General features: G+C 73.0%; 49 protein-coding genes, 1 tRNA gene and 1 pseudogene (2 of these 51 cut by a window edge). 24 read left to right on the top strand and 27 right to left on the bottom strand.

Annotation, left to right across the window (positions count from 1 at the left end; translation table 11 throughout):
- Positions 1–1,082: pseudogene (locus tag ACO0M4_RS26710) on the top strand (IS701 family transposase); it begins 182 nt to the left of the window's first position.
- Positions 1,083–1,193: 111 nt separating this feature from the next.
- On the opposite strand, the gene ACO0M4_RS26705 reads toward ACO0M4_RS26710, so the two are convergent.
- The 7 genes from ACO0M4_RS26705 to ACO0M4_RS26675 form a co-directional block, all read right to left on the bottom strand.
- A complete protein-coding gene (locus tag ACO0M4_RS26705; RefSeq protein ID WP_430373444.1) occupies positions 1,194–2,045 on the bottom strand; it encodes an amidohydrolase family protein in 852 nt (283 codons plus the stop codon).
- 36 nt (positions 2,046–2,081) lie between these two features.
- Positions 2,082–3,083 (bottom strand): aldo/keto reductase, encoded by a 1,002-nt coding sequence (locus ACO0M4_RS26700; protein ID WP_430373443.1) that lies wholly within the window; start codon positions 3,081–3,083, stop codon positions 2,082–2,084.
- A 13-nt stretch (positions 3,084–3,096) separates the two neighbouring features.
- A complete protein-coding gene (locus ACO0M4_RS26695; protein WP_430373442.1) occupies positions 3,097–4,128 on the bottom strand; it encodes an ABC transporter permease in 1,032 nt (343 codons plus the stop codon).
- Positions 4,125–5,729 (bottom strand): sugar ABC transporter ATP-binding protein, encoded by a 1,605-nt coding sequence (locus ACO0M4_RS26690; protein WP_430373441.1) that lies wholly within the window; start codon positions 5,727–5,729, stop codon positions 4,125–4,127. The genes ACO0M4_RS26695 and ACO0M4_RS26690 overlap by 4 nt, the downstream gene beginning before the upstream one ends.
- A complete protein-coding gene (locus ACO0M4_RS26685) occupies positions 5,729–6,772 on the bottom strand; it encodes a sugar ABC transporter substrate-binding protein (protein ID WP_430373440.1) in 1,044 nt (347 codons plus the stop codon). Before ACO0M4_RS26685 ends, ACO0M4_RS26690 begins: the two co-directional genes overlap by 1 nt.
- Before the next feature lie 327 nt (positions 6,773–7,099).
- Entirely contained in the window at positions 7,100–7,885 is a 786-nt protein-coding gene (locus tag ACO0M4_RS26680) for an SDR family NAD(P)-dependent oxidoreductase (RefSeq protein WP_430373439.1), read from the bottom strand.
- A complete protein-coding gene (locus ACO0M4_RS26675; RefSeq protein WP_430373438.1) occupies positions 7,882–9,213 on the bottom strand; it encodes an enolase C-terminal domain-like protein in 1,332 nt (443 codons plus the stop codon). The genes ACO0M4_RS26680 and ACO0M4_RS26675 overlap by 4 nt, the downstream gene beginning before the upstream one ends.
- A gap of 309 nt (positions 9,214–9,522) precedes the next feature.
- Between ACO0M4_RS26675 and ACO0M4_RS26670 the strand changes: the two genes are divergently transcribed.
- Complete coding sequence (locus ACO0M4_RS26670) at positions 9,523–10,635, top strand: PAC2 family protein (RefSeq protein ID WP_430373437.1); 1,113 nt, start codon at positions 9,523–9,525, stop codon at positions 10,633–10,635.
- Positions 10,636–10,755: 120 nt separating this feature from the next.
- Here ACO0M4_RS26670 and mshC read toward each other — a convergent pair whose 3' ends face one another.
- The 4 genes from mshC to ACO0M4_RS26650 form a co-directional block, all read right to left on the bottom strand.
- A complete protein-coding gene (mshC, locus tag ACO0M4_RS26665; RefSeq protein ID WP_430373436.1) occupies positions 10,756–11,985 on the bottom strand; it encodes a cysteine--1-D-myo-inosityl 2-amino-2-deoxy-alpha-D-glucopyranoside ligase in 1,230 nt (409 codons plus the stop codon).
- 133 nt (positions 11,986–12,118) lie between these two features.
- The gene (locus tag ACO0M4_RS26660) at positions 12,119–12,994 is read right to left on the bottom strand and encodes an SCO1664 family protein (protein ID WP_430373948.1); all 876 of its coding nucleotides are present in this window, start codon (positions 12,992–12,994) and stop codon (positions 12,119–12,121) included.
- A gap of 5 nt (positions 12,995–12,999) precedes the next feature.
- Complete coding sequence (locus tag ACO0M4_RS26655; RefSeq protein WP_430373435.1) at positions 13,000–13,590, bottom strand: DUF3090 domain-containing protein; 591 nt, start codon at positions 13,588–13,590, stop codon at positions 13,000–13,002.
- A 130-nt stretch (positions 13,591–13,720) separates the two neighbouring features.
- Complete coding sequence (locus ACO0M4_RS26650) at positions 13,721–14,419, bottom strand: histidine phosphatase family protein (protein WP_430373434.1); 699 nt, start codon at positions 14,417–14,419, stop codon at positions 13,721–13,723.
- A 119-nt stretch (positions 14,420–14,538) separates the two neighbouring features.
- On the opposite strand from ACO0M4_RS26650, the gene corA reads away from it, so the two are divergent.
- Positions 14,539–15,531: a magnesium/cobalt transporter CorA gene (gene corA / locus ACO0M4_RS26645; RefSeq protein WP_430373433.1), complete on the top strand. Its 993-nt coding sequence runs from the start codon at positions 14,539–14,541 to the stop codon at positions 15,529–15,531.
- A 22-nt stretch (positions 15,532–15,553) separates the two neighbouring features.
- Here corA and ACO0M4_RS26640 read toward each other — a convergent pair whose 3' ends face one another.
- On the bottom strand, positions 15,554–16,342 hold the full coding sequence (locus tag ACO0M4_RS26640; protein WP_430373432.1) for a ferritin-like domain-containing protein: 789 nt from the start codon (positions 16,340–16,342) through the stop codon (positions 15,554–15,556).
- A 262-nt stretch (positions 16,343–16,604) separates the two neighbouring features.
- The gene (locus tag ACO0M4_RS26635) at positions 16,605–17,660 is read right to left on the bottom strand and encodes an LLM class F420-dependent oxidoreductase (RefSeq protein ID WP_430373431.1); all 1,056 of its coding nucleotides are present in this window, start codon (positions 17,658–17,660) and stop codon (positions 16,605–16,607) included.
- A gap of 158 nt (positions 17,661–17,818) precedes the next feature.
- Here ACO0M4_RS26635 and ACO0M4_RS26630 point away from each other — a divergent pair, with 158 nt between their 5' ends.
- Together ACO0M4_RS26630 and ACO0M4_RS26625 are read left to right on the top strand one after the other, a co-directional pair.
- The gene (locus ACO0M4_RS26630) at positions 17,819–18,802 is read left to right on the top strand and encodes an aldo/keto reductase (RefSeq protein WP_430373430.1); all 984 of its coding nucleotides are present in this window, start codon (positions 17,819–17,821) and stop codon (positions 18,800–18,802) included.
- Positions 18,787–21,174 carry a helix-hairpin-helix domain-containing protein gene (locus ACO0M4_RS26625; RefSeq protein WP_430373947.1) on the top strand — a complete coding sequence of 796 codons (2,388 nt, stop codon included), beginning with the start codon at positions 18,787–18,789 and terminating at the stop codon, positions 21,172–21,174. The genes ACO0M4_RS26630 and ACO0M4_RS26625 overlap by 16 nt, the downstream gene beginning before the upstream one ends.
- 81 nt (positions 21,175–21,255) lie before the next feature.
- On the opposite strand, the gene ACO0M4_RS26620 is transcribed toward ACO0M4_RS26625, so the two are convergent.
- On the bottom strand, positions 21,256–21,942 hold the full coding sequence (locus ACO0M4_RS26620; protein ID WP_430373429.1) for a hypothetical protein: 687 nt from the start codon (positions 21,940–21,942) through the stop codon (positions 21,256–21,258).
- A gap of 47 nt (positions 21,943–21,989) precedes the next feature.
- Between ACO0M4_RS26620 and ACO0M4_RS26615 the strand changes: the two genes are divergently transcribed.
- The gene (locus ACO0M4_RS26615) at positions 21,990–22,178 is read left to right on the top strand and encodes a DUF5703 family protein (protein WP_014059547.1); all 189 of its coding nucleotides are present in this window, start codon (positions 21,990–21,992) and stop codon (positions 22,176–22,178) included.
- An 87-nt stretch (positions 22,179–22,265) separates the two neighbouring features.
- Here the strand turns inward: ACO0M4_RS26615 and ACO0M4_RS26610 are convergent, their stop codons facing one another.
- From ACO0M4_RS26610 to ACO0M4_RS26600, 3 genes are all read right to left on the bottom strand, one after another.
- Complete coding sequence (locus tag ACO0M4_RS26610) at positions 22,266–23,120, bottom strand: chaplin family protein (RefSeq protein ID WP_430373428.1); 855 nt, start codon at positions 23,118–23,120, stop codon at positions 22,266–22,268.
- Between the two features lie 185 nt (positions 23,121–23,305).
- Positions 23,306–23,539 carry a chaplin gene (locus ACO0M4_RS26605; RefSeq protein WP_430373427.1) on the bottom strand — a complete coding sequence of 78 codons (234 nt, stop codon included), beginning with the start codon at positions 23,537–23,539 and terminating at the stop codon, positions 23,306–23,308.
- Between the two features lie 299 nt (positions 23,540–23,838).
- A complete protein-coding gene (locus ACO0M4_RS26600; RefSeq protein ID WP_430373426.1) occupies positions 23,839–25,164 on the bottom strand; it encodes a M20/M25/M40 family metallo-hydrolase in 1,326 nt (441 codons plus the stop codon).
- A 227-nt stretch (positions 25,165–25,391) separates the two neighbouring features.
- Between ACO0M4_RS26600 and ACO0M4_RS26595 the strand changes: the two genes are divergently transcribed.
- Together ACO0M4_RS26595 and ACO0M4_RS26590 are read left to right on the top strand one after the other, a co-directional pair.
- Positions 25,392–25,479: transfer RNA gene (locus ACO0M4_RS26595), tRNA-Leu, on the top strand.
- Between the two features lie 169 nt (positions 25,480–25,648).
- Complete coding sequence (locus tag ACO0M4_RS26590; protein ID WP_430373946.1) at positions 25,649–26,332, top strand: HAD family hydrolase; 684 nt, start codon at positions 25,649–25,651, stop codon at positions 26,330–26,332.
- Between the two features lie 71 nt (positions 26,333–26,403).
- Here ACO0M4_RS26590 and ACO0M4_RS26585 read toward each other — a convergent pair whose 3' ends face one another.
- Entirely contained in the window at positions 26,404–28,068 is a 1,665-nt protein-coding gene (locus ACO0M4_RS26585) for an ABC-F family ATP-binding cassette domain-containing protein (protein ID WP_430373425.1), read from the bottom strand.
- A 353-nt stretch (positions 28,069–28,421) separates the two neighbouring features.
- Positions 28,422–29,864 (bottom strand): cytochrome P450, encoded by a 1,443-nt coding sequence (locus tag ACO0M4_RS26580; protein ID WP_430373424.1) that lies wholly within the window; start codon positions 29,862–29,864, stop codon positions 28,422–28,424.
- Positions 29,865–29,996: 132 nt separating this feature from the next.
- Between ACO0M4_RS26580 and ACO0M4_RS26575 the strand changes: the two genes are divergently transcribed.
- Complete coding sequence (locus ACO0M4_RS26575) at positions 29,997–30,404, top strand: (2Fe-2S) ferredoxin domain-containing protein (RefSeq protein ID WP_430373423.1); 408 nt, start codon at positions 29,997–29,999, stop codon at positions 30,402–30,404.
- 130 nt (positions 30,405–30,534) lie between these two features.
- On the top strand, positions 30,535–31,401 hold the full coding sequence (locus tag ACO0M4_RS26570; protein ID WP_430373422.1) for a winged helix-turn-helix transcriptional regulator: 867 nt from the start codon (positions 30,535–30,537) through the stop codon (positions 31,399–31,401).
- A 54-nt stretch (positions 31,402–31,455) separates the two neighbouring features.
- Here ACO0M4_RS26570 and ACO0M4_RS26565 read toward each other — a convergent pair whose 3' ends face one another.
- On the bottom strand, positions 31,456–32,841 hold the full coding sequence (locus tag ACO0M4_RS26565) for an MFS transporter (RefSeq protein ID WP_430373421.1): 1,386 nt from the start codon (positions 32,839–32,841) through the stop codon (positions 31,456–31,458).
- Positions 32,838–33,671 (bottom strand): helix-turn-helix domain-containing protein, encoded by an 834-nt coding sequence (locus ACO0M4_RS26560; RefSeq protein WP_430373420.1) that lies wholly within the window; start codon positions 33,669–33,671, stop codon positions 32,838–32,840. The genes ACO0M4_RS26565 and ACO0M4_RS26560 overlap by 4 nt, the downstream gene beginning before the upstream one ends.
- Before the next feature lie 218 nt (positions 33,672–33,889).
- Between ACO0M4_RS26560 and ACO0M4_RS26555 the strand changes: the two genes are divergently transcribed.
- The 9 genes from ACO0M4_RS26555 (at position 33,890) to ACO0M4_RS26515 (ending at position 41,305) form a co-directional block, all read left to right on the top strand.
- The gene (locus tag ACO0M4_RS26555) at positions 33,890–34,786 is read left to right on the top strand and encodes a DMT family transporter (protein WP_430373419.1); all 897 of its coding nucleotides are present in this window, start codon (positions 33,890–33,892) and stop codon (positions 34,784–34,786) included.
- Between the two features lie 209 nt (positions 34,787–34,995).
- A complete protein-coding gene (locus tag ACO0M4_RS26550; protein WP_430373418.1) occupies positions 34,996–35,649 on the top strand; it encodes a TetR/AcrR family transcriptional regulator in 654 nt (217 codons plus the stop codon).
- Positions 35,642–36,433, top strand: coding sequence for a glucose 1-dehydrogenase (locus tag ACO0M4_RS26545; protein WP_430373417.1), 792 nt, complete (start codon positions 35,642–35,644; stop codon positions 36,431–36,433). Before ACO0M4_RS26550 ends, ACO0M4_RS26545 begins: the two co-directional genes overlap by 8 nt.
- A 65-nt stretch (positions 36,434–36,498) precedes the next feature.
- The gene (locus ACO0M4_RS26540; protein ID WP_430373416.1) at positions 36,499–37,050 is read left to right on the top strand and encodes an NUDIX domain-containing protein; all 552 of its coding nucleotides are present in this window, start codon (positions 36,499–36,501) and stop codon (positions 37,048–37,050) included.
- A gap of 4 nt (positions 37,051–37,054) precedes the next feature.
- Positions 37,055–37,438: a YidH family protein gene (locus ACO0M4_RS26535; RefSeq protein WP_100605615.1), complete on the top strand. Its 384-nt coding sequence runs from the start codon at positions 37,055–37,057 to the stop codon at positions 37,436–37,438.
- Positions 37,439–37,452: 14 nt separating this feature from the next.
- Positions 37,453–37,809: a DUF202 domain-containing protein gene (locus tag ACO0M4_RS26530; protein ID WP_430373415.1), complete on the top strand. Its 357-nt coding sequence runs from the start codon at positions 37,453–37,455 to the stop codon at positions 37,807–37,809.
- A gap of 110 nt (positions 37,810–37,919) precedes the next feature.
- Positions 37,920–38,870, top strand: a complete 951-nt coding sequence (locus ACO0M4_RS26525) for an MBL fold metallo-hydrolase (protein WP_430373414.1) — start codon at positions 37,920–37,922, stop codon at positions 38,868–38,870.
- Between the two features lie 163 nt (positions 38,871–39,033).
- Entirely contained in the window at positions 39,034–40,083 is a 1,050-nt protein-coding gene (locus tag ACO0M4_RS26520) for a phosphotransferase family protein (protein ID WP_430373413.1), read from the top strand.
- 7 nt (positions 40,084–40,090) lie between these two features.
- The gene (locus ACO0M4_RS26515; RefSeq protein WP_430373412.1) at positions 40,091–41,305 is read left to right on the top strand and encodes an acyl-CoA dehydrogenase family protein; all 1,215 of its coding nucleotides are present in this window, start codon (positions 40,091–40,093) and stop codon (positions 41,303–41,305) included.
- 257 nt (positions 41,306–41,562) lie between these two features.
- On the opposite strand, the gene ACO0M4_RS26510 is transcribed toward ACO0M4_RS26515, so the two are convergent.
- From ACO0M4_RS26510 to ACO0M4_RS26500, 3 genes are read right to left on the bottom strand one after another with little or no spacing between them, the layout of a single operon-like run.
- A complete protein-coding gene (locus tag ACO0M4_RS26510; protein ID WP_430373411.1) occupies positions 41,563–42,174 on the bottom strand; it encodes a TetR/AcrR family transcriptional regulator in 612 nt (203 codons plus the stop codon).
- Positions 42,175–42,211: 37 nt separating this feature from the next.
- Complete coding sequence (locus tag ACO0M4_RS26505) at positions 42,212–43,864, bottom strand: class I adenylate-forming enzyme family protein (RefSeq protein WP_430373410.1); 1,653 nt, start codon at positions 43,862–43,864, stop codon at positions 42,212–42,214.
- Complete coding sequence (locus ACO0M4_RS26500) at positions 43,861–44,634, bottom strand: SDR family oxidoreductase (RefSeq protein ID WP_430373409.1); 774 nt, start codon at positions 44,632–44,634, stop codon at positions 43,861–43,863. The genes ACO0M4_RS26505 and ACO0M4_RS26500 overlap by 4 nt, the downstream gene beginning before the upstream one ends.
- A gap of 284 nt (positions 44,635–44,918) precedes the next feature.
- On the opposite strand from ACO0M4_RS26500, the gene ACO0M4_RS26495 reads away from it, so the two are divergent.
- Both ACO0M4_RS26495 and ACO0M4_RS26490 read left to right on the top strand, forming a co-directional pair.
- Positions 44,919–46,223 carry an exo-beta-N-acetylmuramidase NamZ family protein gene (locus tag ACO0M4_RS26495; protein WP_430373408.1) on the top strand — a complete coding sequence of 435 codons (1,305 nt, stop codon included), beginning with the start codon at positions 44,919–44,921 and terminating at the stop codon, positions 46,221–46,223.
- A 136-nt stretch (positions 46,224–46,359) separates the two neighbouring features.
- Entirely contained in the window at positions 46,360–47,685 is a 1,326-nt protein-coding gene (locus ACO0M4_RS26490) for an MFS transporter (protein ID WP_430373407.1), read from the top strand.
- An 18-nt stretch (positions 47,686–47,703) separates the two neighbouring features.
- On the opposite strand, the gene ACO0M4_RS26485 is transcribed toward ACO0M4_RS26490, so the two are convergent.
- Positions 47,704–48,762 carry a LysR family transcriptional regulator gene (locus ACO0M4_RS26485; protein WP_430373406.1) on the bottom strand — a complete coding sequence of 353 codons (1,059 nt, stop codon included), beginning with the start codon at positions 48,760–48,762 and terminating at the stop codon, positions 47,704–47,706.
- 305 nt (positions 48,763–49,067) lie between these two features.
- Between ACO0M4_RS26485 and ACO0M4_RS26480 the strand changes: the two genes are divergently transcribed.
- On the top strand, positions 49,068–49,304 hold the full coding sequence (locus tag ACO0M4_RS26480; protein ID WP_430373405.1) for a hypothetical protein: 237 nt from the start codon (positions 49,068–49,070) through the stop codon (positions 49,302–49,304).
- 73 nt (positions 49,305–49,377) lie between these two features.
- Here the strand turns inward: ACO0M4_RS26480 and ACO0M4_RS26475 are convergent, their stop codons facing one another.
- Positions 49,378–52,200 carry a penicillin acylase family protein gene (locus tag ACO0M4_RS26475; protein WP_430373404.1) on the bottom strand — a complete coding sequence of 941 codons (2,823 nt, stop codon included), beginning with the start codon at positions 52,198–52,200 and terminating at the stop codon, positions 49,378–49,380.
- 253 nt (positions 52,201–52,453) lie between these two features.
- On the opposite strand from ACO0M4_RS26475, the gene ACO0M4_RS26470 reads away from it, so the two are divergent.
- Positions 52,454–53,068, top strand: a complete 615-nt coding sequence (locus ACO0M4_RS26470) for a hypothetical protein (RefSeq protein ID WP_430373403.1) — start codon at positions 52,454–52,456, stop codon at positions 53,066–53,068.
- An 81-nt stretch (positions 53,069–53,149) separates the two neighbouring features.
- Positions 53,150–53,881, top strand: a complete 732-nt coding sequence (locus tag ACO0M4_RS26465; protein ID WP_430373945.1) for a 3-keto-5-aminohexanoate cleavage protein — start codon at positions 53,150–53,152, stop codon at positions 53,879–53,881.
- Between the two features lie 749 nt (positions 53,882–54,630).
- On the opposite strand, the gene ACO0M4_RS26460 is transcribed toward ACO0M4_RS26465, so the two are convergent.
- Positions 54,631–55,064, bottom strand: partial view of a hypothetical protein gene (locus ACO0M4_RS26460; RefSeq protein WP_430373402.1) — the 3' portion only. It continues 151 nt past the right edge of the window; the window shows 434 of its 585 coding nt (coding positions 152–585); its start codon lies off the right edge, out of view; it ends in the stop codon at positions 54,631–54,633.

Raw genomic sequence — 55,064 nt, 5'->3', positions numbered from 1 at the left:
CCGGCAGGCCCTGGCCCACTTCCTCACGACCAGTCCCTGGGATCCGGCACACGTGCGAGCCCGGCTCGCGTGGAAGATCGCGCGCCATCAAACCGACCGCGTTGATCATTGATGACACGGGCTTTCTCAAGGACGGCTATGCCTCGGCGTGTGTGTCGAGGCAGTACACCGGCACCGCTGGGAAGGTCACCAACTGCCAGGCGGGCGTGTCCCTTCACCTGGCCTCCGACCACGCGTCGGCGGCCATCGACTGGCGTCTGTTCCTCCCGGAGACCTGGGACCCGGCCTCGTCGAAGGCCGATCCGGTCAAGGTGGCCCGCCGCTTGAAGTGCGGCGTCCCCGCCGGCGTCAGCCATGTCGAGAAGTGGCAGCTGGCCCTGGACATGGTCGACGAGACACGGTCGTGGGGCGTCGACGTGCCACTGGCCGTCGCCGACGGCGGCTACGGGGACACCGCCGCCTTCCGCCTTGGCCTCGAAGAACGCGGGCTGCACTACGTGGTAGGCGTCTCCACCACAACGACCGCCCACCCCGGCGACGCCGTGCCGTCCATCCCGCCCTACCGCGGAACCGGCCGCCCGCCGACGCCGAGATACCCCGCCCCTGCCACGAGCGTGAAACAGCTGGTCATCGACGCCGGACGCAGGGCGGCCAGACCCGTGCAGTGGCGGGAGGGCTCCCGTCCGGGCACCGGCCGCAACGGTCTCAAGCGCATGTACGGGCGGTTCGTCGCCCTGCGGATCCGTCCCGCCGGACGGCAGATCCGCAAAACCTCCCGCGGTCCGGAACTGCCCGCGTGCTGGCTGCTGGCCGAATGGCCCGCCACCGAGCCCGAACCGGTCCAGTTCTGGCTCTCCAACATGCCCGCGGACACCCCGCTGACCACGCTGGTACGGCTCGCGAAGCTCCGCTGGCGGATCGAGCACGACTACCGCGAGATGAAACAAGCCCTGGGACTGGCCCACTTCGAGGGCCGGACCTGGAACGGCTGGCACCACCACGTCACCCTCGTCTCCGCCGCCCACGCCTTCTGCACCCTCCAGAGACTGGCCCGAGCCCCAAAAGAAACGGCGCCGGCCTGACCCTCTACCGGATCGTCCGCGAACTGCAGACTCTCCTCGCCACCTGGACCGGCGCCTGCCCCACCTGTCACCGCGACATACCCGCGCTCATATCAACCTGACCAAGCCCTACTAGTCCCGGCCCGGCGAGGGCCCGGTGGCGAGGCCGTAGACCCGTGTGGCCGTGCCGCCGAAGACCGCCGCGCGTTCGGGCGCGGTGAGGTGGTCGGTGGCGGCTTCGGCGAGGGCGACGACGTCCCCGTACCCCGCGGCCAGGGTGCAGACCGGCCAGTCGGAGCCGAACATCACCCGGTCCGGGCCGAAGACGTCCAGGGCGTGCCGGGCGTAGGGCAGGATCTGCGGCGGCCGCCAGGCGGACCAGTCGGCCTCGGTGACCAGGCCGGAGAGCTTGCAGGTGACGTTGGGGAGGGTGGCGAGCGCGGTGAGCGCGTCCGCCCAGGGCTGCCAACCGCCGTGCGCGACGGCCGGTTTGGCGGCGTGGTCCAGCACGAAGGACAGCTCCGGCAGGGCCCGTACGGCGGCCTGGGCGGCGGGCAGTTCGCGCGGGGTGACCAGCAGGTCGTAGACGAGTCCGCGGTCGGCCAGGGTGCGCAGGCCGCGCCGGACGGCGGGGCGGGCGAGCCAGTCGGGGTCGGGTTCGTCCTGGACCTGGTGGCGGAGGCCGACGAGTCCGGCGGGCAGGGCGGCGAGCGCGTCCGGCAGGCCGGCGGCGGTGAGGTCGGCCCAGCCGACGACGCCGCGCACCGGCCCGTCCCCGGCGGCGACGGCGAGGAGTTCGACGGTCTCCCGGTACGAGGCCGAGGACTGGACCAGGACGGTACCGGCGATGCGGTGCGCCGCCAGGTGCGGGACGAGGTCGGCCGGGGCGTAGCTGCGGCGGATCGGGTCGGCCCAGGGCCCGTCCATCCACGGCTGGTCGCGGCGGGTGAGGTCCCATAGGTGGTGGTGGGCGTCGATGCGCATCGGGGCGGCTCCGCTGGTCGGGTCGGCGGGCGGGGGTCAGCACTCCAGCGGCAGCGGCAGGTCGGGGTCGAGCAGGCCGCGGGCGACGAGGGTGTGCCAGAGGGCGTCCGGGACGGGGTGGTGGAAGAGGGCGGCGTTCTCGGCGGCCTCGTCGGGCGAGGCGGCGCCGACCACGGCCGCGGCGACGGCCGGGTGGCCGAACGGGAAGCGGAGCGCGGCCGCCTTGAGGGGGACGTCGAACTCGGCGCAGACGGTGGCCAGTTGACGGGCCCGGGCGAGCACAGCGGGCGGCGCGGGGGCGTAGTCGTACGGGGCTCCGGGGGACGGATCGGCCAGCAGACCGGAGTTGTAGACCCCGCCGACCACCACCGACGTGCCGCGCCGGGCGCACACCGGCAGCAGGTCGTCGACGGCGGTCCGTTCCAACAGCGTCCAGCGGCCGGCGCAGAGCACCACATCGACGTCCAGGTCGGCGACCAGCCGGGCCAGCACACCGCTGTGGTTCATGCCGAAGCCGATGGCGCGGACCCTCCCCTCGGCGCGGAGCTCGGCCAGTGCCGGGTAGCCCGTGGCGTAGACCTCGGGGAGGTGGTGCTCGACGTCGTGGAGGTAGACGATGTCCACCGCGGCCACGCCGAGCCGGGCCAGGGACGCCTCCAGGGTGGCCCGGATGCCGTCGCGGGTGAGGTCGCGGACCCGGGCCCGGGCGGGGGTGGCCACGAAGCCCTCGCCGGACGGCTGCTCGCCGGGGGCCAGCGGGCGGAGCCGGCGGCCGACCTTGGTGGACAGTACGTAGCCGGTGCGGTCCAGGCCGCGCAGCGCCCGGCCGAGGCGCTCCTCGGAGAGGCCGACGCCGTAGTGCGGGGCGGTGTCGAGGTAGCGGGCACCGGTGGCCAGGGCGGTGCGGACGACGGCTCGGGCGCGCTCCTCGGGGACGGCGCGGTAGAGGTTGCCGAGCGGGGCGCAGCCCAGGCCCAGCGGTGGGACGGTGACGCCGCTGCGGCCCAGTTCCCGTGGCCCGTGGGGCGGTCGACTCATGGCGGCGGTCCCTTCAGTCCTGCTTCTCGCCACTGGTGAAGCGGGAGACGACCAGCGCGAGGAGGATGATCGCGCCGTTGAGGAACTGCGTCCACAGCGGCGGCACGCCACCCAGGGTCATCACGTTGATGACGAGTTGGAGGGTGAGGACGCCGGTGAGCGCCCCGAAGAGGGTGCCGCGGCCGCCCTTGAGGCTGATGCCGCCGATCACCGCGGCGGCGAATACTTGGAAGATCCAACCGCTGCCCTGACTGGCGGAGACCGCGCCGTAGTGGCCGGTGTAGAGGATGCCGGCGAAGGCCGCGAGGACCCCGGCGAGGACCAGGACGATCCAGGTGACCCGGTCGGTGCGGATGCCGGCGGCCCGGGCCGCCTCCGGGTTGCCGCCGATCGCGTAGAGCGCCCGGCCGTGCCGGAGGTAGCCGAGCGCCGCGCCGCCGAGGGCGAAGAGGGCCAGGCAGATCCAGACGGCGGCCGGGACGCCCAGCCAGGTGGCCTGGCCCAGGTAGGCGAAGGAGTCCGGGACATCGCCGATGGAGCGGCCCTCGGAGAGTCCGACGTGCAGGCCGCGCAGCATGGTGAGCATGCCGAGGGTGGCGATGAAGCCGTTGACCCGGAGCCGGAGGATGAGGAAGCCGTTGGCGGCGCCGATGAGCGCGCCCACGGCCAGGCAGAGCGGGACCGCCATCCAGGAGGGCAGCAGCCCCAGGCCGGCGAAGCGGGTGCCGTGCGCGGGCAGGACCAGCCACAGGGCGACCACCGGCGCCAGTCCGATGGTCGACTCCAGCGACAGGTCCATCCGCCCGCTGATCAGGACCAACGCCTCGCCGAGCACCAACAGGCCCAGTTCGGTGGACTGTTGGACGACGCCGATGAGGTTGTCCTCGGTGAGGAAGGCGGGCGAGACGATGAAGCCGATGACGCCGAGGAGCAGGATCACCGGGACGAGGGAGAAGTCCCGCCAGCGGCCCGGCGCGAGCCGGGGGCGGCGCACCGGGGCGGCCGGCGACGCCTCGGTGCCCGGTGGTGCCGTGGTCTCGGTCATGGCGCGGTCCCTTCCGTCGTGGGGGTGTCCGGTGCGGTGGGCCGGCCGGCGGTGCCGGAGGTGCCGGAGGTGACGCCCTCCATCGCGGCCACCAGGTCCGCCTCGCGCCAGCCACGGGGGAACTCGGCCCGGGCCCGGCCGCGGAAGACCGCCACGACCCGGTCGCAGACCCGCAGGTCGGCCAGCTCGTCGGAGACGATCAGGGCGCCGCGGCCACCGTCCGCGACCTGCCGTACGACGCCGAGCAGGGCCTCCTTGGACCGGACGTCCACGCCGTTGGTGGGGCGGACGGCGACCAGGACGGCGGGGTCGCGGGCCAGCGCGCGGGCGACCACCACCTTCTGCTGGTTGCCGCCGGAGAGCCCGGCGACCGGCTGGCCGGGCCCGGTGGTCTTGATGTCCAGTGCCGCGATCATCCGCCGGGCGAACTCCCGGGTCCGGGCGGGCAGGACGGTCCCCAGCGGGCCCAGTTGCCCGGTGACGGCCAGGGTGGCGTTCTCGGCGACGCTGCGGCCGGGGACCAGCCCCTCGCGATGCCGGTCCTCGGGGACGTAGCCGATGCCGGCGTCCAGGGCGTGCGGCACGCTTCCGGGGCGGACCGGCCGGCCGCGGACGGTGATCCGCCCGGTGTCCGGGGTGCGCAGTCCCGCCAGCGCCTCGGCGAACGCGGTGGTCCCGCCGGTGGCGGCGCCGGCCAGGCCGACCACCTCGCCGGCCCGTACGGTCAGGTCCAGCGGGCCGAAGTGCCCTTGCAGCGCCAGTCCTTCGGCCCGCAGCAGCGGATCGCCGGCGGGGTGCGCGGCGGCCGGGACCGGCGGCGCCCCGGCGCGGGCGGAGCGCCGGTGCCCGGTCTCCTCCCCCGTCATCGCCGCCACCAGCGCGTCCTCGGTCAGTTCGGCGACCGGGGCGGTCAGCACCCACCGGGCGTCCCGAAGGACCGTAACGGTGTCACAGAGCGCATGGACCTCCTGGAGGTGGTGGGAGATGAACAGGAACGCCACCCCCTGGGCGCGCAGTTCCCGCAGTTTGGTGAAGAGCCGGGCGATACCGGCCGCGTCCAGCCGGGCGGTGGGCTCGTCCAGGATGATCAGCCGGGCGCCGTGCGTCAGGGCGCGGGCGATCTCCACGAACTGGCGCTGTTCGACGCCCAGTTCCCCGAGGCGGGCGGCCGGATCGACGTCCACGCCGTACCCGGCGAGCAGGTCCCGGGCCCGGGTGCGCAGCGCCCGCCAGCGGATGGCGGGACCGCCGGGGAAGCGGTTGAGGAAGAGGTTCTCGGCCACCGTCAGTCCGGGCACGGTCATCGGCCGCTGGTGGACGCAGGCGACCTGGCGCTGCCAGGCGGCGGGGTCGCCCCAGCCGGGCGCGGGCGCCCCGCCGAAGGTGACCCGCCCGGCGTCCGGCCGGGCCATCCCGGTCAGCACCGCCACCAGGGTCGACTTGCCGGCGCCGTTGCGGCCGACCAGGGCGTGTGCCTCTCCGGGCCGGACGGTCAGGTGGACCCCGTCGAGGGCGAGGGTGGGCCCGTAGCGCTTGACGACGCCCTCGGCGTGCACCGCCGCGGGCTGCTCGGCCGACGGGCCGCCGCTGGGGGCGGCCATCACTTCCCCTTCGCCAGCTGATTGGCCCACAGCTGCGGGTCGTTGACGTTGTCCTTGGTGACCAGGGGCGCGGGCAGTTGGTCCTCCCACCCGTTCTTGATCTTCACGATGGTCGAGCCGTGGTCGGTCGGCCCGGACCGGAAGGTCTTCCCGGCGAGCGCCGCCCGGGCGTAGTACAGGGCGTACTTGGCGTAGAGGTCGGCGGGCTGGGAGAGGGTGGCGTCCAGGGTGCCGGCGCGGATGGCGGCCAGTTCGTCGGGGATGCCGTCGTTGGAGATGAGCGTGAGGTGGCCCGGTGTCCCGGCGGGTTTGAGCAGTCCGCGCTGCTGCAACAGGGCCAGCACCGGCTGGAGGAAGGCGCCGCCGGCCTGGAGGTAGACGCCGTCGAGGTCCTTGTGCTGGGCCAGCAGGCTCTGGAGCTTGGCGGAGGCGACCTCGCCCTTCCAGTCCGTGGCCAGTTCGTGGACGGTGATCCCGGGGAACTTCCGCTTCATACAGGCCGCGAACGCCTCCGAGCGGTCCCGTCCGTTGATCGAGCTGAGGTCGCCCTGGAGTTCGGCGACCCGGCCGTGGCCGCCGAGCCGCTTGCCGAGGAACTCGCAGGAGCGCTCCCCGTAGGCGCGGTTGTCGGCCCGGACGACCATGTAGACCGGGCCGTCGTCGGGGCGGGTGTCGACGCTGACGACCGGGATCTTCTTGGCGGCCAGGCGCCGGAGTTCGGCGGTGATGGCGCCGGTGTCCTGCGGGGCCATCACGATCGCCCGGGCGCCCTGGCTGGTCAGCGCCTGGACGTCGGAGACGACCTTGGCGATGTCGTTCTGCGAGTTGGCCAACGGGAGCGCGGACGGGCCGCCGTGGGACAGGTCCGCCTCCAGGTACTGCTGGTAGGAGTTCCAGAAGTCGGTGTCGGTGCGGGGCACGTCGATGCCGATCCGGCCCGCGGCGTCGCTGCCGCGGTTGCAGCCGGTCAGCACGACCAGCGCGGCCAGCGCGAGCACCGCGGCTCCGGCCGCCGCGCCGGTGGTGCGGGTACGCAGTCTCATGGGTGGTCCCTCGCGTCGGGTCGGTGTTCCCTCGGTCGTGGTGTTCCCTTGGTCGTGGTGTTCCCTCGGTCGTGACGGGCGGCGGTCGTGACGGGCAGGGGGCGTAACGGGTAGCGGTCGTAGCGGGTAGCGGTCGTAGCGGGTAGCGGTCATGGCAGGTAGCGGTCATGGATTGCAGCCGAGTGGAGAGCGGCCGTAGTGGAGAGCGGCCGCAGCGAGGAGCACCCGTAGTGGGGGGCGGGGTCCTGCCGGACGCCGCCCCCGGCCCCCCCCCGGCCCCCGGCCCCCGGCCCCCCGGCCCCTCGGCCCCGGCCCCCGTGCGACGGCTCAGTCGGCCGGGCGGGGCCGCAGCCCCTGCATCCCCCCGTCCACGGCCAGCGCGGTGCCGGTGATGCCGGAGGCCCCCGGGGACGCCAAGTGGACGATGGCGGCGGCGACTTCCTCTGCCGTGACCATCCGGCCCATGGGCTGGCGGGCGTTGAGCGCGGCCCGTTCGGCGGCCGGGTCGGCGGCCCGGTCCAGCAGCCGGGCGACCCAGGGGGTGTCCGCGGTGCCGGGGTTGACGCAGTTGACCCGGATGCCGTCCCGGAGGTGGTCGGTGGCCATCGCCAGGGTCAGCGCGAGCACCGCCCCCTTGCTGGCGCTGTACAGCGCCCGCTGCGGCAGACCGGCGGTGGCGGCGATGGAGCAGGTGTGGGTGATGGAGACCGCGCCGGGCGCGGTGACCGCGGCCCGCCGCAGGTGCGGCAGCGCGGCCCGGGCGGTGCGCACCAGCCCCAGGACGTTGACGTCCAGGACGTGCTCCCACTCCGCGTCGTCGTTGTCCTCGACGCTGCCGACGGCGCCGGTCCCGGCGTTGCCGACGAGGGTGTGCAGGGCGCCCAGCTCCGCCACCGCCGCCGCGACCGCGCTCCGGACGCCGGCGTCGTCGGTGACGTCGACGGCGATCCGCACCGCCCCGGCGGGCGCCCCCGACGGGTCGCGGTCCAGGACGGCGACCCGGGCGCCGCGGGCCAGCAGCAGGGCCGCGGTGGCCGCCCCGATGCCCGAACCACCGCCGGTGACCAGGGCCGCCAGGCCCGCGAAGTCGTCCGCTCCGGTGCGCCCGCTCATGCCGGCACCCCCGCTGCCCGGCGCGGTCCGCGGGCCCGCCACACCGGCCCGTCGGGGAACCGGTACGCGGCCAGCGACGCCGGTTCCATCCGGGCGGAGAAGCCGGGCGCGACCGGCGCGCGGTAGCGGCCGCGCTCGACGACCACCGGATCGGTGAAGTGCTCGTGCAGGTGGTCCACGTACTCGATCACCCGGTCCTCCCAACTCCCGGACACCGCCACGTAGTCGAACATCGCCAGGTGCTGTACCAGCTCGCACAGCCCCACCCCACCGGCGTGCGGGCACACCGGCACCCCGTACTTCGCGGCCATCAGCAGGATCGCGAGGTTGTCGTTGACCCCGGCCACCCGGGCCGCGTCGATCTGCACGAAGTCGACCGCGCCGGCCTGGAGCAGCTGCTTGAACACCACGCGGTTGGCGGCGTGTTCGCCGGTGGCGACCTTGACCGGCTGTCCGGAGCGCACCGCGGCGTGCCCCAGGACGTCGTCCGGGCTGGTCGGCTCCTCGATCCAGTGCGGGGCGTAGGGCGCCAGCGCGGTCATCCAGCGGACCGCCTCGGCCACGTCCCAACGCTGGTTGGCGTCGACCGCGATCCGTACGCCGGGCCCGACCGCGTTCCGGGCCAGCCGTAGCCGCCGCAGGTCGTCGTCGAGGTCGGCGCCCACCTTCAGCTTGATCTGGTCGAAGCCGTCGGCCACCGCCGCCTTGGCGAGCCGGACCAGGGTGACGTCGTCGTGGCCGAGCCAGCCGGGCGAGGTGGCGTAGGCGGGGTAGCCCTCGGCCTTGAGGCGGGCGGCGCGCCCGGCCCGGCCGGGCTCGGCGGCGCGCAGCACGGCCAGCGCCTCGGCGGGCGTCAGCGCGTCGGAGAGGTAGCGGAAGTCGACCAGCCCGACCAGTTCTTCGGGCGTCAGCCCGGCCAGGAACGCCCAGACCGGGAGGCCGGCGCGGCGCGCGGCGAGGTCCCAGGCGGCGTTGACCACCGCCCCGGCGGCCATCTGCGCCACGCCCTTCTCGGGGCCGAGCCAGCGCAGCTGGGAGTCGTGGGTGAGGTCGCGGTGGAGCGCGCCGAGCCGGTCGGCGGTGACCGGGGCGGGACGGCCGACGACGTACGGGGCCAGGGCCCGGATCGCGGCGGCCATGACCTCGTTGCCGCGCCCGATGGTGAAGCAGAAGCCGTGTCCGTCCGGCCCGTCGGCGGTGCGCAGTACGACGTAGGCGGCGGAATAGTCGGGGTCGGGGTTCATCGCGTCCGAACCGTGCAGCTGGTCGGAGGTGGGGAAGCGGACGTCGTGGACCTCCAGCCCGGTGACGGTGTCGGTTACGGCCATGGGCACGCCCCCTGGGATGTCATGTCGCGCGGATGTCGCGGGAGAACATCGGACCTTTCCCGGTCCTCCGATGTATAGCCCCGCCCCGAAGACCGCGTCCAGACCCCGTACCCGAATCCACTAGCAACACCAGGGTCGTTGACCAGCCAACCCTCCCCTTCTCCGACTACAGATCGGATCTATCCGTACACGCGCTCGCAAAGGGGCTGCGGATCGGCACCGCAGAAGCCGTAGTCTTGGGAGCGCACGCAACGGAACTGCAGCCGGCGGCCGCCCCAGGCGGACGGGCCGGCCGGAAGGAGGGGCTGGGTGATCGAGCTGGAGGGGGTGCCCGAGCTGATCGACCCGGTCATGGTGGCCGCGTTCGAGGGCTGGAACGACGCCGGCGACGCCGCCTCCGCCGCGGTCGCACACCTGGATCGGGAATGGAAGGGCGAGGTCTTCGCCGCGCTCGACGCGGAGGACTACTACGACTTCCAGGTCAACCGCCCGACGGTCTTCCTGGAGAACGGCGTCCGCAAGGTCACCTGGCCCACGACGCGGCTCTCCGTCGTCCGGATCGGCGACGCGGACGGCAAGGGCAACCCCCGCGACCTGGTCCTGGTCCGCGGCATCGAGCCGAGCATGCGCTGGCGCTCGTTCTGCAACGAACTCCTCGGCTTCGCCCATGAATTGGGCGTCGAGATGGTGGTGGTGCTGGGCTCCCTGCTGGGCGACACCCCGCACACCCGACCGGTCCCGGTCAGCGGGGTCACCTCCGATGCGGACGTGGCGCGCCGGCTGGACCTGGAGGAGTCCCGTTACGAGGGCCCGACGGGCATCGTCGGCATCCTCCAGGAGGCGTGCACGCACGCCGGCGTCCCGGCGGTCAGCCTGTGGGCCGCGGTGCCGCACTACGTCTCCCAGCCGCCCAACCCCAAGGCCACCCTCGCCCTCCTCAACCGCCTGGAGGACCTGCTCGACCTGCGGATCCCGCTCGGCGAGCTGACCGAGGACGCCCGCGCCTGGCAGCTGGGCGTGGACCAACTCGCCGCCGAGGACAGCGAGGTCGCCGAGTACGTCCAGTCGCTGGAGGAGGCCCGGGACACCGCCGAGCTCCCGGAGGCGTCCGGTGAGGCCATCGCCCGCGAGTTCGAGCGCTACCTGCGCCGCCGCGACCCGCAGGCCGGCCCCGGGGTGGCGACCGAGGGCGGCCTCGCCGACGGCCGGGACGGCTCGTACCTCCGCGACACCGCCAGCGGCCGCACCCGGCACCCCCGCGCCACGCCCAAGGAGCCCCGCGAGCCCCGGCCGTCGGAGGACTCCGGGCCCCCGAAGACACCCGGCGGCCCGGAAGCCGAGGGCGCGGGCGATGCGGACGACGGCCCGGACGGCGGACGCACCGACGGCGACGGCCCGGAGGCCCCCGGCACCGGAAGCTGACCGGCCGCCCGGGCCCCGATCCGGCACGGCGCCGGGAAGGACGCAGGCAACGACGAAGGGGCGCCCCCGCCATCCGGCAGGGGCGCCCCTCACACTTCCGGCCTCAGCCGCGGGCGGTCCTTACAGCGCCACGCCCAGCAGCGCGTCCACCGCACGCGAGACGAGGCCGGGCGCGCCCTCGTCCGTGCCGCCGCCGTTCTCCTGCGCGGCGGCCCAACGGTCCACCGCCGCCAGCGCGGCCGGCGCGTCCAGGTCGTCGGCGAGCGCGGTGCGGATCTCCGCCAGGAGGGTCTCGGCGGGCGGACCGTCGGGGCGGGAGACCGCGGACCGCCAGCGGGCCAGCCGGGCCTCGGCCTCCGGGAGCGCCGCGTCGGTCCACTCCCAGTCACTGCGGTAGTGGTGGGCCAGCAGCGTCAGGCGGATCGCGGCCGGGTCGGTGCCGTCCCGCCGCAGCTTGGAGACGAAGACCAGGTTGCCCTTGGACTTGGACATCTTCTCGCCGTCCAGGGCGACCATGCCGGCGTGTACGTACGCCTTGGCGAAGGGGTGTTCGCCGGTCAGTGCCTGGGCGTGCGAGGCGCCCATCTCGTGGTGCGGGAAGGCGAGGTCGGAGCCGCCGCCCTGGACGTCGAAGCCCATGCCGAGGTGCTCCAGGGCGATGGCCACGCACTCGATGTGCCAGCCGGGCCGGCCGCGGCCCAGCGAGCCGCCGTCCCAGCTCGGCTCGCCGTCGCGGGCGGCCATCCACAGCATCGGGTCGAGCGGGTTCTTCTTGCCCTCGCGCTCCGGGTCGCCGCCGCGCTCCGCGGACAGCAGCCGCATCGCCTCGGCGTCGAGGCCCGAGACCTCGCCGAAGTGGGCGTCGGAGGCGACCGAGAAGTAGATGTCGCCGTCCAGCTCGTAGGCGGCGCCGGCGTCGCGCAGCCGCTCCACCAGCGGGACGATGCCGGGTATCGACTCGACGGCGCCTATGTAGTGGCGCGGCGGCAGCATCCGCAGTGCCGTCATGTCCTCGCGGAACAGGACGGTCTCGCGCTCGGCGAGCGCGGTCCAGTCGACACCGGTCGCCACTGCCCGCTCCAGCAGCGGGTCGTCGACGTCGGTGACGTTCTGCACGTAGTGCACCTGACGCTTCGTGTCGAGCCACACGCGCTGAACGAGGTCGAACGCGTTGTAGGTCGCCGCGTGCCCCATGTGGGTGGCGTCGTACGGCGTGATGCCGCAGACGTAGATACGGGCGACGGGACCGGGGTCGAGGGTTACCCGGCCGCCGGTCGCGGTGTCGTGGATCCTCAGGTCGCGGCCCTGACCAGGCAGGGCGGGGACCTCAGAAGCGGGCCATGCATGCATGCCTTGAGCGTAACCGGACGGACGTTCCGCATACGAACCGGAGGGGCCTCTCTGGCCGGAAAGGCGGTCTTGTGTTCCACGGCCGGATGTGCCAGGAGCCGGCGGTGGTTGAGCGGTCCGACGGTGCCCCGGATCAGACCGGCGGCCAGGGAATCGCCGGCCACTCCCCGCTCGGCTCCGGGTGCCGCCCACTGCTCAGCAACCCGTCCACCCGGGCCCGCAACGCCGCCAGCTCGGCTTCTGTGATCAGTTCGGCCAGCCGGGCGGCGAGCGGCGCACCGTCCGCCAGCGCCGCCAGCACGCCGCGCAGCACCGTCAGCGCCTCGTCGGTCAGCGGCTCCCCGGCCCAGCCCCACAGGAGCGTGCGCAACTTGTCGGCCGAGTTGAACGTCACACCGTGATCGATCGCGAAGAACCCGCCACCGGCCCCGGGCAGCAGATGGCCGCCCTTGCGGTCACCGTTGTTGATCACCGCGTCCAGGACGGCCAGCCGGCGCAGCCGCGGGTGGTCGGCGTGGACCAGCAGCGCGGTGCGCCCCGCGCCGATCTCGGCCCGGCCGACCGCCTTCCAACCCGGCGCCGGCTCGTCCTCGGCGACCAGCGCCAGCAGCTCCGGCACCTCGTCGCCGTCCCCGGGCGGCGCTATCCACTCCTGGACCATGCCAGTCCCGTACGGGCCGTCCCGCAGCACCGTGGTGGGGACCAGGTCCCAGCCGCAGGCCCGGGAGACCTCGTACGCGGCGACCTCGCGCTGGGCGAGCGTGCCATCGGGGAAGTCCCACAGCGGGCGCTCGCCGGCGACCGGCTTGTAGACGCAGGCGGCGCTGCGCCCGTCGAGCGCGACGGTGCAGTAGAGCACGGCGTTGGAGGCTTCCTGGATCTGGCCGCGGACGGTCAGCTCGCCCTCGGCCAGCAGCGCCGGCGCCAGGCTGCCGACGGCCTCCCGGGCGGGCTCCGGCGGGGCCTCGGCCGCGGCCTGGGGGCCGGCCGGTTCGACGGTGGGCTCCATGGCGCTCAGGCGTCCCGCCGGTATCCGTTCTGGCGCGGGCATACGTGTCCCTCCGGATCGAGCGGCAGGCTGCACAGCGGGCACGGCGGGCGGCCCGCGTTGACGACGTCCAGCGCCCGCTTGGCGAACGCCCGGGCCATAGTGCCGGTCAGCCGCACCCGCAGCATCGGCGGGCCGTTCTCGTCGTCCTGGAGCAGCCGCTCCTCGGCGTCGGCGAGGTCCTCGTCGCTGTCGGCCTCCACCTCGACCAGCGCCTGGGCCTCGACGATCATCCGTTCGTCCTCGCCGTCCCAGGCCAGCGCCATGGTGCCGACCCGGAACTCCTCCTCCACCGGCGACTCCAAGGGCGCGGTGTCGGACATTTCGTTCGGTGAGACGGCGGGCACCGGGGCACTGCCGCCGCTGCGCCGCACCACCTCGTCCAGGAGCTCGTCGATCCGCTCGGCGAGCGCCGCCACCTGAGTCTTCTCCAGGGCGACGCTGGTGGTCCGGCCGCCCGCGGTGGCCTGGAGGAAGAAGCTACGGCGGCCAGGCAGCCCGACCGTACCGGCCACGAAACGGTCCGGTAGGTCGTAGAAGAACACCTGACGGGACAACGTCCTGCTCCGATTGTCTCGACTGCTGGGTCAGTGCGGTCGCCGCGGTCGCTGTGTCCTGGAGGGGTACTGCGCGGATCTCAGGGGCGTCGCGGGCAGCGCCGTCGCACCACCCTACTGCGCCCGCTGATCACGCTGCGCCCGCACCGCCTCCGATGGCCGCGTCCCGCTCGCTCCCGGCCCCGCCGCCGTCCTCACGGGGCACCAGTGAGGCGAGGTCACCGGTGTCGCCGAGCCGTACTACGTAGGGGCGCAGCCGGGTGTAGCGGACCACGGTCACCGAGCACGGCTCCACGGAGATCCGCTGGAAGAGGTCCAGGTGCATGCCGAGGGCGTCGGCGACCAGGGATTTGATGATGTCACCGTGCGAGCACATCAGATAGGTCGCCTCGGCGCCGGAGGTCTCCTCGACCCGGGCGTTCCAGTCCCGGACCGCGGCCACCGCACGGGACTGCATCTCGCGCATCGCCTCGCCACCGGGGAAGGCGGCCGCGGAGGGGTGCTGCTGGACGGTCTCCATCAGTGGTTCGTCGGCCAGCTCGGCGAGCTTGCGGCCCGACCAGTCGCCGTAGTCGCACTCGGTGATCCGCTCGTCGGCGGTGAGGCGCAGCCCGGGGCGGGCCGCCAACAGCGGCGCCAGGGTCTCCCGGCAGCGCTGCAACGGACTGGAGACGGCGACGGCGAGCGGGATCCCCGCGAGCCGGGCGGGCAGCGCCGCGGCCTGGGCGGCGCCCCGCTCGTCGAGGGCGACTCCGGCGGTCCGGCCGGCGAGCACCCCGGAGGTGTTGGCGGTGGAGCGGCCGTGCCGCACCAGGATCAGCGTGGGCATGACCGCAACCCTAGGGCCTGTCGTCAACCTCCCGTCGTCCGCCCGAAGCGCGGGCCGGGCGGCGTCCGGTGCGTGCTCCCGACCCGCTTCCCTGGCAGGGGCCCCGGTGACGGGTGAGAATGCCTGGTGTGATCGTGGACTGCGCCATCTACCGCGAGGGCCGCCGCCATGAGTGCGCGACGGATTTCTCCCGCGCACTGGACGCGGCCCGGGCGGATGGCCGCTCGTTCTTGTGGCTGGGCATGTACGAACCGACCCAGCACGAGTTCGACCAGGTCAGCAGCGAGTTCGGGCTACACCCGCTGGCCGTGGAGGACGCCCTCAAGGCGCATCAGCGGCCCAAGCTGGAGGTCTACGACGACTCGCTGTTCATGGTGCTGAAGCCGATCACCTACGACGTCGCGGCCGACACCGTGACCGCCTCGGAGCTGATGGTCTTCGTCGGCGACTCGTTCGTGGTCACCGTCCGGCACGGTACGGCCAGCCCGCTGGCGGCGGTCCGGCAGCGGCTGGAACAGCACCCGGAGATCCTGCGGCACGGCCCCGGAGCGGTGCTCTACGCGATCAGTGACGCGGTGGTGGATCACTACATCGAGGTCGCCGGTGAACTCCAGGTGGATCTTGAGGAGTTGGAGGCGGAGGTGTTCGCCCCGATCCGTCGGGAAACCAGGAGCACCGCCGCCCAGATCTACGCGTTCAAGCGCGAGGTCCTCGAATTCCGCCGGGCCACCGTCCCGTTGGCCGAGCCGATGTCCCGTTTGCAGAGCCCCGGCGTGCCCTTCGTGCACGACCACGCCCGACCGTTCTTCCGGGACGTCGGTGACCACCTGACCCGCGCCAACGAGTCGGTGGAGGGCCTGGACCGCCTGCTGTCGGACATCCTCGCCGCCCATCTGGCGCAGATGGGCGTCCGCCAGAACGACGACATGCGCAAGATCTCGGCGTGGGCGGCGCTGGCCGCCGTACCGACCCTGATCGCGGGCATCTACGGCATGAACTTCAGCGACATGCCGGAGCTGAAGTGGTCGCTGGGCTATCCGACGATCCTGGTGGTGATGATCGTCATCGAGGTGTCGCTCTACCGGCTGTTCAAGCGCCGCGGCTGGCTGTGAGGCGCCCGGGCCGGCGGGCCGGTCAGGCGAAGTCCGGCGCGGCCGGGGCCGGGCCGCCCAGCGCGTTGTGCCGCGCGGGCATGGCGAGGCTGACCATCCGCCGCCAGCCGACCAGCCGCTCGTAGCCGTAGAGCGCCATGATCCCGGCCTTGAGCAGCGCGGACTTGGGCGTCGGCCACCGCAGGATGCGACCCATGTGCGCCATCACGGCCAGGCTGACGTCCCGGTGGACGGCGATCTCGGCGAGCGCGCACTCCCGCAGGGTCCGCTGGATGGTCCGCCCGTGGCCGGCCCGGGCCAGCCGCAGCAGTTCCTCGTGGCAGTACGCGAGGTGGTTCTCCTCGTCGTGGCAGATCATCTTGACCGCCGTGCCGACCTCGGGGTGGTCGCCGAAGTACGTGCGCAGCAGCAGCATCTGTTCGGCCGCGCGCTGCTCGGTGACCCGGCTGTGCGCGAGGTAGGTGATGACGTCCCGCTCGCCGAGCGGCTCCTCGCGGCGGAGTTGGTCGTGGGCCAGTCCGATGCCCCGCCGCTCCAGCAGCAGGGTGTAGTCGGTGGCCGCGGGGATCTCGACGGGCTTCAGACCGCGCTTGCGGAGCAGGGCGTGGAAGATCCGGCCGTGCTTGTCCTCGTCGGCACCGTGCCGGGCGACCTTGGGCGCCAGCTCGCGCTGGGACTCCGGGAGCAGCGCGGCGATCCGGCCGTTCTCCCAGCCGCCCTGGGCCTCCCCGCTGGCCGCGATGGAGCAGAAGAGGCGGTAGGAGGCGTCGTTGTCGACGATCTCCTGGAACAGGCTCCTGGCCGAGAACATCAGCGTCACCTCCGAACGGACAGGCCCGTGAAGGAAAAGCCAAATGCCGGGTTCCGCCGCCGGCAACCGGGGGCGGCGCCCGTGCGTCCGTTCGCGTGGCCCGGGCCGGGGCGAGCCCCGTAACCCGCCCGCCACTCAAGGCGTTGAGTTCCGTGACGGCCGTGGCGGGGAAGACCCCCGAGCCCCCACCACGGCCGCAGTGCTTCTCCACCGGCCCGGCGCCCAGGCGCCGGGCCTTCGCGCGTCCGGGGCCTGCCGGGAGTTACGCCAGGCCGGCGCGCTCCAGCGCCTCGACGCCCGCACGGAGCGAGGCCACCCGCTCGTCCAGGGTGAAGCCGGCCGGCGCCAGCGTCAGCGTGGTCACGCCGGCCGCCGCGTACGCCTGCATCCGCTCGGCGATCCGGTCGACCGAGCCGAGGAGGGTGGTCTGGTCGATCAGCCGCTCGGGGATCGCCGCGGCGGCGCCGGCCTTGTCCCCGGACAGGTACTTGTCCTGGATCTCGGCGGCCTCCTTCTCGTACCCCATCCGCTGCGCCAGCTGGTTGTAGAAGTTCTGCTTCCGGCTGCCCATGCCGCCGACGTACAGCGCGGTGTACGGGCGGAACTGGTCGGCGAGCGCGCTGACGTCCTTGTCCTCGCCAAGGGACAGCGGGAGGGTGGGGCAGACGTCGAAGCCGTCCATGGTCTTGCCGGCCGCTTCCCGCCCCGCCCGGAGGTGGGAGATCGCGGTCTCCTCCAGGTGGTCGGCGGACGGGAAGATGAGCAGCGCACCGTCGGCGATCTCGCCGGTCTGCTGGAGGTTCTTCGGGCCGATCGCCGCGATGTAGAGCGGGATGTGCTCGCGCTCCGGGTGCACGGTGAGCTTCAGCGGCTTGCCGGGGCCGCCGGGCAGCGGCAGCGTCCAGTGCGCGCCCTCGTAGGACAGCCGCTCGCGGGTCATCGCCTTGCGGACGATCTCCACGTACTCCCGGGTGCGGGCCAGCGGCTTGTCGAACTTCACGCCGTACCAGCCCTCGGAGACCTGCGGCCCGGAGACGCCCAGGCCGAGCCGGAACCGGCCGCCGGAGAGCGAGTCCAGGGTCGCCGCGGTCATCGCGGTCATCGCGGGGGTGCGGGCCGGGATCTGGAAGATCGCCGAGCCGACGTCGATCCGCTCGGTCTGCGCGGCCACCCAGGAGAGCACCGTGGGGGCGTCGGACCCGTACGCCTCGGCCGCCCAGCAGACCGCGTAACCGAGGCGATCGGCCTCCTGAGCCACCGCGAGATTGTCGGAGTCCATCCCGGCGCCCCAGTAGCCGAGGTTGATGCCAAGCCTCATGCCGCTCCCCTTACCCATCAGTAACGTCGCTGTTCCGGGGACTCTAGCGTGCGGGTGCGGCGGTCGTCACCGGCAGGCCGGACCCGGTCCTCGGCGGCGGCTCGGCCGTTGTCCACAGGTCCCCTGATCGTGGGGCCCGGCGCGTAGGGTCTGGGCCCATGGAGCAAAGGCACCTCGGCCGCACGGGCCTGCGCGTGTCCCGCCTCGGGCTGGGCACCCTGAACTGGGCACGCGACACCGGCGAACAGGACGCCGCCGAGCAGCTCAAGACCTTCTGGGAGGCCGGCGGCACGCTCGTCGACACCGCCGACATCTACGCCGACGGCGGCGCCGAATACCTCCTCGGCCGGCTGCTCGAACGGCTGGTGCCGCGCCCGGACCTGGTCATCGCCACCAAGGCCGGCAGCGTCCTCGCACCGGACCGCCGGGTCGACGGCTCGCGCCGCCACCTGCTCACCGCTCTGGACGCCTCCCTCACGCGCCTGCGCACCGACTACGTGGACCTCTGGCAGCTGCACGCCTTCGACCCGCACACCCCGCTGGAGGAGACCCTCCAGGCACTCGACCTGGCGGTGGCGACCGGCCGCGCGCGCTATGTCGGCCTGTCGAACTTCTCCGGCTGGCAGCTCGCCAAGGCCGCCACCTGGCAGCTGGCCGCCCCCGACATGCGCAACCGGCTCGCGAGCACGCAGATGGAGTACTCCCTCCTCCAGCGCGGCGTCGAACGGGAGGTGCTGCCCGCCGCCCGGGACCTGGGGGTCGGGCTGCTCCCGTCGTCCCCACTGGGCCGCGGGGTGCTCACCGGCAAGTACCGCCACGCCACCCCGGCCGACTCCCGCGGCGCCTCGGACCACCTCGCGCCGTTCGTCGAGCCCTATCTGGACGACACCGCGAGCCGGGTCGTCGACGCGGTCGCCACCGCCGCCGACGGACTGGCCGTCACGCCCCTTCAGGTCGCGCTCTCCTGGGTCCGCGACCGCCCCGGCGTCACCGCCCCGATCCTCGGTGCCCGCACCGCGCAGCAGCTCAGAGACTCGTTGTCAGTGGAGGCGCTTAGTCTTCCTGACGAGATCCGCCGGGCGCTGGACGATGTGTCGGCTCCGGTGCACCACTATCCCGACCACAACTGGAGCACGCTGTGAGTACCGACCGCGCCGGCGACAACCCGCCCGAGCAGGAGGCTGCCGCGCCCGGTGACGAGGCGGTCGGCGAGGCCGGCGCCGGAGCCGGCGGCAACGCCGACGGCACACCACAGCCCGGCCCCGCCGCGTCCGTGGCGGCGCTGGCAGCGGCGGTGCGGGCCGTGGAGACCGGTGAGCGCTCCGCCGCGTCGTTCTTCGCCGAAGCCCCACGGGCCGGCAAGGCCGCCGCACCCGCCGCCCGCCCCGCGCGCGACGGCGCGGCCGGACCGGACCGGGCCGGGCAGCCGGCACCGGCGGGCCCGGCCCCCGCGGCGGACGCCCCGCGCCCCGCCGGACCGCCGCCCGCCCCGGCCCGGCCGGCCGCGCCGGACTCCGCCGCCCAGAGCGCCGCGCACGGCCCCACGATCCCCGCGGCCCGCCCCGCCGTCACTCCGGCCCCCGGCATCGAGGGCGTACGGCAGGTGCTCGCCGCCGGCGGCGCCCCCGAGGCGCTCGCAGAGCGGGCCACGGAGGCGCTCGGCCAGCAGGCCGCCGAAACGCTGAGCGAGGACCCCTGGCAGCTGCTCGCCGTGCCCGGCGTCCGTCCCGAGCAGGCCGACGGGTTCGCCCGAGCGCTGCTCGGCCCCGCCTGCGGTCCGGGCGACGAGCGGCGCGCCCAGGCACTGATCGGCTGGCTGCTGGAGCAGGCCGCGGTCGTCGGCCACTCCGCCCTGGAGGCGTCCGCGCTGCGCGCCGCCCTCGCCCAACGCTCCGTACCTGACCCCGACGAGGCCCTCCAGAGAGCCATCGCGGACGGCGCGGTGCTGGTCTTCCAGGACGCGCTGGACACCCCGGCCCGCCCCCGGGCCGCCGCGGAGGACGACGAGGAGCAGCCGGTCCGCATCCTGCTCGGCCTGGACCGGCTCGCCATGGCCGAGGAGAGCGTCGCCGACGGACTGGCCCGACTGCTGAACACCTTCGAACCACCCACCGACGCACCGGCCGACGACACCAGGTCGGACGACGAGGCACCGACCGGCGAGGAATCCGCCGCCACGGACGGCCCGCCGACCGCGCCCCCGGAGGCCGACGCCCCGGACGCCCCACCGGCCCCCGGGGAAGACGTCGCCCCGGTCCGCCCCACCCCCGACGCCTGGGCAGCCGTCGCGGCGGACGCCCCCTCGCCCTCCGCCGCCGAGCTCATCCGGACCGTGGCGGACAGCGGTCTGACGGCCCACACCGGCGGCGAGGCGGCCCGCGCCGAACCCGCCGCGCTGATCGCCGCGGCCCGCGCCCTCGGGCTGCGGGCGTTCGGCGCCACCCACACCGCGGACGGCCGCCGACGGCTGGCCGCGCAGTTCGCCGAGGCCGCACCGGGCGGTGCCGCCGGGGAGCCCGCCGGCCCGGCCACGGCGGAGGCCGCGGTGACGGTCGCCGGCCTGCTGTCCGGGCAGGAAGGCCCGGGCCGGGACGCGGACGGCGCGCTCGCCCTCGACCTGCTCGTCGTGCTGGACGCCCCGCAGCTGGACCTGGACACCACCGCCCTGCTCGTCGAATCGCTGTCCGACGGGACGCGCCTGGTGCTCAGCGGCGACCCCGGCGTCCTGTGGTCCGCCGGTCCCGGACGGCTCTTCCAGGACCTCCTGCAGTCCCGGTTCTGCCCCCAGGTCGCCTCCCGTACCCCGGACTTCGGGCCGATCGGCGAGCTGGTGTCGGGCATCGGCATCGGCGAACTCGACGCGGTCGAGGCACCCGGCAAGGAGGTGGTGACCGTCCCCGTGCGGGACGCCGGCGAGGCGGTGCACCGCACGGTCCAGCTGGTCGCCGACTCGGTGCCCAGGGCGCTGGGCATCGCCGCCGACCAGACGCAGGTCATCACCGTCGGCCACGGCGGCGCCGCCGGCACCCGCGCGCTGAACTCCGCACTCAAGGAGCGCCTCAACCCCGGCCCCGGCAGGTTCGGCGGCTTCGACCCCGGCGACCGCGTGGCGTACGCCCCGGCGCTGGGCCGGACGCTCCCCGGCACGGTCACCGGTGCCGACGCCGACGGCCTGCACCTCGACTGCGACGGCACCGCCGTGGTCGTTCCCCGCGAACAGGTCGACTCCGGCGCCGTCCGGCACGGCTGGGCGCTCACCGCCCATCAGGCGGCCGGGTCGCGCTGGCCCGCCGCGGTCGTGGTGCTCCCCGGCGACGCCGCCGGCGGCCTGACCCGCGCCTGGGTCTACACCGCCTTCAGCCGCGGCGAACGGCATCTTTCGGTGGTCCAGGGCGTGGACCAGGCACTCTCCCGCGCGGTCGCCGAGCTGCCCGCCAAGGAGCGCACCACCCGGCTGCGGACGCTGCTGCGCCTACAGGCCGGGGAGCAGTCGGCGGACCCGGCCGCGGACTGACCGCACCGCCCGCCCCGAGCGGTGGGCCCGCGGGACGCCGGCACACCGGCCGTCCGCCCCGCGGGCCCGTGCTGCCACGCCTCACCGCCTCCGGTCGGCCGGCTCCAGCAGATCGTCGTCGTCATCGTCGTCGTCGAGTTCCTCGTCGAAGACCGAACTGACGTCGAAGCGGCACACCACCCGCTGCGGATCCGCCTGGTCGAACGGCGCGGCGAGCCACTCCCCCGGCTCGGCCGGCTCGTCGACGGCCGCCACCCACAGCGCGGAATCGCCCTCCTCCAGGCCGAACTCCTTGTGCCGGGAGGCGATCTCGTCCGGTTCGTACTCCCCGAAGAGCACCCCGAGCGCGGCGTAGACGCTGCTGCCGACCACCGCGGCCGCATCCGTGGCGCTGCCCGCCGCGTCATCAGCGGCATCCGGGTCCAGGGACGCGATGCGCTGTGCCTGATGCAGCAGGCGCTGCGGCTTGGCGACGGTGTAGTCGCGCCGGATGAGCACGCTCAGCGCGCTCGGCTCCTCGGGCCCCGCGTAGGCGGGCAGGGTGTCGCTCCCGGGGATCTCGAAGGGGGTGACCTCGTCGTAGGCGTCGTAGAGCAGCTCGTCATAGGCCTCAGCAGCCGCGGCGACTTCGTCGAACGCGGCGTAGACGGCCGGGTCGTCCGGCCCCGAGCGGCGCTCGACCGCGTCGAGGTGACGGTCCAGCGCGGCTTTGACCGCCTCAGCGGCGGCACGTACCTCGGCAGCGGAAGGCTGCGCAGCATCAGACATAGTGCAGACGCTATCCGTACCAGGGCCGGTCCCGCACAATAGATGCGATGCCGGAATACGAATTCTGCGATGTGTATGTGCCTCGGGGCGTCTCCCGCAAGGCCACCACACGCCTGCTGACCGACCATGCCGAGTACGGACACTGGGAGTTGGACCGACTTCGTCTCAATCCCGACGGTAGCCGCCGGGTCCGGCTGCGCCGCCGGATCATCCGACAGCTCCGCGCGACGTGGTGAGCCCCGGGAGGGTGTGATCGCAGCAGAGCGGGCCCCGGTCAGGGACCGGGGCCCGCTCCGTCGTACTGTCACACCAAGTGCTGCCGATCAGCTACGGACGGTACGCGCCCGCCGGTAGAGGACGGCGCCCCCGAGCAGCAGTCCGGCGCTGCCCGGGATCGCGTAGCCCAGCGCCCCGGCACCGGTGTGCGCCAGCTGCGTCCCGTCCTGCGGCGTCGCCGCGTTCCGGGTGTGCGGTGCGCCCGCGGTCTGCGTCCGTACGCCCGGGGTGCCCGGCGTCTGCGGGGTGCCCGGCGTCTGCGGAGCGACGGACCGCGGCTCGTGCGGGCCACCGGGGTGCCCCGGCTGGTGCGGAGTGCCCGGGTGGTGCGGGCCGCCGGGATTGCCGGGGTGGCCCTGCTCCGGCGGTTGGCCGGGCTGCGACGGGTGGCCGGGGTGGTGCGGACGGCCGGGGCCCGTCGGCGAGGCGTTGTCGCAGTCGTTCCCGAACGACGGGTTCAGCGCGCCGACCACGTCAACGCTGTTGCCGCAGACGTTGACCGGCACGTCGACCGGGGCCTGGATGGTGTTGCCGGACGCGATGCCCGGCGAGCCCTGCGCCCCGCCCACGGCGGTGGCCCCGCCGTGCTCACCGGACGTCCGCCGGTGCTTGCCCCCCTGGCCGTGCCCGCGATCGTGGCCGCCGCCGTGCCGCCCGCCGGACCCGTTCGCGCAGTGGTTGCCGAACGCCGGGTTAAGCAGACCGACCACGTCAACGGTGTTGCCGCACACGTTGATCGGAACGTCGATCGGGGCCTGGACCGTGTTGCCCGATCCGACACCCGGTGAATTCGCCGTACCGCCGGCGGCCTTGGCGTCCGCGTGCGCGTATCCGGCGGCCATGGCGAGCACGCCGCCTGCGGCCGCCATGGTGATCAGGCCTTTTCGTGCGACCTGTCTCATAAGTCTTCCCCTGCCTTGTGCCCTTACAGGAATGCGGGCGGTGGTGACCGGCGGAGGTGGGTGTCACGCTCCGCGGGCTTCCTCATCGCGAGGCTTCACCCGCCCGCGAAAATACCCAGAGGCTCCGGAATGTCGGAACGACATTCCGGAGCCGGGCTGGGCCGGCCCTCAACGGGCCGGAAGCGTCAGTCGTTTACGCAGGTGTTGCCGAAGGACGGGTTGAGCAGACCGACCACCGAGACCGAGTTGCCGCAGACGTTCACCGGAACGTGGACCGGGGCCTGAACGACGTTGCCGGAAAGCACACCCGGGGAGTGCACCGCGGCACCCTGGGCGCCGGAGTCGGCAACAGCCAGGCCGGCGCCGGCCATAACGACACCACCGGCAACCGCAGCAGCGGCGACGACCTTCTTGATCATGGTTCCTCCTTGTAGGCAATGCGGTCCCAGCCGCGGACCGCAATCAGATCAACGAAGACCGGGCCGTTGAAGCTACGAACACATCGCGGCATTCACCCTTTCCAGCGAAGCCAACGTGAAAGGCAGGAAATTCACGCCGACTCCGCCTTCTCGGCACGCGCTCTCACCGACCAACTCCCCATGCCCACAGCCCCGTAGGGAAGGCACCCACCCGCTCCGGCCGCACACCGGAACCCCACCCCCACCAACCGAAGCCCCTTACCTGCCAGTTCGGCTCAGGCCGAACGGGTCGGCTCGGCTCAGCTCTGGTCGATGAATCGGTCAAGCACCCGCACCCCGAACTTCAGCCCGTCCACCGGCACCCGCTCGTCGACGCCGTGGAACATCCCGGCGAAGTCCAGCTCCGGCGGCAGCTTCAGCGGCGCGAACCCGAACCCGCGGATCCCCAGGTCGTCGAAGGACTTGGCGTCCGTCCCCGCGGAGAGCATGTACGGCACGGCCCGCGCGATCGGGTCCTCGGCCTGCAACGCCGACTGCATCGCATCCACCAGGGCACCGTCGAAGGTGGTCTCCAGCGCCTTGTCCGCGTGGACGTCCTCGCGCTTGACCCGCGGCCCCAGGATCCGGTCCAGGTCCGCCAGGAACTCCTCCTCGAACCCGGGCAGGAAGCGGCCGTCGACGTGGGCGGTGGCCTCGCCCGGAATCACATTGATCTTGTAACCGGCGCCCAGCTGCGTGGGGTTGGCGGTGTTCCGCAGCGACGCGCCGATCAGCTTGGCGATACCGCCGAGCTTGGCCAGCGTCGCGTCCATGTTCTCCGGGTCCAGTTCGGTGCCCAGCGCGTCCCCGAGCTCGTCCAGGAAGGCCCGCAGCGTCTTGGTCACCCGCACCGGGAACTCGTGCCGCCCCAACCGCCCGACCGCCTCGGACAGTTCGGTGATGGCGTTGTCCCTGTGGATCATCGATCCGTGCCCGGCCGACCCAGCCACGGTCAGCTTCATCCAGTGCATGCCCTTCTGGGCCGTCTCCACCAGATACAGCCGCAGGTTCTCGTTGACGGTGAAGGAGAACCCGCCGACCTCGCTGATCGCCTCGGTCACCCCCTCGAACAGCTCCGGGTGGTTGTCGACGAGATACCGCGCGCCATAGGTGCCACCGGCCTCCTCGTCCGCCAGGAACGCCAGCACGATGTCCCGCGGCGGCTTGCGCCCCGTGCGCAGCCGGTCACGCACCACGGCCAGCGTCATCGCGTCCATGTCCTTCATGTCGACCGCGCCGCGCCCCCACACGCACCCGTCCGCGATCTCCCCGGAGAACGGGTGGTGGGTCCAGTCGTCGGCGTTGGCCGGCACCACGTCGGTGTGCCCGTGGATCAGCAGGGCCGGCCGCGACCGGTCCTCCCCCTCGATCCGCGCGACGGTCGACGCCCGCCCCTTGTGGGACTCGAAGATCTGCGGCTCCAGGCCGACCTCGGCGAGCTTCGCCGCGACGTACTCGGCGGCGACGCGCTCCCCCGGCCCCGAGTGATCGCCGTAATTGCTGGTGTCGATCCTGATCAGATCCCGGCACAGATCGACCACCTCGTCCTCACCGGTGACCGTACGGGCCGGCTGCGACTCGCTCACACTGCCTCCTCTTGGTTCACGGCCGCGGCAGCACCCGAGAGCACTCCGCGGCGGGGTCCACCGCCATCCTCCACCCCGCACCCGCTCCGCCCAAGGCCGCAATACTCCCGACATGCCCTGGTCACAGGCGCGCGGCGGCCCCGGACCGGGGGTGATCGACCACCCCCGAACGTTTGCTATTGTTTTCCTCGTCGGAACGGCCCGGAGGCCGCAACGACAGACACCTTGTCCGGGTGGCGGAATGGCAGACGCGCTAGCTTGAGGTGCTAGTGCCCTTTATCGGGCGTGGGGGTTCAAGTCCCCCCTCGGACACCATGAGGCAATCAAGGCCCCAGATCTTTTGATCTGGGGCCTTTTGCTGTTGCTGGGCCGCGCCTGTGGGGCTTCTGGGTGTGCGTCGTGGCAGGCGTGGGCCGCTCGGAATTTGCGGTGCGGGGGTGCGGTCCCCTGCGTAGGGTGCCTCCGTTCATGGTCGGTGAGAGGGGTGCTCGTGGTGTTGATCTTTGATGCGGATGACACGTTGTGGGAGAACAACGTGATCTTCGAGCGGGTGATTGACGAGTTCACGGGGTGGCTGGCGGGGCCGGGGCTGGAGCGGGGGGCCGTGCGGGCCGTGCTCGACGGGATCGAGGCGGCGAACGCGGTGACGCTGGGGTACGGGAGCAAGGTGTTCCTGCGGAGCCTTGGGGAGTGCGTGGAGCGGGTGCGGGGGCGGGCGGCCACCGCGGCGGAGCGGGCGCGGATCGACGGGTGGGGAGCGGCCTTCGCGGGGGATCGGGTGGAGCTGATTCCGGGGGTGGCCGAGACGTTGGCGGAGCTGGCGGGGCGACACGAGTTGCTGTTGCTGACCAAGGGGGACGAGGAGGAGCAGCGGCGGAAGGTGGTCGCGTCGGGGCTGACCGGGCACTTCCGCGGGGTGCACATCGTGCCGGAGAAGAACGTAGCCACGTACGAGGAGCTGACGCGGGCCTACGGGCTCGTGCCGGAGCGGACGTGGATGGTCGGGAACTCCCCGAAGTCGGACATCCTGCCGGCCCGGTCGGCGGGGCTGAACGCGGTGTTCATCCCGCACGTCCACACCTGGGTGCTGGAGCACGAGGAGTTGGATCCGGGGGATGCGAAGGTGCTGCGGCTGGGGGCGTTCGGGGAGTTGGTGCACCACTTCTGAGGGAGGGGTGCGGGAAGCCCGCGGTCGGCCCTGGTGGGGCGACCGCGGGCTGGTGTCGGGGCGGTCGGGGGTCAGAGCGGGTCGGTGGGGGTGAGTACGCCGGATGCGAGGGTCAGCCAGCGGGTGATCGAGAGCTCGCGGAGGAAGCGGGGGTCGTGGCTGACCACGAGGAGGGCGCCCTCATAGGAGTGGAGGGCGGTGACCAGGCGGCGGACGGAGGACATGTCGAGGTTGTTGGTCGGTTCGTCGAGGAGGAGGAGTTGGGGGGCCGGTTCGGCGAGCATCAGGGCGGCCAGGGCGGCGCGGAAGCGTTCGCCGCCGGAGAGGGTGCCGGCTTGTTGGTCGGCGCGGGCGCCCTTGAAGAGGAAGCGGGCGAGGCGGGCGCGGATGCGGTTGTTGGTGGCGTCCGGGGCGTAGCGGGCGACGTTCTCGACGACGGTGAGGTCGTTGTCGAGGACCTCGTCGAGGCGCTGTGGGAGGAAGCGGTGCGGGACGTGGACCTCCGCGGTGCCGGCGGCCGGCGGGAGTTCGCCGGTGAGGGTGCGGAGCAGGGTGGTCTTGCCGGAACCGTTGCGGCCGGTGAGGGCGATCCGTTCGGGGCCGCGCACCTCCAGGTCGGCGTGCGTGCCGTAGCGGGTGCGCAGGCCGCTGACGGTGAGGACGGTGCGGCCCGGGGGGACCACGGTGTAGGGGAGGTCGATGCGGATCTCGTCGTCGTCGCGGACCGCTTCGGCGGCCTCGTCGAGGCGGTCCCTGGCCTCTTGGAGGCGTTCGATGTGCAGGGCGCGGTGTTTGCCGGCCGAGACCTGGGCCTCCTGTTTGCGGGAGTTCATGACGATCTTGGGTTCGCGCTTCTGGGCGTACATCTTGTTGCCGTAGCGGACCCGGCGGGCGAGTTTGACCTGGGCGTCGGCCAGTTCGCGCTTCTGGCGCGCGACGTCGGACTCGGCGGCCCGGACCATCCGCTCGGCCGCCTCCTGTTCTACGGCGAGGGCCTGTTCGTAGGCGGTGAAGTTGCCGCCGTACCAGTGCACCTCGCCGCCGCGGAGGTCGGCTATCCGGTCGACCCGGTCGAGGAGTTCGCGGTCGTGGCTGACCACGAGGAGGACCCCGGACCAGGCGGTGACCGCGTCGTAGAGGCGGCGGCGGGCGGGCAGGTCGAGGTTGTTGGTAGGTTCGTCGAGCAGGAGCACGTCCGGGCGGCGGAGCAGCAGGGCGGCCAGGCGGAGCAGGACGGACTCGCCGCCGGAGACCTCGCCGATGGTGCGGTCGAGGTCGATGGTGTGCAGGCCGAGTTGGTCGAGGGTGGCGCGGGCGCGCTCCTCCACGTCCCAGTCGTCGCCGATGGTGGTGAAGTGTTCCTCGCTCTCCCCCAAGCTCTCGGCTTCGCTCGACCAGGGGGGACCCCCATCGCCGCTCTCGATGGCGTGCAGGGCGGTGCGGGCGGCGGCGATGCCGAGCGCCTCGTCGACCCGGAGGTGGGTGTCGAGGGAGGCGTGCTGCGGGAGGTAGCCGACCTCGCCGACGACCTTGACGCTGCCGTCGGTGGGGGCCAGTTCACCGGCGATCAGCTTCAACAGGGTGGACTTTCCTGATCCGTTGAGGCCGATGAGTCCGGTGCGGCCGGCGCCGACGGAGAACTGGAAGCCGTCCAGGACGGGGGTGCCGTCGGGCCAGCTGAAGCCGGTGTGGGCGCAGACGATGGCCGCGGAGGAGGCGGCGGGGGGCTTTGACATACGGGTCTCCGGGGAGGTGCGCGGGGTGGGGAACGAGCTGCGCAGGGAGACACCGCGGCAGTGCCGGGGTTCGGGTACGCCGTGCGTACGCCGAGGTCACGGACGGGCCACGCGGGGCGGGGATCGCGGAACGGATCGCCGGTCGCGGGCGCGGTGTCTTCCGGACCTCAGACGAGCAACGGCCTTCTCCTGTCGGGAGGGAAACCCGCCGGGCCGTCGGCCGGGGCGGGGTGGACGTCTACGACCGTAGAGGGCCACGGGCGAGAACGCAAACGCTATTTCCGTTGCGTTTGCATTCTCGCCCGTGGCTGCCGGGGCTGGCGCCTGTCCGGCGGGGCAGGCTCGGAGCGGCCCTAGAGGGCGCGGAGGCGCACCCGGGCCGGGCCGGTCGCCTGGAGGGTGATGCCGGCGGCGACCGGTACGTCCTGGTCGATGGCCTCCAGTTCGTGGGAGCGGAGCAGGATCGCCAGGGCCAGGACGGATTCCAGCATCGAGAAGTGCTGGCCGATGCAGGCTCGCGGGCCGCCACCGAACGGGAACCAGGCGTAGCGGTGGCGCTCCGCCTCGCGTTCGGGGGCGAAGCGGTCCGGGTCGAACCGCTCGGGGTCCTCCCAGAGGTCCGGGTGGCGGTGGGTGACCCAGGGGGCGACGATCACGTCGGCGCCGGCCGGGAGGCGGAAGCCGGCGATCTCGGTGGCCTCCACGGCCCGGCGACTGACCACGGGAGCGGCCGGGTAGAGCCGCATGGACTCCTTGAACGCCCGGGTGAGCCGCGGCAAGCGGTCCAGGTCGGCTGCGGTGGGGGTGCGGTCGCCGAGGACGCGGGTCAGTTCGGCGCGGATCCGGGTCTGTTCGCCGGGGTGCCGGGCGAGCAGGTGGAGGGTGAAGGCCATGGAGGTGGCGGTGGTCTCGTGGCCGGCCAGCAGGAAGATCAGGACCTGTTCGCGGACCTCGGTGGCATCGAGGGTGCCGTCCTCCTCGTTGCCGGCCGCGGCGAGCAGGGAGAGCAGGTCGTTGTGGTCCGGGGCCCCGGTGGCGCCGTCGCCGGCGGCCGTGCGGCGTTCGGCGATGATCCGGTCGCACAGCGCGTTGAGTTCGGCGGTGACCCGGCGGGTGCGGAGGTTCCTGGGGGTGGGCCAGTCGCGGGGCACCTTCAGGGGCGCGTAGGCGCGGCGTACGACGTAGTCGTTGATGACGGGGGCGGAGCGGTGGATGGCGGCCACCGCGGCCTCCACGTCGAGGCCGAAGAGGATCCGGGCGACGGTGCGCAGGGCGAGCCGGTTCATCTCGGGGACGAGGTCGAGCACGCCGCCCTCGGCGGACCGCCAGCGGGCGGTGACCGCATCGGCCTCGGTGGTCACCGCCGCCGCGTAGCCGTCGACCCGGCGCTTGGTGAACAGGGGTTGTACCAGCCGGCGTTGGCGGAGGTAGTCGGTGTCCTGGCTGGTGAGCAGGCCGTTGCCGAACGCCTGGCGGACCTCCTCGTAGAGCGGGTGGTCCTTGCGGAAGTTGGCGGCCTGGGTGCCGAGGATCTGCTGCACTCCCTCGGGCGCGAAGACGGCGTAGAAGACGCTACGGAATCCGGGTGGGCCGGCCTCCAGTCGGACCACGTCGCCGTGTTCGCGCTGGGCTCTTAAAAAGGCTCCGAGGGAGTCGCGGCGGAGATCGAGCAGCGAGCCGATCACGGGGAAGCCGGCGGGGCCGGGGATCGTGGTCGGGGCGGTACTGCCGGCGCTGGAACGGGGCGCCGGCCCGGTGCCGGCACCGGAACGGGGCGAGGGGTTGGTCAGGGACATGCTCGGATTCCTATCCACGAACGGGCCGGGGAATGTCGCGGCGCGGCGTGGTGTGGACAACGGGCCGGGCGGCGACCGGCGGGTGGCCGGGGGCCGGCCGGCCGGTGCGGCGGGGGCACGTAGCATGTTCGGATGATCGAAAAGCAGGCCGGGCGGGCGGGACGCACCACCGCACAACAGTGTCGGGTCACCGTCTGCCGCGGCTGTTGCTGCGGGGACGCGGCGAAGATCCCGGGGGTCGACCACACCGGGCAGATACCCCGGCTGCGGGCGGCACTGGACGGGGCGGCACCGGTCCGGGCCTCGGACTGTCTGGACGTCTGCGACCAGGCGAACGTGGTCGTGGTGCAGCCGTCGCCGGCCGGGCGGGCCGCGGGGGGCCGGCCGGTGTGGCTGGGACTGGTCAACGACGATGACGCGCTGGCCGACATCGCCGCCTGGATACGGGCCGGCGGGCCGGGCCTCGCGGAGCCGCCCGGCGTCTTGGACCTGTACGCGCTGACGGTGTCCCGGCGGGTGCGGGAGCAGCTGGAAACGTAGTGGGCGGCCCGGGGCGGGGCGGTACCGGCTTCGGCGCGCGGAGGCGCGTGGGCGGGTGTTGGCTGGAAGTATGACCTCCGGCCAGATGGTGCGCTCCCGGACGCGCCTCCCGACAGGGGCGGGCTGAGCCGTGCGCCGCACAGTGCCGCCCGCTCCCCCGCCCGGCTCCCCGGGGCCCGCGGCGGGGCCGCCGTACCGCGTCCTGGTCGTCGCGGACGACCCGGCCGTCGCCACGGCCGTCACCGCCGGGCTCACCCGTGCCGGCCACACCACCGCGTACGCCACCGACGGCTTCACCGCCCTCGAACTGGCCGCGGACTTCCACCCGCACGCCGTGGTGCTCGATCCGGCGCTGCCGGGCATCGACGGTCTGGAGTTGCGCCGCCGGTTGCGACGGAGCGGCGGCGGTCCGGCGGTCCTCGTGGTGCCGTTGGCCGAGCGCGGCGGGACGGCGGGCGCGGGAGCGGCGGCGGAGCGTGCGGGGGCGGGGCCCGAGGGGACGCGGGAGCTGGTGGCGCGGGTGGCCGCGGCGCTGCGCCGGGCCGGGGGTGCGGACCTCGCCACCGGGTCCGCGCCGGCCCTGCGCGGCGGCGACCTGACCGCCGATCCCGGAGCCGGGCGGGCGCTCCGTGCCGGCCGGGAACTCGACCTCACCGACGACGAGTTCGCGCTGTTGGTGTTCCTGATGCGGCACCCCGGGCGGGTCTTCTCGCGGGAGCAGCTGCTCAAGCGGGTCTGGGGGCGGGACTTCGGCGATCTGTCGGCGGTGGCGGCGCGGGTGGCGCGGCTGCGGGCGGAGCTGGAACGGGATCCGGCCGCACCGCGACTGCTGACGGAGGTGTGGGGCGCCGGCTACCGCTTCGACCCCGGGGGCGGCGAGGTGGTGGGGGCCGGCGCACCCGTCGGGGAGGCGGTTCCGGTGGGCGGGGCGGTACCGGTGGGCGGGGAGGTCGGGTCGCCGCAAGAGATGGCGCGGGGCCGGCCGCAGGCCGGGTGACGGCCCACCACCAGGCTCCGGGCAGAGGCTGCTGAGCCTCCCGGGCGGTGCGGTTCAGGGGCGTGCAAGTAGGTCGTCGTCGGGCTCGTCGGCGTGCGGGGCATCGGGGTGCGGGGTGTCGGTGTACGGGGTGTCGGTCGCCGGGGTGTCGGTCGCCGGGGTGTCGGTCGCCGGGGTGTCGGTCGCCGGGGTGTCGGTCGCCGGGCGGCGCGACGGTAGGTCGCGGGCGGTGCGGACCGGTGAGGCGAGGAGGATCAGGGCGGCGAGCGGGACGCCCGCTGTGGTGATCCACATGGCCGTGCGGACACCCAGTGTGGCGCCGAGCGCACCGCCGAGCAGGGCGCCCAGCGGCAGCGTGCCGTAGTTGAGGAAGGCGGCGCTGGCGGTGACCCGGCCGAGCAGCGCGGGCGGGCAGTACGCCTGCTGGAAGCCCGACTTGAGGACGTTGCCGCCGACCACGCCCGCGGAGACCCCGAAGCTGCCGGCGACGAACAGGGCGGCGCCGGGCCCGGCGGTGGTAAGCGGGATGAGCAACGCCAAGGTGGGCAGGCCGAGTTCGAAGAGCAGGGTGGCGCGGGCGGTGCCGATCCGGACCGCGACCCGGCGGACCGCGAAGGCGCCCGCGATGCCGCCGGTGCCGGCCACCGCCAGCAGGGCGCCGACCGCACCCGGCGGCAGCCCGGCCTCGCGGACCAGGAAGACGGGCAGGATCGACTGGTACCCCATCAGCGCCAGGTTGGAGGCGGCGCCGAAGAGCGTCAGCGTGCGCAGCCAGACGTCGCCGGACACCAGCCGCAGCCCCTCGGTGACCTCGGCGCGCAGCGACCGCGGGGCGCGCTCGCCGGCGCCGGCCGGGTGCGGTTCGCGGTGGCGGATGGCGAACAGGCAGAGCAGGGAGACCAGGAAGGTGGCCGCGTTGGCCAGCAACCCGTTGACGGCGCCGGCGAGTTGGACCAGGAAGCCGCCCGCGCCCTGCCCGGCGAGCTGCGCCGCCGAGGCGCTGCCGTGCAGCTTGGCGTTGCCTTCGGGTTGGTCGGCGGGGGCGAGGAGACCGGGGAGGTAGGCGCTGTACGCGGTCTGGAAGACCACCGCCGCGGCGCCGCTCAGCAGGGCCCCGCCGGTCAGCAGGCCGAGGCTCAGCCCACCGCACCAGGCGATGACCGGGACCGCGGCGAACACCGCCATCGAGAGCGCGGCGGCGCCCAGCATCAGGGGCCGGCGGCGCGTCCGGTCCACCCAGACGCCGACCGGCAGCCCGATCAGCAGCCAGGGCAACCAGGCGCAGGCGCTCAACACGCCGACCGCGAAGGTGTCGGCGTGCAGGGTGGCGACGGCGGTCAGCGGCATCGCCACCCCGGTGACCGCGGCGCCGAACTTGCCCGCGGTCTCCCCGCACCAGAGCAGCCGGAAATCCCGGTGACGACGGAGCAGACCGCTCACGACTCGGCCCGGTCGGCCTGCTCCGTCTGCTCGATCTGCTCGGCGGGGTCCGGCTGCCGTGGGGTGGCGTTCGGGGGCGCGGCGCGGTCCGGCCGGGGCTTGCGGGGGAACGACTGGAGCTGGACGATGACGGGCCGCGCGGCGGCCGCACCGGGGGCCGCGGGCGTCCCGACGTCCGGACCGGACTGCCCGGCGGCGTCCCGGTGCCGGGCGACCACCTGTTCCAACTCCCGGTTCATCGCGGCCAGTTGATCGGGCGTCATGGTCAGGTCGTGCCACTGCACGATCGTGCCGGCGCCCCGCCATTGCGGTCCCCAGTCCTCGGCGAGGTAGCCGACGACCTGGTGGAAGTGCTGCTGGACGAGCTCGTGGACGTAGACCGAGAGCGGGCCGCGGGCGTCCGGATCGTCGCGGAAGTCGGTCGTGTTGAGCTGGCGGGAGACCGCCACCGCCCGCCACCAGCGTTCGCGCTTGGTGCCGCGGCCGGTCTCCTCCTCGATGAACTCGTGGTCGGCGAGTTGGCGCAGGTGCCAGCTGACCGTGCCGGTGTTCTCGCCGAGCCGGCGGGCGAGGCCGGTGGCGGTGTCCGGACCATCGAGGGTCAGCAGCTCCAGGATGCCCATCCGTAGCGGATGGGCGAGGCCGCGCAGGCTGCGGGCGTCCATCCGGCGGGTGGGACGCGGTGCGGGGGACGCGGCGGCGTCGGGGGCATCGGCGGCGTCGGGGGCGTCCGGCCGGCCACCACCGTGAGGCACATCGCTGCGGGGCACGTGGTCGTGAGGCACATCGCCGTGGGTCACGTGATCGCGGGGCACGTCATCGCGGGTCATGGGTAGCACCCTAGGGATGCAGAGACTTCTCTGCATAGGTTTCTCTGCAAAGAAGTCTCTGTAACTAGCTGGCGGCCGAGATGGTGCCCGCAACGGACGGCGGCCGGTGGTACAGACGGGTACGCGCGAGAATGGCGGAGTCGAGGGCCACGTTTCGGCCATCGTGGCTGACTATCCTCGGGCGCATCCCCCGCCCCGCGCGATACGAGGTGTGCGACGTGACGGTGATCCTGCTCGCTCTTGCCGCGGCATGCTGTCTGGGCACCGGGTTCGTCCTCCAGCAGATCGCGGCGCAGCACGCCCCGCCGCAGGACTACCTCTCCTTCCGGCTGTTGCTCGACCTGGTCCGGATGCCCCGTTGGGTGGCCGGGATCGTGCTGATGGTGATGGGGATGGCGCTGGGCGCGGTGGCGCTGGGGATGGGGGACATCACCCTCGTCGAACCGTTGATGGCGACGAACCTGCTGTTCGCGATGGCGCTGGCGCGGCGGATCTCCCGGCAGCGACTGGGCCGCAGCGGCTGGGCCGGCCTGTGGCTGTTGGCGGGCGGGGTGACCGCGTTCATCGTGGCCGGGCAGCCGCACGGCGGGCGCAACAGCGAGGTGGGACAGCTGGCGCAGTGGCTGATCATGGGCGGGGTACTGTCCACCGCCCTGGTGCTGGCGGCGGTCGCCAAACGGGAGCGGGTGCACGTCAGCCTGGAGGCCGCGCTGCTGGGTGTCGCGGCCGGGCTGCTCTACGGCCTCCAGGACGCGCTGACCCGGATCAGCGGTCTGCGGTTCACGGCGGGAGGCTGGCACGAACTGCTGACGAGCTGGCACCCGTACGCGATCGTGGTGCTCGGGGTGCTGGCGCTGGTGATGGTGCAGAGCGCCTTCGAGTCGGCGCCGCTGCGGATGTCGCTGCCGGCGCTGACCGCCGCCCAGCCGCTGGCCGGGATCGCCTGCGGGGTGGGCTTCCTCGGCGACCAACTACGGGTGACGACCGGGGCGCTGGCCTTCGAAGCGGCCGGGATCGCCGCGGTGGTGGCGGGAATCGTGCTGATCGGTAGCCATCCGGCGATGCCCCCGGGGGCCGGGGCGGCCGACGACGCGCGCGAGCTCCAGCCGCGCTGATCCACGGGGAGGGCCGGAGAGACCCGAGGAGGTCCAAGGGTCCAAGGAGGCCCAAGGCGGCCCAAGGAGGCCCAAGGACCCGGCGAAGGGTCCGGGGAAGGTCCAGAGAAGGCCCGGGGAAGGTCCAGGAAAAATCCTCCGGCAGATCCGCGAAAAGACCCGCTGACGCCCCTTACGCATTTATTAATGTCCAGCATTAGAATCGAGACATGCCCAGGACATCAGGCCCCGAGACCCGGGAAAAGCTGATCCGCGCCGCCGAGGAAGTCTTCGCGGCGCAAGGCGTGGACGGCGCCCAGATTCGCGACATCGTCGCACTGGCCGGCCAGAGCAATCCGTCGGCGGTGCAGTACCACTTCGGCTCCCGGGCCGGGCTGCTGGACGCCGTGATGGCCGGCCGGCTGACCCGTACGGAGGCGGCCCTGGCGCCGCTGCTGGCCGCGGCGGAGGCTGACGGACCGGCGCTCCGGGAGCTGATCCGGTTGCTGCTGACGGCCGAGGCCACCGAGTTGCGGACCGACCGGGGGCGGCGCTGCCTGCGGATCTCCGCCCAGCTCAGCCACGAGAGCGGGGTCCGCACCAGGGTCCCGCACCCGACCCTCGCCGGGACCGCGTACTGGCGGCTGATCTGCCGGGTCGAGGAGGCGCTGGCCGCGGCCGGACTGCCGGAGGCGGTGCGGCTGGAGCGGTTGGACCTCGCGCTGACGCTGATCGGTGCGGCGCTGGCCGACCGGGCCCGGCACTACCTGGACGGCGCCGCACCCCTGACGGGCGAGGAACTGTTCCTCGCCGACCTCGCCGGGACGACGACCGCGTTCCTGCTCGCCGCCGCCCCCCGAACCGAAGGAGTTCCCCATGAGTGAGCCCAGCCAGGCGGCCCGCGCCGCGGACCTGAGCGGCAAGACCGTCATCCTCACCGGCGCAGCCCGCGGGCTGGGTGCCGCGGCCGCCGAGCAGGCCGTCGCGGCCGGCGCCGACGTCGTCCTCACCGACGTCCTCCAGGAGGAGGGCGCGGCGACCGCGGCCCGGCTCGGCGAGCGGGCCCGGTTCCTGGCCCACGACGTGACCTCCGAGGAGGACTGGCAGCGGGTCGTGGACTTCGCGGTGGCGGAGTTCGGCGGGGTCGACGGGCTGGTGAACAACGCCGGGATATCGACCGGGGCACCCCTGGAGACGATCTCCGCCGACTTCTTCCGCAAGGTCCTCGACGTCAACCTCACCGGTGTCTTCATCGGCATGAAGACCGTGCTGCCGGCCATGAAGGAGCGCGGCGCGGGCTCGATCGTGAACATCTCGTCGGCGGCCGGGCTGATGGGGCTGGCCATGACCGGCGGTTACGGCGCGTCCAAGTGGGGCGTCCGCGGTCTGACCAAGATCGGCGCGGTGGAGTGGGGCGCCGCGCGGGTCCGGGTGAACTCCGTACACCCCGGGATGACCTACACCCCGATGACCGCGCAGGTCGGCATCGAGGTCGGCGAGGGCAAGTACCCCAACACCCCGATGGCCCGGGTCGGCGAGGCGCACGAGATCGCCGGTGCGGTGGTCTTCCTGCTCTCCGACGCCGCCTCGTACGTCACCGGCGCCGAGTTGGCGGTGGACGGCGGCTGGACCACCGGCCCGACCGTGAAGTACGTCATGGGGCAGTGAGCCGAAGATCCGTGGCGGCGTGCCCCGACAGGTGCGCACGCCGCCACGGGTGGTTCCATGGCCCCATGACCGATCACCGACCGTCCGGCGAGCAGGAGCCGCTCAACGCGGACGAAGTCCTCGATGTCGTCGATGCACAGGACCGGGTCGTGGGGCAGGCCCCGCGGGCCGAGGCGTACGCCCGTCGGCTGCGCACCCGCTGCGCGTTCGTCCTGGTCCGGGACGCCGAGGACCGGATATTCGTCCATCGGCGGACCCCCCGGAAGCTGGTGTTCCCCTCGCATTACGACATGTTCGTGGGCGGCGTGGTGGGCGCCGGCGAGACCTATGACGAGGCGGCGCTGCGGGAGGCCGAGGAGGAGCTCGGGGTGTCCGGGCTGTCCCGTCCGGAGCCGCTGTTCCGCTTCCTGTACGAGACGCCCGAGCACACCTGGTGGTCGGCGGTCTACCAGGTGCGCTGCACGCTTCCGGTGGCGCCGCAGGAGTCGGAGATCGACTGGCACGCCTTCCTGCCGGAGGAGGAGTTGACCCGGCGGTTGGACGCCTGGCCGTGGACCCCGGACGGGCTGGCCGCGTACCGGGAACTGCTGGCCCGGCGGGCGGCCGGGGAGGTCTGAGCCGATGGGTCCGGGCATCCGGCTGTGGTTCTCCCCGGGGCGGGTGCGCGAGGAAGGCACCACCCCCGACTACCGCTTCTCGCTCGCCAACGAGCGGACCTTCCTCGCCTGGCTGCGCACCGGGCTGGCGCTGATCGGCGGGGGCTTCGCGGTGGACCAGTTCCTGCCGCGGCTGCACGGGAACCTGCGGTTCGCCTTCACCGTCGTCCTGCTGGTCGGCGGGGCGCTGTGCGCGCTGCGGGCGGTCAACCACTGGGTGCGCTGCGAGCGCGCGATGCGGCGCGGTGAGGACCTGCCGATCTCCCGTTTCCCTGCGGTGCTGGCGCTCTGCGTCGGGCTGCTGGCGGTGGCGGTGGTTGTGTTGGTGCTGATCGGCTGGACCAACTAGCGGGGGCCGGATCGATGGGCGCACCCAAGGAGGCCGGCGGGGCACCGCGGCCGGCCGCGGACCGGGACCCCGGGCTGCAACCGGAGCGGACCCGGCTGGCCTGGCGGCGGACGGTGCTGTCGGCCGTGGCGGTGGCGGCGTTGGCCGGACGGCAGGTGCTGCACGGCGGGGCCCCGGGCCCGGTCGAGACGGTGCTGATGGTGCTGGTGGCGCTGGCGTGGGTGGTGTTCGCGGTCGCCGCGGACCGCCGGATGCGGGCGCTGGCGGGCGGCCGGCCGGCCGCGCTGCCGGCGTGGCTGGCGCTGCTGGTGGCCGGCTGCACCCTCGGGCTGGCGGTGTGCGGCGCGGCGCTGCTGCTGCCGGGGCGGTGAGCCGCACCCGACGGTACGGTTACGGGTGCCGCGCGGCACCGGGCCGGGCCGGGCCGACCGGCGGCCGCGGCGCCCGCGCGGGACCGATCGCCCCAACCCGAAAGCCGAACATGACGGACCATCAGCACCCCGCGGAGACCGGCCCCGACACCGCCGTCCCCGAGCCCTACCTCACCGAACTCGCCCCGGGCGTCCAGGCGTTCATCCAGCCGGACGGCGGCTGGTGCCTGAACAACGCGGGCTTCGTCACCGACGGGACCGCCACCCTGGTCGTGGACACCGCCGCCACCGAGCGCCGGGCACGGCTGCTGCGCCGCCGGATCGCGGAGAGCGGCGCCCCCGCGCCCCGTACCCTCGTCAACACCCACCACCACGGCGACCACACCTACGGCAACGGCGTGTTCGCCCCCGAGGCGACGGTCATCGGACACGCGGCCTGCCGTCGGGAGTTGCTGGCCGCCGGCCGCCAACTGCACGCGGTGTGGCCCGAGGTGCCGTACGGCGACATCGTCCTCACCCCGCCGGAGGTCACCTTCGAGGACCGTCTGACGGTGTACGCCGGGGAGGTCGAGGTGCGGCTGATCCACCCGGGGGTGGCGCACACGCCCGGCGACACCATCGTCTGGCTGCCGCGGCAGCGGGTGGTCTTCACCGGGGACCTGATCTTCAACGGGGGCACCCCGTTCCTCCTCATGGGCTCGCTGACCGGGTCGCTGCGGGCGATCGAGGTGCTGCGGTCGCTGGACGCGGAGACGGTCGTGCCCGGGCACGGTCCGGTGGCCGGGCCGGAGGTCTACGACCAGGTCGAGCGCTATCTGCGGTTCGTCGGGGAGCTGGCCCGCGAGGGGCGGGCGGCCGGGCGGACGCCGCTGGAGGTGGCCCGGGAGGCGGAGCTGGGCGCCTTCGCGGGGCTGGCGGAGCGCGAGCGACTGGTGGCCAACCTCCAGCGGGCGTACGCCGAGCTGGCGGGCGCGGCGCCGGGTGCGCCGCTGGACGCGGCGGCCGGGTTCGGGGCGATGGCTGAGTTGAACGGTGGGGTGCCGCCGGCCTGCCACGCCTGAGCGGGCGCATCCGCCCGGGTGGGCGGGGTGGCGGAAACACGTCGGGTGACCGACGCCCCACGGGTGGACACTGGACTCCATACCGACTAGTCGGCATGATCAGGCGGGACGGGCCCGCCGGCCCTGGACCGTCCAACCGTCCACTCCGTACGGAGGAAGCACGATGAGCAACGGCACCCCGCCCCCGCCGGCCGCCGGGGAGGCACCACCCGGCCTCGATCCGGAGCGCCTGCGGGAGCATCTGGACCGGGAGCGGCCGGGCCTGGTCTCCGGGCCGCTGCACGCGCAGCTGATCGAGGGTGGGCGGTCCAACCTCACCTACCGGGTCACCGACGGCACCGCCTCCTGGGTCGTCCGCCGCCCGCCGCTCGGCCACGTGCTGGCCACCGCGCACGACATGCGGCGCGAGCACCGGGTGATCAGCGCACTGCACGACACCGCGGTGCCGGTGCCCCAGACGCTGCTGCTGTGTGCGGACGAGTCCGTCATCGGCGCCCCGTTCTACGTGATGGAGCTGGTGGCGGGCGTCCCGTACCGGACCGTGGAGCAGCTGACCCCGCTGGGCCCGGAGCGAACCCGGGCGGTGGTGCTGTCCCTGGTCGACACGCTGGTGGAGTTGCACGCGGTGGATCCGGAGGCGGCCGGGCTGGGCGACTTCGGGCGCCCGGACGGCTTCCTGGAGCGTCAACTGCGGCGCTGGGGCAAGCAGTTGGCAGCCTCCAAGAACCGCGATCTGCCCGGCATCGACGCGCTCCACGAGGCGCTCGGCCGGGCGCTGCCCGCCTCCCCCGCGCCGACCGTGGTGCACGGCGACTACCGGCTGGACAACGTCCTGGTCGGCGCCGGCGACACCATCACCGCCGTACTGGACTGGGAAATGTCCACACTCGGCGATCCGTTGACCGACCTCGGACTGCTGGCGATGTACTGCACCGACCTGGGCCTGCCCGGGTCGCCGGTCAGCACCACCAGCGGCGCCCCGGGGCACCCCGACCCGGACGAACTGATCGCCCGCTACGCCGAGCGCTCCGGCCGGGACACCTCGCAGATCGCCTGGTACACCGCGTTCGCGTGGTTCAAACTCGCGGTGATCCTCGAAGGCATCCACTACCGCTACACGCTCGGCCAGACGGTCGGCGCGGGCTTCGACCGGATCGGCGAGCTGGTGCCCGTCTTCATCGACCGCGGACTGACCACCCTGAAGGAAGGCTGAGGCACCGATGGACTTCGCATTCGACGGCCGTACCGAGGAACTGCGGGCGCGGCTCGACGCGTTCATGACCGAGTGGGTGTACCCGGCGGAGCGGGTCGTGGACGAGCAGCGGGCCGCGCTGGCCTCGCCGTGGGACACCCCGCCGGTGGTGGAGGAACTCAAGGCCGAGGCGCGCCGACAGGGCCTGTGGAACCTCTTCCTCCCCGACGAGGAGCACGGTGCGGGGCTGACCAACCTCCAGTACGCGCCGCTGGCCGAGATCACCGGCCGCAGCCCGCAACTGGCGCCCACCGCACTGAACTGCGCGGCACCGGACACCGGCAACATGGAGGTGCTGGCGCAGTTCGGCGACGACGAGCAGAAGAAGCGCTGGCTGGAGCCGCTGTTGGCGGGTGAGATCCGCTCGGCGTTCGCGATGACCGAGCCGGAGGTGGCCTCGTCGGACGCCACCAACATCGAGACCCGGATCGAGCGGGACGGCGACGACTACGTCATCAACGGCCGTAAGTGGTACATCTCCGGGGCGATGAACCCGCTGTGCCACATCTTCATCGTGATGGGCAAGACCGATCCGGACGGCGCGGACATCCGCCGCCAGCAGTCGATGATCCTGGTCCCGCGGGACACCCCCGGCCTGAAGGTCACCCGCGCCATGCAGGTCTACGGCTACGAGGACCACTACCACGGCGGGCACGCGGAGGTCGTCTTCGAGGACGTCCGGGTTCCGGCGGGCAACCTCATCGGCGAGGAGGGCGGCGGCTTCGGCATCGCGCAGGCGCGGCTCGGGCCCGGCCGGATCCACCACTGCATGCGGCTGATCGGGATGGCCGAGCGGGCCATCGAGCTGATGTGCCGGCGCGCGGTCTCCCGTACCGCGTTCGGCAAGCCGCTGGCCCAGCAGGGCGTGGTCCAGGAGTGGATCGCCGACGCCCGGGTGGCGGTGGAGCAGCTGCGACTGCTGGTGCTGAAGACCGCGTGGCTGATGGACACCGTCGGCAACAAGGGTGCGCACACCGAGATCCAGGCCATCAAGATCGCCACCCCGCGCACGGTCGTGGACATCCTCGACAAGGCGGTCCAACTGCACGGCGCGGGCGGCGTCAGCCAGGACTTCCCGCTGGCCGAACTGTGGGCCGGGGCCCGCACCCTGCGGCTGGCGGACGGGCCCGACGAGGTACACCAGCGGTCACTGGCACGACGGGAGCTCAAGCGGTACCTGTAGGGCGCGGGGGACCCGTGGCCTATAGGGCGCGGGTACCCGTGGCGGTACCCGTAGGGCGGTACCCGTAGGGCGCGGTCGAACACTCCCCGTAGGGGTCGGGCGCGCCCCCTGCGGGGCCACAACATCGTGGGACGCGGCGATGTTCCCGTTACGGGTCCCGTCCCCTTACGGGTCCCGTAACGGGACGGGACCCGCCAAGGGCAGCCGTCACCGGTCCCGCTGGGGGCTCCCGTAACGCGTCCCGCCGGAGGCTCCCGTTACGGCCGCAGGGCCCGCAGCAGCAGACCGGCCAGGTGGTCGGCGACCTGCTGGGGGTTCAGCGGCCCGCCCTCGCGGTACCAGGTGCCCAAGTGGTGCACCGAGCCGAAGTGGTAATCGACGATCAGGTCGGCGGGGACCTCCGTGGTGAACACCCCGGTGCGCTGGCCCTCCTCGATCAGGGCCCGGAACCGCTCGTGGTAGCGCCGCCGTTCGGCCCGTACCTGCTTGTCCTTCTCCGGGCTCAGATGGTGCATCGAGCGGAAGAAGATCTTGGTGTCGTCGAGGTTCTCGATGGTGGTGACCACCACGTCGGCGGCGGCGTCCCGCAGCCGCTGCGCCACCGGTGCGTCGGCGTCCGCGAAGCGGTCCAGCCGCTCCTGTTGGAGCCGCAGCACCCGGCCGTAGACCTCGTGGAGCAGGTCCTCCTTGGAACCGAAGTAGTGGTAGAGGGCGCCCTTGGTGACGCCCGCCGCGTCCACGATCTCCTGGACCGAGGTGCGGTCGTAGCCCTGCTCCGCGAAGAGCCTGGTGGCGGTGGCCAGCAGCCGCTGCGCGACGGGCTTCGCCGTGCCGTTGCCGTTGCTGGTGCCGTCCTTGATGCCGGCCATCGCCCTCACCCGTTCCTTTGGTCCTTACGTGCGTCCGTCATGCGCGCTGGCGGAGCTCTCGTCGGAGGATCTTGCCACTCGTGGTCTTGGGAAGCTCCGGCAGGATCTCCACCATGCGGGGGTATTTGTACGCCGCGAGCCGTTCCTTGCAGTAGGCGGCCAGTTCGTCGGGGGCGGGCGAGGCGCCCGGACGCAGACTGACGTACGCCTTGACCGTCTCCCCGCGGTAGGGGTCGGGCACTCCGACGACGGCCGCCTCGCGCACCGCGGGATGGGTGTAGAGGACGTCCTCGACCTCGCGGGGCCACACCTTGAACCCGGCCGCGTTGATCATGTCCTTCTTGCGGTCGACGACGTACAACCAGCCGTCCCGGTCCATGAACCCGATGTCGCCGGTGCGCAGTTCGCCCTCCGGCATGGTCTCGGCGGTGGCGTCCGGGCGGCGCCAGTAACCGGGCACGACCTGGGGGCCACGGACCGCGATCTCGCCCTGCTCGCCGAACGGCAGGTCACGGCCGGCCTCGTCGATGATCCGCACGACGGTGTCCGGGCCCGGGACGCCCACCGCGAGGGTGCCGGAGACCTTGTCGACCGGTGCCACCCTCCCGGGCGGGACGGTGGCGCAGGGCGCGGTGCACTCGGTCAGCCCGTAGCCGTTGTGCACGTAGGGGCCGAAATCGGTACGGAACTTCTCGACCAGGGCCGGCGGCAGCGGCGCGCCGCCCGAGCTCATGGTGTGGAAAGAGGCGAAGTGCCCGGGGGTGACGTCCGGGTGGGCCATCAGCGCCATGTAGGCGGTGGACGGGCCGACCGTGAAGGCCGGCCGGTGCTCCAGGAAGGCGTCCAGGACGGTGCCGGCCTCGAAGCGGTAGGCCAGCGCCAGGGTGCCGGTGCTGGCGAGGCAGGCGGCCAGTTCGCAGACCATGCCGGTGATGTGGAAGAGCGGGGCGAGCGCGAAGTAGGTGGCGCCCTCGGGGAGTCCGAGGCCGGTGCGCTGCCGTTCCGCGTTGTAGCTGATGTTGCCGTGGGTGTTGGTGGCGCCCTTGGGAGTGCCGCTGGTGCCGGAGGTGTAGCTGATGAGCGCGATCCCGGCGACGTCCGGCTCCGGAGCGGCGGGCGCCGGTCCACCCGTGCGGGCGGCGGTGAGCAGGTCGTCCGCGCCGTCCTGGGGGCCGGTCGGTGCGTCGCGCAGCACCCGGGGGTCGTGGCGGGTCTGGAGGCCGCGTTCGTCGGCGGTCAGCGCGATGCGGACCGCGGGCGCCTCGGCGGCGGTGGCGCGCAGGAAGGCCGCCCAGGTGCGGTCCGCGCACAGGACGGCGGTGACCTCGGCGTCGTCCAGGATGTGTCGGGTCTCCGCCGCCTTGTACATCGGGTTGACCGGGACGACCACGCCGCCGGCCTTCCATACGGCGAGCAACGCGAGCACGAAGTGCGGGGTGTTCTGCAGCATGACCACGGCCCGGTCGCCGGGTCGGAAGCCGCGGCCCGCGAGGTGCCCGGCGAGGCCGTCGGAGAGCGCGTCGACCTCGGCGTAGGAGATCCGGCCGTCGAAGTAGGCGAGCGCGGTGCGGTCGGGGGCGCGGCGGACCGCGGCGCGGAAGGCGTGCAGCGGGGAGGGCGGTGGCTGGACGGGGGCGCGTTGGACGTCGGTGAGCTGGGCCAGCCACGGCTTGTCCTGGTAGGTGGTCACCGGGCTTCCCCCTCACGTGCCTCCAGCTTCTGCTGGAGGTGGTTCATCCCGGACAACCAGCGGTCCGGTTCGGTGGCCCGGGCGGTGTAGTAGTCGGCCACGTCCGGGTGCGGCAGGACCAGGAAGCGGCCCTCGTCCATGGCGGCGAAGAGCGCGTCGGCGACGGCGTCCGGTTCGATGGCGGTCGGGGTCAGGACGAGGTCGCCGGCGGTCCCGGTGGCGGCCAGCATGTCGGTCCGTACGCCCTGCGGGCAGATGGCGTGCACCTCGATGCCGCGGTGGCGGTAGGTCAGCGACAGCCACTCGGCGAAGGCGTACGCGCCGTGTTTGGTGACGCTGTAGGGGGCCGCGGCGACCATGGTGAGCAGGCCCGCGGCGGACACCGTGGAAACGAACCGGCCGCTACCGCGCGCCGACCATTCCGGCACCAGCTCGCGCGCCGCCCGCACGTGGGCCATCACGTTGACGTCCCAGGCCAGCGCCCAGTCGTCTTCGGGCGCTTCGGGTCCGCCGCCGGTCCCGACACCCGCATTGGCGCAGAAAACGTCGATGGCGCCGCCGAGCGCCTCGCGGGCCGGGCCGACGATGCCGGAGGCGTCGCCGGGGACCGCGACCGCCCCGATCTCCTCCGCGGTCTTGCGGGCCTTGGCCTCGTCCAGGTCGTTGACCACGACCCGGGCGCCCTCGGCGGCGAACCGGCGGGCCAGTGCGGCGCCGATCCCCCCGCCCGCTCCGGTTACGACAACGGCCTTGTCCCGTACGACTGCCACGCTGTGTCTCCCTCGGTCGTCGCCCTGACTCCACCGGCTCGCCAGCTCACCGGCGTACCGGCGTACCGGCGTACCGGCAGGGGCAGACTAACCAGTCGGTATGTCTCGATGGAAGTCTCCGTTTTCCGCCACGCCGCGGCACCACGGCCCAGCGTCCCGACCCCAGCGTCCCGATCCGGCGTCACGATCCGGCGTCACGGCCCGGCACATTCCCCACCGCCCCGCGGAGCATTAGCGTGCCCACGACACACATCGGGTCGACCACCGCTCACGGAGGTGTGCGCATGGCTCTGTCGAGACGTGTTCTGCTGGGGCATCTGGCGGCGACCGGGGCGGCCGCGACGGCGGTCACCACGGGCCCGGGCGGCTCGGCCCAGGCCGCGGTTCGGCGCGCAGCGCCGTCATCTGAGGGTGGAGGCCGGGTGACGGGAGGGCGGGTACACACCGGCTTCGACCACCTGGCCGCCGACGGCTACCGCCTCCTGGACGGCCACCGGATCGGCATCGTCACCAACCCCACCGGCGTCACCCACGACGTCCGGCACATCGTGGACGTGATGCACGCCGACCGCCGCGTCCGCCTCACCGCCGTCTTCGGGCCCGAACACGGCTTCCGCGGCACCGCCCAGGCCGGCGGCTCCGAAGGCCGCTACGACGACCCGGCCACCGGCCTCCCCGTCTACGACACCTACGACAAGAGCGGCCGCGAACTCGCCGACATCTTCACCGCCTCCGGTGTGGACACCGTCGTCTTCGACATCCAGGACGTCGGCGCGCGCTTCTACACCTACATCTGGACGCTCTACGACTGCATGGTCGCGGCCGCCCTGGCGGGCAAACGGTTCGTCGTCCTGGACCGCCCCAACCCGGTGACCGGCCGGACCGCGACCGGCCCCGTCCTCGACCGCCGCTACGCGTCCTTCGTCGGCCGCGAGCCGATCGCCCAGACGCACGGCATGACGGTGGTGGAACTGGCCCTGCTCTTCAACGGCGAGTTCGTCCCCGCGGCGGCCGGGCGCCCCGTGGCGCTGGAAACCGTCACGATGACCGGCTGGCACCGCACCGACTTCTTCGACGCGACCGGACTGCCCTGGGTACCGCCCAGCCCCAACATGCCCACCGCCGACACCGCCCTGGCCTACGCCGGCACCTGCCTCTTCGAGGGCACCAACCTCTCCGAGGGCCGCGGCACCACCCGCCCCTTCGAACTCCTCGGCGCGGACGGCCTCGACCGCCGCTGGGCCGAGGCCGCCACCGAACTGGCCCTGCCCGGCGTCCACTTCCGCGAGGCGTACTTCGCCCCCACCTTCTCCAAATTCCAGGGCAAGACCATCGGCGGCCTCCAACTCCACGTCCACGACCGCACCACGTTCGACCCGGTACGCACCGGCATCGCCCTCCTGGTCACCGCCCGCCGCCGCTACCCCGGCTTCACCTGGCTGACTGCCCACTTCGACCACCTGGCCGGCACGGACACCGTCCGGAAGATGATCGACGCGGGGGCGGGGGTGGAGGAAATCGTCGGAGCTTGGAGGGCCGGACTGAGGGACTTTCGGGCGGTGCGGGGGCGGTATCTGCGGTATCGGTAGGGCACCCGCGACCCACGGCCCGCGGCCCACGCCCACGCCCACGCCGACGCCGGACCGGACACGCCCCGTCTCACCATCCGAGACCCGCCACCCCCGCCATTGACTGCCCCCTACACCGACCAAGAGAGTGCGGCTCGTGCACAGTGACGCGACATCAGCGAAGACGGCGGCGGTTCCGGACGGGGAGGCGGCCGGTGGGGAGAGCCTGCGGCGGGTGGCCGTGGCCTCGTTCATCGGGACCGCCATTGAGTTCTACGACTTCTACATCTACGGCACCGCGGCAGCCCTGGTGCTCAACCAGGCGTTCTTTCCGACGCTCGACCCGGTCAACGCGACCCTCGCGTCGTTCTCCACCTACGCGGTGGCGTTCGCCGCCCGGCCGCTGGGTTCGGTGGTGTTCGGGCACTTCGGTGACCGGGTCGGGCGGAAGTCCGTGCTGGTCGCGTCGCTGTTGCTGATGGGACTGTCCACGGCGCTGGTCGGATTGCTGCCCGGTTACGGGACGTTGGGGATCTGGGCGCCGCTGTTGCTGATCCTGCTGCGGTTCCTCCAGGGCATCGGGTTGGGCGGCGAGTGGGGCGGGGCGGCGCTGCTGGCCGTCGAGCACGCACCGCGCGGGCGGCGGGGGTTGTACGCCGCGTTCCCGCAACTCGGGCCGTCCGTAGGGTTCTTCGCGGCGACCGGGGTGTTCTGGCTGCTGTCGGAGGGGATGAGCGACGCGGCCTTCCGGTCCTGGGGCTGGCGGGTGCCGTTCCTGCTGTCGTTCCTCCTGGTCGGGGTGGGACTGTTCGTCCGGCTGAAGATCAGCGAGACGCCGGTCTTCGCGAAGGTGCGGGATGCCCAGGAGGCCAGCAAGGTGCCGGCCGTGGACGTCTTCCGGCGGCATCCGCGGGAGTTGTTGCTGGGCGCCGGCGGGATGGTCATCGCGTACGGGCTGTTCTACACCGCCACGACCTACTGCCTGTCCTACGCCACCGGCACCCTGGGCATCCCCCGTACCACCATGCTCGGCCTCTCGCTGGTCGCCTGCCTGTTCCTGGCGGCGGGCACCTGGCTGGCCGCCACCCGTTCCGACGCCATCGGACGCCGGAAGCTGGTCCTGGGCGGCTCCGGGCTCGCGGTGGTGTGGGGACTGGCCCTCTTCCCCCTGTTGGACACCCGGCAGCCGGTGCTGATCGCCCTGGGCATCGGCGGCGCGCTGTTCTGCATGGGCGTGGTCTACGGCCCGATGGGCGCGTACCTGCCGGAGCTGTTCGGGACCACGGTCCGCTACTCGGGCGCCTCGCTCGCCTACAACCTGGGCGGAGTGCTGGGCGGGGCGGTCGCGCCGCTGGTCGCCACCCGGCTCCAGGCGGCGTTCGGCTCGGCGTCGGTGGGCTGGTACGTGAGCGCGATGGCGCTGATGTCGCTGGCGTGCGTGCTGGCGCTGCCGGAGACCCGGGAGCGTGAACTCCTGGGCTGAGCGACCCCGTGGGGACGTTCAGGGCCGGAGCCACCACCGCTCGCTCTCCCAGGAGAGCGCCTCCCAGAGGCGGTTGAGCGGGTGCTCCGGCCCGTAGGAGGCCCGTTCGCCGCGCCGGGTGAAGACGCCGACCAGGACCTCCGTCCGGGGGCCGACGTCCCCGGTGACCTCCAGGGTGCGCAGGCCCTCGGCCTCCGGGAGGTGGCCGTCCGACACCGCCTCCCCCAGGCCCCGGGTGACCAGCATCGCGCCGCTGACCACGCCCGAGCGGAGCAGCTCGAAGCCGTAGTGCGCGGCCTCTATCTCGGCGGCGACGGTCAGCTTCTGGCGGTAGTCGCTGCCGTACCAGGCGGTCAGGAAGCGGTCGATCAGCCCGCCGGTGGAGACCACCAGTGGCAGCCGCGGTAGGTCGCCGGCGCGGAACGAGCCGCCGGGCAGTCGCTCCGGCGGCAGGTTCGTCAGCAGCGACAGTCCGCTGCGCCGCCACTCCATCACCTCGTACGGGGCGAGTTGGGCGGCCTCCTCGCCCTCGGTGACCACGACGCTGCCGCAGACCAGATCCAGTTCCTGGGAGCGGAGCTTGGTGAACAGGTCGCCGGTGCGGACGTGGGTGATCTTCAGGTCGACGCCCTCGCGGTCGAAGTCCCCGCTGACGTATTCCACAGCGTCCAGGAGGAATCCGAGGGTGTAGCGGGTGGTGCCGACGGAGAGCGTGCGGCCGAGCCGGCGGCGGGCGTCGTGCACGCCGTCGGACCACTCGCCGAGGGTGCGCCGGGCGAGTTCGACCAGGGCCTCACCGGTGGCGGTGAACAGCGCGTCGCGGCCGCGGCCCTGTTTGAGGACCAACTCCTCGCCGCACAGCGCCGCAAAGGTGCGGTTCATGGTGTCGAGTTGCTTCTGCACGCTGGACTGCTCACGGCCCAGCCGGCGGGCCGCCGCCAGTGCGGTGCCCGACTCGTACACCGTGATCAGCGTGCGCAGTTGGTCCATCGTGGTGTCGAGCAGCGCCGTCGGGTACGGCTGCGGACTCGGGTTCTGCTGCGGACTCGGGTTCTGCTGCGGACCTGACACGGCCATGCGCCCCTACTCGCTTTCCCTTCCCCCAAATTCAGGAATGTGCAGCATAGCCGCCCGGGAAAACTCATCCGGAGACCACCGGGGATTATCTGTGGATTTCTTCCGGAAAATGCTGGATGCGTTTGCGGTACCCGCGGAATGGTCTAGTCAATCCCGGACCGCACAACCACGTTCCCCTCAAGGGGAGTTACGTTCGAGAGCCATTCCCAGGCCGACCTCCGACGGCCCGGTACCCTCAACGCCACCATGGCCTGCGCGAGCGCGTCCGCCTGCTGGTCTTCGGCCTGCACGCCCGGGAGGCGACCGTGCGGTCCCGGCTGATGATCACCGTTTCCGCGGTGCTGGCGGTGCCGGTGCACGCCCTCATCTGGCTCGACTTCGAGCCGACTTCGGTCACCGCGACGGCGCTGGCCGCACTCGGGGCCGCGGTGGCGGCGGTGGTGCTCGCCTGGCTGCCGCCCCATGGTCGCTATGCCGCGCAGTTGGGGAACGGTAAGCGGAACGCAGCAGTAGCGCAGCCGGCCGGGGCGGTTTCCGGGTAACGGCGAAAAACGGAAGGGAAATACAACAGGGCCCCGGGGTGTGCGCACCCCGGGGCCCGTGCCGTTCCCGCCGCTACCTATGGGCGGGGAATTCCACCACCTGCTGGTAGGTGGGGCGGTTCTGCCAGCTCATCTTGTCGTGGGTCAGACCGCCCACCGCGCGGTGGATGATCGAGTCCGCGCACCACTGGTCGCCGGCCTTGCAGTTGTCGTCGCCCGGGTAAACCTGGGCGGCGGTTTTCGCGTTGGCCTGCCGGAGGGTGGCCAACAGGGTGTCCGGGCAGGCGGAGAGGTCACCGTTGCCGCAGTAGCGGACGGCGAGCGGCCCCTGGACCCGGTCGCCGAGCACCGCGCGCAGGTCCTTGTCGACGTAGCTCCACCAGCCGTACTGGAAGGCCGATCCGGCGTGCGCCCCGGTGGGGCCGTGACCGGCCGAAGGCGACTCGTCGATGGCGAGGTTGGCGCCCAGCGCGTCGTAGAGGTCCGTGCCGAGACCGGGCCGGAAGACGTCCTTGACCATCAGCGGCCACCAGGCGTCCATCAGCCGGACCGCGTCGGAGTGGGCGTAGCTGTGCGAGCCGGCAGTGGTCTCGCGGCGCTGCGCACCGTCCTTCCGCCAGGCGTCCAGCCGCTGGATCGCGGTCCGCAGCGCGGGGTCGGTGACCGGCTTGCTGTCCAGGACCCGCAGCAGGTCGGGCAGGACGTCCTCGCCGCGCAGGTCGGTGAGGGCGGCGTCGGCCATCGCCCGGGTCAGGGACGCGCGAGTGACCCCGCCGTCCCTGGTCAGGGCGCGCACCCGGTCGTCGAGCAGGTTGGCGCGGTGCACCGAGCCGTTGCCGAAGCCGGCCGAGTCGTACTCCTTGGCCTGCTTGTTGTTCCAGGAGACGTAGTAGTCCTGGTCGACGGATTGCGGGTGTTGGGCGGGCGGGGTGTAGTCGGTGGTGTTGGTGGTGGGGTCGAAGCCCTTCCACTCGTAGGCGGGGTCGGCCTTGATGGGCAGCGCCGGGTCGACGTTCGGGTTGCGGACCGGGTTGAGGCCGCTGTTGTAGTACGCGATGTCGCGGGAGTCGGCGTAGAACCAGTTGAAGGCGTAGCCGATGTGCTGGGCGGCCTCCTGGAAGCTCTTGGCGTCGTGGACGTACGTCGGGTCGTTGAGCATCTGGAAGCCGATGATGGAGTCGGCCTCGTGGCGGTAGGTGGAGCGCAGCGCGGTGTAGGCGACGGGCTTGCCGCCGACCGTGGCGCGGTGGGTGACGATGCCGTACTTGGTGCGGAAGACCTGCATCCGGTACGAGCCGGCCGCGGTGGGGTCGGCGATGGTGGGCTTCCAGGAGGTGGTGCGCTCCAGCTTCTCCATCGGGAGGCACCGGCCGTGGTAGCGGTAGGAGGTGGAGTCCTTGGTGGGCTGGGAACCGTCCGCGTTGCACAGGTCGACGGCGTAGGTGTCGGTGATGTCCTGGCCGGCGGAGGTGGCGCTCCAGGCGTAGTCCTGGCCGCGGCCGAGCTGGACGTACATCCCGACGCCGGCGAACGAGGCGCCGCGGGCGCTGATGCCGGGCCCCTGGATCTCCTGGAGCATCAGCAGCTGGGGCGCGAAGTAGCCGGTCTGCGGGCCGAAGACGGCGACCGGGTGGCCGCTGGCGGTGTGCTTGCCGGAGACCAGCAGGGCGTTGGACATCCCGCGGTGCTGGGTCGGGTCGAAGCTCCCCTTGGGCAGTACGCCGTCCTTGAAGAGGCCCTCCAGCTTCCGGTACTTCTCGGGGGCCTTGACCGGATCCCTCGGCGGGGTGGCGCTCTTGGAGGCGGCGGCGCCGGTGCGGTCGAAGACCAGCGGTTCGGGGGTGACCGAGCCGCGGTCGGGCAGCGCGGTGCCCTGGGCCTTGGCGGGCTTGACGGCGTAGGGGAAGCTCTGGCCGTCGTGCAGGGTCTTGGCCGCCTCGGGGTCGTTCCGCTCGCGGAAGGACTCCCAGACCTTGGTGCCCTTCTCCACGCCGTACTTCTGCTGGGCGGAGAGCAGGGCGAGCGCCGAGGGGACCTCTCCGCCGCCGCCGTTGCCGAAGAGGCCGCCGACGACAGAGGCCAGGGCTATCAGGTCGGTCAGCTTGAACGGCTGGATCTCACCGGCGTTGGTGATCGCGTTGATGTGGCCGGTGACGACGTACTCGCCGGGGAAGTAGCGGCCCTCCTTGGACTGTTCGCGGTAGGCGTTGATGCCGTCCACGTACGCCTGGGCGTCCTCCATGGCCTGCTTGCCGCGTGCGCCGTTGTTGTTGCGGATGGCGTCGACCTGCGCCTGGAGGTCGGCCTCGGTGTACGGGGCCGAGGGCCAGAACTGCTGCTCCAGCCCCTGGTTGGCGGGGGCGCCGCCGGCGAACGAGGTCAGCTCGCCGCGCCCGATGTGCCGGAACAGGTCCATCAGCCACAGCCGGTCCTGGCCCGCGGCGTATCCGGCGCCGTACTCGGTGCCGTAGCGGGTGGTGCCCTTGATGTGCGGCACGCCGGTCTTCTTGTCGCGGGTGATGGTGACGTCCGAACGCGGCGCGCTGACCGAGCCGACCTGCCCCTGGGGGACGCCGAAGGAGGCGTCGTTGAAGAAGTCGGTGAGGGTGTCGTCGGTGAGCGAACGGTAGCCGCCGGCCAGCGCGTTGTACGGGGCGATCTGGTCGGTGGAGTGCGGCGGGTGGGTGCCGAACAGCTTGTTGCCGAGGATCTGCATCAGGGTGGCGTTGCCCGTCGCGCCCGGCGGCAGGATGTCCGCGCACTGACCCTGGCAGTAGTCGTCGGAGTCGTGCGGTGCGGCTGCGGCCGCGGTGGGGGGCGGTGCCAAGAACGTGGCACCCAAGGCGAACAGGGCTGCCGCTGCGGCGGCCCTGAGCCTTCCGGTACGTCGCTGCATTCCTGCTCCTCGAAAGGGGTCCCCCGGCCCTGCAAGGATTGGGGGATGGCGCGCCGGACGTTACCCTCGGTTACCCGTTGCTGGAAGATGAACACCAGTCACCTTTTCGAATTCCCCACAGCGGGCAGGTGTTACGGCCGGACACCCCGGCACATCGCCACCCAAAACCGCAAAAGAATTCGATGGATCCAGGTGGCGGCCGGCTACGTCCATTCCCTGTCCAGTCGGGATCCTCCTCGGAGGTGGAAGCACCATGGCCGGTTTCAGAGCCCTCGCACAACAGGTCCGCAACCCACGACTCGTCACCGTTCGGCGGCGTACCGCCCTACGCAAGTGCCTGGAGCGCTTCGCCCCTTACGGGCACCGCGCGACCTGGCACCATCTGTGCACCCGGGCCGGGTTCGCCATCCAGGACCGTGACCCGGATCCGGCGCGGCTGGTGGCCGCACTCGCCGAGCTGGAAGAGGCGCGCGCCCTCTGGCTCGCCTACGAGGAGGAGTTCGCCGCCCGGCGCCGCCGCGAGAAGCACGACGGCATCCGCCAGCCCAGCGCCCTCGACGACTGGCACCGCCGCACCTGGGGCGGCTACGACATCGTGCCCTGCGCCTCCCCGCAGCGGCACCCGGCGGCCCGCCTCTCCGAGGTGCTGCGCCGCATGATCGCGGCGATGGAGGCGGGATGCCCGCGCCGCGACTGCCCGGTCTGCGGCGGCACCCGTTTCGTGTGGGTCCCCGGACCGGACGACTGCCCGGCGACCGGACCCGCCTGCCGGGACTGCGGGGTCCTCGCCCCGGCCTCCGTACTGGCCCCGGAGGCGCTGCACACCGCGGCCGGGCTGCACGGCGCGGCGGCCTTCGCGGCGGCCTGACCCCCGCGCTCCGCACCGCACCGTCCACCCCGCGCACGGGCATTGTCAGACCCTCCTGCCATCATCGAAGACATGCTTCAGATGCTTCAGGTGTGTCTCAACGGCGCCCGCACGGCCGCCGATTCGGGTGTCGTGGCGCTCTCGCCGGCCGCGCTCGCGGACGCGGCGCGGCGGGCGGTCGCGGCCGGCGCCCAGGACGTCCACGTCCACCCCAAGACCCCGTGCGGTGAGGATTCCCTCTCGCCGCGCGTGGTCGGCCCGGTCCTAGAAGTGATACGGGAGGCGGTGGACGTGCCGGTGGGCGTGACGACCGGCGCCTGGGCCGAGCCGGACCCCGGGCGCCGGGCGGAGCGGATCGCGTCCTGGACGGTGCTCCCCGACCACGCCTCGGTCAACTGGCACGAGTCCGGCGCCGATACGGTCGCCGAGGCGCTGTTGGCGCGCGGCGTCGGCGTCGAGGCAGGCATCTGGGCCGGGACGGCGGCGGCCGCCCGCTTCGCCGCCTCACCGCTGGCGCCGCGGGTACTGCGGGTGCTGGCCGAGGTCATCGACGACACCGACCCGGTCACCGCGCCCGCCACCGCCCGGGCCCTGCTCGCCGAGTTGGCCCACATACCGCACGGCCGCCCGGTGCTGCTGCACGGCTACGACGGTGGCGCCTGGCCGGTGCTACGGCTGGCCGGGGAACTGGGCCTGGCCAGCCGGATCGGCATCGAGGACACCCTCACCCTGCCCGACGGTGCGCCGGCCGCCGACAACGCCCATCTGATCTCCTGCGCGCTGGAGTTGACGGGCGGCCTCCCCGGGGCGTGAGCGGGGCGCTGCGCTGCGCTGAGCCTCGTCGTACGTTGTTGGCTTTCCCGCCGTGGCGGTTGCTGCTTTTGCGCCTGCGGCGCGGGCCGCTGCGCGGGGCCTCGCCGTACGTGGTTGGCTTCCTCGTCGTTGCGCGGGGCCGCTGCGCGGGGCCTCGCCGTACGTGGTTGGCGTTCTCGCCGTTGCGCCTGCGGCGGGCGGGGCCGCTGCGCGGGCTGGTCGGCCGCGGTGCCGGGTCTGCGGGGTGGGGGTTAGGCCGGACTGCTGCGCTTTACGTCCGGCCTACCCCCACCCCGCAGACCCGTCCCCTCCCGTTGAAGGGTGGGAAAACGAGTGAGTGGGGTCTCCGTGAGCGGGCTAGTGCGGACCGTGGTGTGGCCGGACCGGCACCGGCTGGTGGTCCAGTGACGGCTGAGGAACGACCCGAAGGGGACCGCTCACCTCGGGTCCCACCCACCTGTCTTTCCCACCCACCAACGGGAGGGGACGGGCCGGAGGGGGTGGTGTGCAGGACGTAAAGCGCAGCAGTCCTGCACACCACCCCCGCAGGCCCGGCACCGGCACCCAACAGCCCCGCGCAGCGGACCCGCCCGCCGCAGGCGAAACGGAGCCGCACCCGGCAACGTACGACGAGGCTCAGGGAACGACACCGCCCCGCGCAGCGGACCCACGCCGCAGGCGCAAAAACAGCAACTCCCATGGCGGGAAAGCCAACAACGTGGGAAGCCCAGCAAAGCGCAGCGAACCGGTTAGCCCCCGCTCAGCTGCGACGCGCTCGGGACCTGGTTCGTCACCTCGGCGCCGTTCTTCTTACCGACGTCCTTGACGTTGTTGATGACGTTCTGGAACTGGTCGACGTCGGCGGTGCCGGCCTCGCCCTTGCGGAGTTTGGTGCCGAGGTTCTTCAGCGAGTCGATGCCGCTGTTGAGCGGGGCCAGTGCCTTGGAGAGGGTCGGGTCGCCCTGGGCGTTGCGCACCGCGGCCTTGAGCCGGTTGTAGGTGAAGACCCCGGCCAGGCCCGCCTTGACCAGTGCGGTCTTGCGGTGGTTGGCGCCCTGCTTGAATGCCCCGGCCCGGTACGGCTTGATGATCCACTGGTAGGTGGCGCCGGCCGCCAGCCCGGCGTTGGCCACGAAGCGGGTCTTGGCGAACTTCTCCTTCTCCACCGAGCTGCTGGGGCTGG

The organism is Streptomyces sp. RGM 3693, assembly GCF_050471125.1.
Classification (GTDB): domain Bacteria; phylum Actinomycetota; class Actinomycetes; order Streptomycetales; family Streptomycetaceae; genus Streptomyces.
The sequence above is the reverse complement of the archived record's forward strand: the minus strand, read 5'-3'. Positions and strand labels throughout refer to the sequence as shown.

What these genes read in the sequence shown, in the direction of transcription:
- ACO0M4_RS26705 (WP_430373444.1), bottom strand. Translation starts at nt 2,045, where the DNA reads ATGCGCATCGACGCCCACCACCACCTATGGGACCTCACCCGCCGCGAC.
- ACO0M4_RS26700 (WP_430373443.1), bottom strand. Translation starts at nt 3,083, where the DNA reads ATGAGTCGACCGCCCCACGGGCCACGGGAACTGGGCCGCAGCGGCGTC.
- ACO0M4_RS26695 (WP_430373442.1), bottom strand. Translation starts at nt 4,128, where the DNA reads ATGACCGAGACCACGGCACCACCGGGCACCGAGGCGTCGCCGGCCGCC.
- ACO0M4_RS26690 (WP_430373441.1), bottom strand. Translation starts at nt 5,729, where the DNA reads ATGGCCGCCCCCAGCGGCGGCCCGTCGGCCGAGCAGCCCGCGGCGGTG.
- ACO0M4_RS26685 (WP_430373440.1), bottom strand. Translation starts at nt 6,772, where the DNA reads ATGAGACTGCGTACCCGCACCACCGGCGCGGCGGCCGGAGCCGCGGTG.
- ACO0M4_RS26680 (WP_430373439.1), bottom strand. Translation starts at nt 7,885, where the DNA reads ATGAGCGGGCGCACCGGAGCGGACGACTTCGCGGGCCTGGCGGCCCTG.
- ACO0M4_RS26675 (WP_430373438.1), bottom strand. Translation starts at nt 9,213, where the DNA reads ATGGCCGTAACCGACACCGTCACCGGGCTGGAGGTCCACGACGTCCGC.
- mshC (WP_430373436.1), bottom strand. Translation starts at nt 11,985, where the DNA reads ATGCATGCATGGCCCGCTTCTGAGGTCCCCGCCCTGCCTGGTCAGGGC.
- ACO0M4_RS26660 (WP_430373948.1), bottom strand. Translation starts at nt 12,994, where the DNA reads ATGGAGCCCACCGTCGAACCGGCCGGCCCCCAGGCCGCGGCCGAGGCC.
- ACO0M4_RS26650 (WP_430373434.1), bottom strand. Translation starts at nt 14,419, where the DNA reads ATGCCCACGCTGATCCTGGTGCGGCACGGCCGCTCCACCGCCAACACC.
- corA (WP_430373433.1), top strand. Translation starts at nt 14,539, where the DNA reads ATGCCTGGTGTGATCGTGGACTGCGCCATCTACCGCGAGGGCCGCCGC.
- ACO0M4_RS26640 (WP_430373432.1), bottom strand. Translation starts at nt 16,342, where the DNA reads ATGTTCTCGGCCAGGAGCCTGTTCCAGGAGATCGTCGACAACGACGCC.
- ACO0M4_RS26635 (WP_430373431.1), bottom strand. Translation starts at nt 17,660, where the DNA reads ATGAGGCTTGGCATCAACCTCGGCTACTGGGGCGCCGGGATGGACTCC.
- ACO0M4_RS26630 (WP_430373430.1), top strand. Translation starts at nt 17,819, where the DNA reads ATGGAGCAAAGGCACCTCGGCCGCACGGGCCTGCGCGTGTCCCGCCTC.
- ACO0M4_RS26620 (WP_430373429.1), bottom strand. Translation starts at nt 21,942, where the DNA reads ATGTCTGATGCTGCGCAGCCTTCCGCTGCCGAGGTACGTGCCGCCGCT.
- ACO0M4_RS26615 (WP_014059547.1), top strand. Translation starts at nt 21,990, where the DNA reads ATGCCGGAATACGAATTCTGCGATGTGTATGTGCCTCGGGGCGTCTCC.
- ACO0M4_RS26610 (WP_430373428.1), bottom strand. Translation starts at nt 23,120, where the DNA reads ATGAGACAGGTCGCACGAAAAGGCCTGATCACCATGGCGGCCGCAGGC.
- ACO0M4_RS26605 (WP_430373427.1), bottom strand. Translation starts at nt 23,539, where the DNA reads ATGATCAAGAAGGTCGTCGCCGCTGCTGCGGTTGCCGGTGGTGTCGTT.
- ACO0M4_RS26585 (WP_430373425.1), bottom strand. Translation starts at nt 28,068, where the DNA reads ATGTCAAAGCCCCCCGCCGCCTCCTCCGCGGCCATCGTCTGCGCCCAC.
- ACO0M4_RS26580 (WP_430373424.1), bottom strand. Translation starts at nt 29,864, where the DNA reads ATGTCCCTGACCAACCCCTCGCCCCGTTCCGGTGCCGGCACCGGGCCG.
- ACO0M4_RS26575 (WP_430373423.1), top strand. Translation starts at nt 29,997, where the DNA reads ATGATCGAAAAGCAGGCCGGGCGGGCGGGACGCACCACCGCACAACAG.
- ACO0M4_RS26560 (WP_430373420.1), bottom strand. Translation starts at nt 33,671, where the DNA reads ATGACCCGCGATGACGTGCCCCGCGATCACGTGACCCACGGCGATGTG.
- ACO0M4_RS26550 (WP_430373418.1), top strand. Translation starts at nt 34,996, where the DNA reads ATGCCCAGGACATCAGGCCCCGAGACCCGGGAAAAGCTGATCCGCGCC.
- ACO0M4_RS26545 (WP_430373417.1), top strand. Translation starts at nt 35,642, where the DNA reads ATGAGTGAGCCCAGCCAGGCGGCCCGCGCCGCGGACCTGAGCGGCAAG.
- ACO0M4_RS26540 (WP_430373416.1), top strand. Translation starts at nt 36,499, where the DNA reads ATGACCGATCACCGACCGTCCGGCGAGCAGGAGCCGCTCAACGCGGAC.
- ACO0M4_RS26535 (WP_100605615.1), top strand. Translation starts at nt 37,055, where the DNA reads ATGGGTCCGGGCATCCGGCTGTGGTTCTCCCCGGGGCGGGTGCGCGAG.
- ACO0M4_RS26530 (WP_430373415.1), top strand. Translation starts at nt 37,453, where the DNA reads ATGGGCGCACCCAAGGAGGCCGGCGGGGCACCGCGGCCGGCCGCGGAC.
- ACO0M4_RS26525 (WP_430373414.1), top strand. Translation starts at nt 37,920, where the DNA reads ATGACGGACCATCAGCACCCCGCGGAGACCGGCCCCGACACCGCCGTC.
- ACO0M4_RS26520 (WP_430373413.1), top strand. Translation starts at nt 39,034, where the DNA reads ATGAGCAACGGCACCCCGCCCCCGCCGGCCGCCGGGGAGGCACCACCC.
- ACO0M4_RS26515 (WP_430373412.1), top strand. Translation starts at nt 40,091, where the DNA reads ATGGACTTCGCATTCGACGGCCGTACCGAGGAACTGCGGGCGCGGCTC.
- ACO0M4_RS26510 (WP_430373411.1), bottom strand. Translation starts at nt 42,174, where the DNA reads ATGGCCGGCATCAAGGACGGCACCAGCAACGGCAACGGCACGGCGAAG.
- ACO0M4_RS26495 (WP_430373408.1), top strand. Translation starts at nt 44,919, where the DNA reads ATGGCTCTGTCGAGACGTGTTCTGCTGGGGCATCTGGCGGCGACCGGG.
- ACO0M4_RS26485 (WP_430373406.1), bottom strand. Translation starts at nt 48,762, where the DNA reads ATGGCCGTGTCAGGTCCGCAGCAGAACCCGAGTCCGCAGCAGAACCCG.
- ACO0M4_RS26475 (WP_430373404.1), bottom strand. Translation starts at nt 52,200, where the DNA reads ATGCAGCGACGTACCGGAAGGCTCAGGGCCGCCGCAGCGGCAGCCCTG.
- ACO0M4_RS26470 (WP_430373403.1), top strand. Translation starts at nt 52,454, where the DNA reads ATGGCCGGTTTCAGAGCCCTCGCACAACAGGTCCGCAACCCACGACTC.
- ACO0M4_RS26465 (WP_430373945.1), top strand. Translation starts at nt 53,150, where the DNA reads ATGCTTCAGGTGTGTCTCAACGGCGCCCGCACGGCCGCCGATTCGGGT.